Below are 55,819 nucleotides of genomic sequence, written 5' to 3'. Positions count from 1 at the left end.
GACGTTCGGACCCGTCAATGTTCGGTATGGCGTCCTTAGATATGGACAAAGCGCGCCACAAAAAAGTACGGGCCGGTGGAGAACCGGCCCGTGCTGGACTGCCTGTTGCAACAACGTACTGCCTACTGCGTTCTGCTACTGCACGGCTGCACCTCTCACTGCGCCAGCCAACTTCAACTACCTTCTGCTCTCTGCGTACTTCCTGACTGCAACAACTCACCTACTGCGTACTGCAACTGCACACTGCGAACTGCACCTTCTACTGCAACCACTCACTGCGTCTTGCAACTGCAACTTCTAGTGCACTCACTGCTTCTGCTGCAACAACTGACTGCGTACAGCGACAACTCACTACAGGGGGTAGCTTGCCGGAACCGCCTGAAGCGGTTCCGTTCGGTCAGGGCTTAGTGGCCGAAGTAAATGCGCTGGTTCGGGGCGACTTGCGCCGGTTGCACCGCGGCACCCGACTGCGACGTGCCGACCGCCGGAGCGCCGTAGCCGCTGGTGTCGCCGGCGGCGAGCTTTTCCTGGGTCACGCGCGCTTGCGCGGCCTGCAGGTTTTCCGGGTAGTTCACATGGTCAGCCGACGGGTTGTAGCCAGCGTGCTCGAGTTGAACGAGTTCCGCACGCACCTGGGCGCGGGTCAGGCCTTGTTCGCTCGACTGGGCGAACGAGATTGCCGGCATGGCAAGCGCGGCGGCAACGACGACTGCGGGGACAAGCTTGTTCATGATCGGACCTCCATCTGTTTTATTTCCGCTTCAGAACACCGTGTTCGTCAGCGATTGATTACAGTGTAGGCGTCCGATCACGCTAGGGAAAACCCTAATTCGTCAAAACACCATTGCGATTTCGGTAATAAAAAAAGGTGAGCCCTGCGGACTCACCTTACGATTCCAACAAAGACCGCAACGACAATGCGGCCTTCTGTCTTGCGACCTTACGACCAGTCCGCGTGGAAGCTGCCCGGCTTGTCGATGCGCTCGAACGTGTGTGCGCCGAAGAAGTCGCGCTGTGCCTGCACGAGGTTGGCGGGCACGCGCTCCGAGCGGTAGCCGTCGAAGTACGCAATGGCCGACGAGAACGCCGGCACCGGCACGCCCGCGTTTACCGCCTGGATCACCACGTCGCGCAGCGCCGACTGATAGTTGGCCGCGATGTCACGGAAATAGGGATCGAGCAGAAGGTTATCGAGCTGAGGGTCCTTCGCGTAGGCGTCCGTGATCTTCTGCAGGAAGCGCGCGCGGATGATGCAGCCCGCGCGGAAGATCTTGGCGATCGTGCCGTATTGCAGGTCCCACTTGTACTCGTCGGAAGCCATGCGCAGTTGCGAGAAGCCTTGCGCGTACGAAATCACCTTCGAGAAATACAGCGCGCGGCGCACCGACTCGATGAACGCCTTGCGCTCGCCCGAGAACGGCTTCGCGTCCGGGCCCGAAAGCACCTTGCTCGCGGCCACGCGCTGCGTCTTGAGCGACGAGAGCACGCGCGCGAACACGGCTTCGGTGATGAGCGGCAGCGGCGCGCCGATATCCAGCGCATTTTGGCTCGTCCACTTGCCGGTGCCCTTTTGTGCGGCGCGGTCGAGAATCACGTCGACGAGATCCTTGCCGGTTTCCTCGTCCTTCTTGCCGAAGATCTTCGAGGTGATCTCGATCAGATAGCTGTCGAGCTCGCCTTCATTCCATTCGGTGTAGACCTTGCCCAGTTCTTCGTTCGAGAGGCCGAGCACCTGCTTGAGCACCGCGTAGCTTTCGGCGATCAGCTGCATGTCGCCGTATTCGATGCCGTTGTGCACCATCTTCACGAAATGGCCCGCGCCGTCCGGGCCCATGTAGGCCACGCACGGCTCGCCGTCCGTCGGCGCCTTCGCGGCGATTTCAGTGAGGATCGGGGCAACCAGATCGTAAGCATCGCGCTGGCCGCCCGGCATGATCGACGGACCCTTGAGCGCGCCTTCCTCGCCGCCCGACACGCCCGTGCCGATGAAGTGCAGGCCCGACTTCGCGAGTTCCTGGTTGCGGCGGATAGTGTCGGTGAAGTGCGTATTGCCGCCGTCGATCAGGATGTCGCCCTTCTCCAGCAGCGGCTTGAGCGCGGCGATGGTGTCGTCGGTGGGCGCGCCGGCCTTCACCATCATCAGAATGCGGCGCGGCTTTTCCAGCGAATCCACGAACTCTTCGAGCGTGTACGCCGGCACGAGCTTGCGATCCGGATACTCGGCGATCAGCTCGTCGGTTCGGGCGCGGCTGCGATTGAACACCGAGACCGCGTGGCCGCGGCTTTCGATGTTGAGCGCCAGATTGCTACCCATCACGGCCAGACCTACAACGCCGATTGGCTGTTTGCTCATGTTGTTTCTCCACTTCATTCATTGACGGCGCCGCAACGGGGCGCCAACCGTGCAAGCATAAGGGAAACGTAGCGGCGCTGCGCGAACGCGCGCATGCGCGCCGGACGTTTGCCGACCTCGCTTACTGTTTTCGGAACACCAGGCTGAAATTGTTCGCGGGCATCGGCACGCGCGCTTCGCACGCGAAGCCTCGCGCCTGCGCCAACGCCTCCACTTCCTCCATGTCGCGCACGCCCCAGGACGGGTCGCGCGCGCGCAAGTCGGCGTCGAAGGCCTCGTTGCTCGGCGCCGTGTGCGCGCCTTCGCGCCGGTACGGCCCGTAGAGCACGAGCGCTCCGCCCGTAGCAACGCGCGCGCCCGCGCCTTTCATGAGCGCCTGCGCCGCTTCCCACGGCGCGATGTGAATCATGTTGATGCAGACGATGGCTTCCACACCGTCGATCGGCCAGGGCTCGCGGCACACGTCGAGATCGAGCGGCGCACGCAGGTTGGCGAGACCCGAGTGCTCGCGCCAGGCCTCGATCGAGGCGCGGGCGCGCGCGTCGGCGTCGCTCGGCTGCCACGCGAGGTCAGGAAACGCGGTCGCGAAGTGGACGGCATGCTGGCCGGTGCCGCTCGCGATTTCGAGCACGGTGCCCCGCGCGGGCAGCGCGCCGCGCAGCACCTCCAGGATCGGCGCGGCGTTGCGCTCGGCGGCGGGCGCGGACAGGCGTTGGACGGCTTGCGGTTCGTTCATCGTCTTGCGGTCTTTCGGCGTTTGGTTGACGTTCAGTCGGCCTTCAATCAGTACAGCGAGTTCTTGATGCGCTCGGCGAGACCGGCTTCGTAAGTCTCGGCGTCGAACGTCTCGCCATATTGCTCCTCATTCACGCGGCGTAGCATCTCGCCCGCGCTCGGCAGGTGCGAGCGTTCGACGTGGTGCGACGGGTCCCACAGCTTCGAGCGCACGATGGCCTTGGAGCAATGGAAGTACACGCTTTCCACGTCGATCACGAGCACCGAGCGCGGCGGCTTGCCATCCACGGCGAAGCTCGCGAGGAGCGCGGGGTCGGTACTCACGCGGCCACGCCCGTTCACGCGCAGCATCTCGCCCACGCCCGGCACCATGAATAGCAGCCCCACCTGCGACGAAGCGACCACGTTGCGCAGGCTGTCCACGCGATTGTTGCCCGGCCGGTCGGGCAACGCGAGCGTGTGCTCGTCGAGAATACGCACGAAGCCGGGTGCATCGCCGCGCGGCGAGCAGTCGAGGCCATCCGGGCCGCCCGTGGCGAGCACGACGAACGGCGAGCTTTCGATGAAGCGCCGGTAATCCGCGTTGACGTGATCGATTTCCTTGCGCAACGCGCGTTCGTGCGGCGTGCCGTAGTGCGCTTCGAGTTCGGCTAGCGTGGTCAGCATGTCGTCGGTTCCGTGAGGTCGTGGAGTGTCAGGGGACGAGGCGCGCGCCCAGCGCGTCGAGCACGGCGGCGCAGGGGGCTTCGAGTTTGAGGGCGAGGAGCGGGTCGGCGCGCGTCTTGCCCATGTTGATCGCGGCCACGGGTTTGCCGCGCTGCTGCGCCCAGGCGCAGAAGCGGTAGCCCGAATACACCATCAGCGAGGAGCCGACTACGAGCACGGCGTCGGCCTCGTCGAGCGCGTTCGAGGCGCTCGCCACGCGCTCGCGCGGCACGTTCTCGCCGAAGAACACCACCGAAGGCTTGAGCATGCCGCCGCACGCGGCGCACGCGGGCACGTGGAAGGCGTTCGCGCCGTCGAAGTCGAGATGGGCGTCGCCGTCGGCGGCGGGTTCCGCGCTCGCGCCCACGATGGCCGGATTGCGTGCTTCGAGTTCCGGCTGGATCGAGGCGCGCGTATATTGCGCGCCGCAGTCGAGGCAATGCACGTGCGCGATGCTGCCGTGCAGCTCGATCACGTCGCGGCTGCCCGCGCGCTGATGCAGGCCGTCCACGTTCTGCGTGACGAGCGTGCGCGCGTAGCCCGCCGCACCGAGGCGCGCGAGCGCGTGGTGCGCGCCATTGGGCTGCGCGAGACCCACCGTGGGCCAGCCGATCAGGCTGCGCGCCCAGTAGCGGCGCCGCATGCTCTCGGAGCCGAGGAATTCCTGCAGCGTGATGGGCGGCGAGCGCTTCCAGGCGCCGTTCTCGTCGCGGTAGCCTGGAATGCCCGAATCTGTGCTGATGCCCGCGCCCGTCAGCACGAACAGGCGCGGATGGCGCTCGACGAACGCCTGCAGCGCGTCGAGGGCGGCGGCGTCGAGGACGGGAGCGTTGGGAACGAGGATGGATTCGGTCATGGCGGCAGGCAGCAATGCAGTTCAGCGCGAGGGCTTGCCGCCCGACGGCACGGCCGTTGGCGAAGCCGGCTTTGCGGGATGCTTGCGCGGGGCTTTCGCCTGCGCCTGCCGTTCCGCTTCGCGCGCTTCCCACGCGGCCAGCGCGGCGCGGTAGCGGCCGAACTCCTCGTCGTACAGATCGAAGATGCAGGGGTCGCAGCCGCTATGGCAGCAGTCGTCGTTATCGGGGCATACGGGCGGCTGGGGGCGCGGATCGTCGTCCGGACGCGGGGGCAAAGACATGGGCGCTCGGGCGTCGTGGTGGTTCAGCAGCCAGTATACGGGACGCGGCGGCCGAGCGTGCGACAGCGCCCGCCCGGCCTGCGCGCTCAGCCGCGCCCTACGAACGGCATCTTCGTCGCCATGATCGTCATGAATTGCACGTTCGCTTCGAGCGGCAGTTGCGCCATGTGCAGCAGCGCATCGGCCACGAGTTCCACGTCCATCAGCGGCTCGACGGCGATTTCGCCGTTCGCCTGCGGCACACCGCGCGCCATGCGCTCGGCCATCTCGGTCGCCGCGTTGCCGATGTCGATCTGCCCGCACGCGATGTCGTAGCGCCGGCCATCGAGCGAAACGGTTTTCGTGAGGCCCGTGATGGCGTGCTTGGTCGCCGTGTAGGCGGCACTGAACGGCCGCGGCGCGTGCGCCGAAATCGAACCGTTGTTGATGATGCGCCCGCCGCGCGGCGTCTGCCGCTTCATGAGCCCGAACGCCGCGCGCGTGCACAGGAACACACCGGTGAGGTTCGTATCGACCACGGCGCGCCAGTCGTCCACGGAAAGCTCGTCGATGTCCACGGACGGCGCGTTGCGGCCCGCGTTGTTGAAGAGCAGATCGAGCCGGCCGTAGCGCGTGTGGATCGTCTCGAAGAGCGCCTCGACGGCCGCCGCGTCGGTCACGTCGCAAGGCGCCGCCAGCGCTTCTTGCCCGCGCGCGCGGGCCTCGCCCTCGAGCGCTTCGAGCGGCGCGGCCCGCCGGCCCGCTAGCACGACGGCGAAACCGCTGGCCAGCAGCTTTTGCGCGCACGCGCGGCCAATGCCGCTGCCCGCGCCCGTCACCAGTGCGATCTTGCGTTGTTGCGTATCACTCATCGTTGCCTCTTTCTTTCGGTTGAGCCTTCAATCGAGCGGCTGGTCGTTAGGATCCGCGAAAAGCGCCTTCATCGGCTCCGAGATCGGATAGTCGAGGTTCACGCCCGCGGGCGGAATGGGCGACTCGAACCAGCGTCGGTAAAGTGCGAGCGCCTCGCCCGAGCGCTCCATCTTCGCGATGGTGTCGTCGGCAATGCGCTTGAAGGCCGTGTCGCCGCGCCGGAACATGCAGCCGTACACCTCCGACCTGGCCGGCCTGCCGACGATCGCAAAAGCGTGCGCGTCGTTCCGGGTACGCGCGCTTTGCGCGACCGGCGCGCCCGGCGTTTCGCTCGCCATGTAGCCGGTCGCGAGCGCGGCGTGCAGCAGCGGCTCGTCCATCACGAAGGCAACGGCGCGTCCCGAGCGCACGGCTTCGACGCAGTCGCCGTGAGTCTTCGCGACGACGATGCGCATATTCATCGCGCGGTCCATGTTCCAGCGGCGCAGCAGGCGCTCTTCCGACGTGCCCGCCGTCGTGACCACCGTACGGCCCGCGAGATCGCCGAAGTCCTTGACCGGCGAGCCGCGCTTCACGAGCATGCGCACGCCGTACTCGAAGATGCTGTTGGAGAACGCGACGTCGTTCTCGCGCTCGCGCGTATGCGTCGTGGTGCTGCACTCGAGGTCGATCGTGCCGTTCTGCACGAGCGTGATGCGGTTCTGCGGCGTGACGACGAGTTCGCGCACGCGGAGTTCGGGGAGCTTGAGCGTCTCGCGCACGTTCTCCACTATGCGCTGAGTGATCTCGTACGAGTAGCCCGTTGCGTGCTCGCCGCCGGCCATATAGGAAAACGGCACGGTGGCCTCGCGCACGCCGATGACGATCGTCCCGGTGTCGCGAATCTTGCGCAGCGTGGGGCTTTCCAGTTCGTCGGCATGCACCGCGCCTGCAAACACGCAGGCGCTCGCGAGCGCGACGTAGCGCATGTGGCCGCACAGCCTTCTGACGATACCCAACGGCTTCGACTCGCGCTTCAACCGTGTCTCCCCTGGATCTCTCGTTCGTTCGCATGAAGCGCACGCACAGCAACGCTCCCCTCTGCGCGCGATTGTACCGGCGCCCCGTGCCGGCTCGCGTCTTGCGGCCTTGGCTCCCGTGTCCGGGCGCTCACGCGGCGCACGTAGCGGCGAGACAGCCGCGCAGCACCTCCACGAACGCATTGCCTGCCTGCGAGTCCATGCCGCCTTCGCGCCACATCGCGAACACGCCGACCGTGAGTGCCGGTTCGACGCGCCGGATCGACACCGGATCGCCCGCCCCGCGCGCGCTGAGTTCGTCGAGCAGCACGCGGCCGATGCCGCGCGCCGCGAGTGCGCGCGCGACATGCCACGTCTGCGCCTCGACGGCCGCGAGCCGGTCGTCCACGCCTTCGGCTTCGAGCAGGTTGCCGATCGCCTCGCCAAGCGGATCGACGTTGCCGATGCTGATCCACTCGCCATCGACCAGATCGCGCAACGCGAGCGGCGTGTGTTCCGGCGTCGGGTCGTCGGGCGGCGCGACGCAGACCACGGCCGTGCGCGCCAGTTCGACCGCGGCAATGCCCGGCCGCGTGGGTGGATTGAGCGCGACGCCCAGATCGAGTTCGCGTGTGAGCAGCGCGTTGAGCAGTTCCGCGGTGTGGCGCGTCTGGATCCTGAGCGACACCTCGGGATAGCCCGCGCGAAACGTCTGCACGGCAGCAGGGATCAGGCTCATGCCGAGGCTCGGCAGACAGCCGATGCGCAACAGCCCTTGCGGACGCAACACAAGATTGCGCGCGAGATCGCGAATGCTGTCGAGGTTCGATTGCAGCTTCTGCGTTTCGGCGAACAGCAACTCGGCCTCGCGCGTGGGCTGCAGGCGGCCGTGCGCGCGGCTGAAGAGCTTGAGGCCCGCACTGCGCTCCGCATGCGCGAGCACCTTGCTGACCGCGGGCTGCGAAACGCAAAGCAGCTCGGCCGCCTTGGACAGCGAGCCGGTGCGCATGATCGCGTGAAAGACTTCGATATGACGTAGACGCATGGGGCGCGTGCCGTGCATGCGTACGAGGCTCATGCGCGGCGCGATGAAAGAAAAGCGCAAGGATAGCGCGTTCCGCAGCACGCTTGGGCCTTGGCCTGCAGGTTCGACTCAGCCTTTGCTCATACGCGGAAATCGGCGGCCATGTCGTCGTCGCTGCGCGCGACGATCGCGCCGCTGCGCGCGGCCTTGAGGAACACGTCGTAATCGCGCTCCACCTGGTCGGCATAGCTGAATGCGTAGCCCGTGAGCGCCTCCGCGAACTGGTCGCTGCGGCCGATGTACGAAGAGATTTCGATGGCGGCGCTGCCCGACTTCGCGTGCGCACGCGCGAGCGCCCAGCCGCACAGACGCGCATAGCCGCAGAGCAGGGGACTGTCGAGCAGCTGCAGATCGACCGAGAGCTTCATGTCGCGCAACTGGCGCACGTAGAAATGACGGCCGTTGGGCCCCGTGGTCCAGCCGAGGAAGATATCGCTCGCGGCCTGCAGCAGCCGCTGGCCGTGCACGACGCGCGCGCCTTCGTGCTTGATCGACGGCGACTTGAAGTACTGCGAAACGACCGAGCGGCGCGCCTCTTTCACCTGCAGGAAGAGCGGCTTCTCGTGATGATCGACGAGCAGCATCACGAGGCAGCGCGTGCCCACGCTGCCCACGCCCACCACCTTGAACACCAGGTCCTGAATCGCGAAGTGATCGAGCAGTTCGCGCCGGTCGGGTGCGAGCGTCTTCGCGTAAGCCTCGTACATGGGCTCGATCAGCGTGCGCCAGTCGCCAAGCGCGAACCAGTCGTCTTCGGGTTCGAATAGCGTGTTGACGCCGTGCACGTGAAAGAGCGCGGGCGGTGCGTCGTGAATCGTCCAGTGGTCGCCGTCGCGCTCCGCGAGCTTTTCGAGCAGATTCTCGTGCGTGCGGTTCGCGGCCTTCTCCATGCCGCGCCGGATCAGGCGACGGCCTTCGGGCGTAAGCGCGGTTTCGACCATGCGGTCGAAGGTGATTTTGTCGTACCAGAGATCGAGCGCGCCGTACTCCGCGTACTGGCGCAGCCGGTCGCGATAGCTGGTCACCGCCGTCATCACCAGCTCCTCGGCCACGCCGCGCGAGTAGCGCATGTGCCGCGCCGCCACGACGAAGCTCGCCACGAGCCGCTTCACGTCCCACTCCCAGGGGCCGGGCGCGACCTCGTCGAAGTCGTTGAGATCGAAGACGAGCTGGCGCTCGGGCGTAGCGAAGGCGCCGAAGTTCAGCAGATGCGCGTCGCCGCAAATCTCCATCGTCATGCCGGTGTTGGGCACACCCGCGAGGTCGTGCGCCTGGAGGATCGCGCTGCCGCGGAAGAACGTGAAGGGCGAGACGATCATGCGCCCGTAGCGCAGTTGCACGAGGTTCGGCACGCGGCCTTCGCTGCTCGAGCGCAGCAGTGCGAGCGGATCGCGCTTGATGGTGCCGGTTTCCTTGTGGCTCGAACGCTTCGAGCGCTCGCGCGCGGCACGCCCGGCCGCCTCGCGTTCAGCAACGGTACTCCCATTCATGACCTTCTCCGGTTCTTGTACGGTCTCGCGCCATCGTGGCGAACGGGGAAATGCGGGGGTATTCGTCCTGCATGGGCGGCGGCTTTGCGCCTGAGAATGCCTGCCAATTTAAGCGTGGGGCCCCGTTTCGTGCAAGCAACGCGGCCGGAACCGGCGCCTGGCTGCGCACCATGCGCGCAATGCGTAGGCGCCTGGTGTACCGTGCGCGAAAGATGCGCCGCCAGCCTGGCCCTCTCATCGCCCCGCCGGACACCCGCCATGAACGTCAAAGTCTACGGAACGCTCGTCGTCGCATCGCTCGTGCTGCTGATCGGCCAGTGGCTCGTCGCCGCCGTGCCGATTCTGCGCAAATGGACGATACCGGAACCCGTGGCGGGCGGCATCGTCGCCGCGCTGATCGTGTTCGGACTCCACAGCTTCGCACACACGGACGTGGTCTTCGACACCTCGCTGCAGGCGCCGCTCATGCAAGCGTTCTTCGCCACGATCGGCCTCAATGCGAATCTCGCCAACCTGAAACAGGGCGGCCCGGTACTCGTGCGCTTTCTTGCCGTCGTGGTCGCCCTGCTCGTGCTGCAAAACGTGTTGGGCATCGCACTCGCCATGGCGTTCGGCGTCGATCCGCTGTTCGGGCTGCTGGGCGGCTCGGTCTCGCTCGCGGGCGGGCATGGCACGGGCGCCGCATGGGGCGCAGTGTTCACCGAGCATCACGGGCTGCAGTCCGCGACCAAAGCGGCCATTGCGTGCGCCACCTTCGGGCTGGTCATGGGCGGCATTCTTGGCGGACCCGTTGCGCAGCACCTCATGAAACGCATCGGCGCACAGGCGGGCGCCGATACGCCTGGCGCCGGCGGCGCGGCAACGCCCGATCCCTACGCATTCGAGGAGCCGAAAGCCGAGCAGCCCACCACGCCGGGCGCGTTCATCAACACGCTCACGCTCATCGCCATCAGCCTCGCCGTGGGCGAAGCGCTTTCCGTGCTGATCGCGGGCACCGCTTTCGAATTGCCGACCTTCGTGTGCGTGCTGTTCGTCGGCGTGCTGCTCGCCAACGGGCTCGCGCTCATCGGGCGGCCCGTGGCCGAGCATGCCGTCGCGCTGATCGGAAACGTGAGCCTCGCGCTCTTTCTCGCCATGGCGCTCATGACGCTGCGCCTGTGGGACCTCGCCGCGCTCGCGCTGCCGGTGTTCACGATCCTCGCCGCGCAAACACTGCTCATGGTGGTCTACGCGATCTTCGTGACGTTCCGCGCGATGGGCGCGAACTACGACGCTGTCGTGCTTACGGCGGGGCACTGCGGCTTCGGCCTCGGTGCAACGCCCACGGCGATTGCGAACATGCAGGCGGTCACGGCGCGCTTCGGCCATTCCCATCTGGCGTTTCTCGTGGTGCCGATGGTGGCCGCGTTCTTCATCGACATTGCCAACGCCATCACCATCAAGCTCTTTCTCATGCTGCCGATTTTCCATTGAGCGGCCTGGTGGCCCGCGCGAGGCGCGCTAGAATGTGCCGATTCACGCGCGCCGCGCACGGCGCTAACGTTCTTCGAGCGTCATCATGTCCCTCACCGCCTGGCTCTTCTTCCTGCCCGCCTGCTTCGCCCTGAATATGGCGCCGGGTCCGAACAATCTCCTCTCGATCAATGTGGCCGCGCGGCACGGTTTTCTGCGCGCCTTTCTCGGCGGCACGGGCCGGCTCGTTTCGTTCGCCGCCATGATCGCGCTCGCGGCCACGGGTCTGGCCGTGGTGCTGCGCGCTTCCGAGGCGGTCTTCTTCGTCATCAAGCTTGCGGGCGCCGCTTACCTCGTGTGGCTCGCCATACAGCTCTGGCGCAGCGACGCCAACCCCATCGGCGAAAGCATGGATGGCGACGCCTCGCTCGCGCGTCTCGCATGGCGCGAATGCCTCGTGGCGGCGGGCAACCCCAAAGCGATTCTCGTTTTCACGGCTTTCCTGCCGCAATTCGTCGATGTCGCCAGGCCCATCGCCCCGCAGTTCGGCGTGCTCGGCGCGAGCTTTCTCGTGCTCGAATGCGTGGCCATCGCGCTCTACTCGCTCGCCGGCATGTACCTCGGCCGCTGGCTCACCCGCACCACCGTGCGCCGCTGGTTCAATCGCACCTGCGGTGCATTTCTCGGTCTGATCGGCGTGAGTTTTCTGCTCGTGCGGCGCGCCTGAACAGCCTCCTCAGGCGCCCCTTATCCATAAGCTTCTCTTGATGATTTTCCCGACAAACTTTAACTGTCGTTAATCGACAGCGCCCCCTATGCTCAAACCATCGTCCGGGGGCGCGGCGAGCGGGCAGCTTCCCCATCGCTCGCGAAACGCCCTGCGGACAAGCGGTTTTCAACGTCATTGGGGTTTCAATATGAAGATCTGCATCTTTGGAGCGGGCGCTATCGGAGGCATGATGGGCGTGCAACTCGCCCGTGCAGGCGCCGACGTGAGCTTCGTCGCCCGCGGCCCGCATCTGGCCGCCATGCGCGAGAACGGCGCACGCCTGCTGATGGACGGTGAGGAGTACGTGGCGAAGGTGCGCTGCACGTCCGATCCGCGCGAACTGGGCGTGCAGGACGTCGTCATCATTACGCTCAAGGCGCATTCGGTGGCGGGCGTGATCGACGCGATGCAGCCGCTCCTCGGCAAGCACACGGCCATCGTCACGGGCACCAACGGCATTCCCTACTGGTACTTCTACCAGCATGGCGGCAAGTTCGCGGGTACCCGCCTCGAAAGCATCGACCCGGACGGCGCGCAATGGAACCGTCTCACGCCCGAGCGCGCGATTGGCTGCGTGCTCTATCCGGCGGCCGAAATCGACGCGCCTGGCGTGATTCGCCACGTGTACGGCAAGAAGTTTCCGATCGGCGAGCCTTCGGGCGAGCGCACGCCGCGCATCGTCCAGCTTCATGAAGCCATGGAGGCCGCCGGGTTCGATGCGCCGATCCGCGAGAACATCCGCGACGAAATCTGGCTCAAGCTGTGGGGCAATCTCTGCTTCAACCCGATCAGCGCACTCACGCACGCCACGCTCGACGTCATCACCAGCGACCCGGCCACGCGCGCCGTAGCGCGCACGATGATGCTCGAAGGCAAGCGCATTGCCGAGCGCTTCGGCGTGAACTTCCGTGTGGACGTTGAGCGTCGCATCGACGGTGCCGGCGCAGTGGGCGCGCACAAGACCTCGATGCTCGTCGACCTCGAAACCGGCCGGCCGATGGAGATCGATCCGCTGATTACCGTCGTGCAGGAAATGGGTAGCCTGGTTGGCGAGCCGACGCCGGCCATCGACACCGTGCTCGCATTGGTCAAGCAGCGTGAGCGGATGGCGATGCAGCCGGCGTAACGTAAGTCGCGGCGAAGGGCGGCGCGAGCGCCGCTTTTTTACGCCCCGGTTCTGGTGCTGGAAAAACAAAAATGGATCGCTTCGAGCGATCCGTTTTGCTTTGCAGAAGAAGAAACGCGCGCTATTCGATGCGGGCGTGGGTGCGGGTTACCTGGAGCGGCGGCGGCGTATCGGCGCCGCGCAACGCGACGCGCATCGGCGTGCCGTTCGAGCCACGCATCGGCGAGCCGTCGATGGACGTTTGCGGTAACGCTTCGCTATCCGGCGATGAGGTCTCCGGGTCCGAACCGTCCGCGACTGGCCCGTCCGGCATGAACTGCGACCACGCCGCCTGAGCACAAGGCCGTAGCGAACGATGGCGACGCCGCACGAGCATCGTCGTCACGTTGACGACCGGATGCAGCAAACGCGTGACGAGCGGCCCCGCGGGCACGGGCCAGTGGCACGTTGCGTGCGCAACGTCGCCCGCACGCTGCGCGTGCCCCCCGCGCGCGCCATCCGTGCACACCGGCAACACGCCGATGCCCATGCCGAGCTGCGCCATGCGCGCCACGCCCGCCACGTGCGCGAACTCCTGCAGCGGCCTCCCCTCAGGCCGCAGACCGTCCAGCGCACGCATCACCGCGCCGCGGCAGCCAGCGTCACGATTGAGCGTGACGAGCGGTTCGCGCGCGAGATCGTCCCATCGCAGCGCCCCCTGTAGCGCAAGCGGATGGTGGGCAGGCAAGAGCGCGCAAAGCGGCGTGGCCGAGAGCGGTTGCACATCGAGGTTGCCGCTCGCGAACGGCACGCTTTCCGCGATCACGCCGAAATCGGCCTCGCCCTGCTCGACCGCCTGCAGCACGGCCGCCTGCGGCAAGTCCTGCAACTGCAGCGTGAGCGAAGGAAAAGCCGCTGCACAGCGCGCGAGCGCAGCGGGCACCCAGGTCGACGAGAGCACCGGGTTGCTCGCCACGAGCACGACGCCGCTATGCGCCTGGTGCGCGTCGCGGCCCTCGTTGAGCGCCATCTCGATCTCGTCGAGCAGGCGGCCGATGCGTCGCTCGAAGCCGCTGCCCGCGAGCGTGAGCTCGACCTGGCGCGTGGTGCGGTCGAAGAGCTTGAGTTCGATCGCTTCCTCGAGTTCGCGCACGCAGCGGCTCACCGCCGACTGCGTGAGCCCGAACTCGCGCGCGGCGCGCGTGAAGCTGCGCGCCCGCGCCACCGCGACGAACACCTTGAGTTGCTGGAGCGATACGTTCATCGACATGGCGGGCCAGCGCGCCTCATTCGCCGCTTTGGTTGGACCAGTGCGGCAACCCCGCGCCCGTATTCGTGGCCAGCGTGACGTTGGGCTCGTTGCTCGCGTCACCGCTGGCTTCGCTGCTCTGTTCGATCAGACGCTTGCGCATCGGCGCGAGGAAGAACTTGGCGCTCACGCCCGCCGCGATCGTGATGACCGCAGCCGCGATGAACACCGCGCTCCAGCCGCCCGTAGCAGACAGCACCGAGGCCACCGGCACGAGCAGCGCTGCCGTGCCCTTGGCGGTGTACAGCGTGCCGGCATTCGATGCGGCGAACTTGCTGCCGAACGTGTCCGCGCAGATGGCCGGGAAGATCGAGAAGATCTCGCCCCAGAACAGGAAGATGAGCGCGGCGAAGGTCATGAACGCATACGGGTTCGTGCCGAACTGCATCATGCCGAGCAGCGCGAGCCCTTCACCCACGAAGATCAGGAACATCGCGTTCTCACGGCCGATCTTGTCGGAGATGAAGCCGCACAGCGGACGCGTAAAGCCGTTGCAGATGTTGTCGATCGACAGCGTGAGCGTGAGGAGCGGCAGCGTCATGCCGAACACCGTCATCGGAATGCGGGCGAGGCCCCAGTCCTTGGCGATCGGCCCGATCTGCGCCGTGGCCATCAGGCCGCCGGCGGCCACCGCGACGAAGCAGATATAGATCACCCAGAATACCGGCTGCTTGACCATCTGGCCCGGCGTGTAGTCGACGCGCGAGACGAGACGGCGGCCCGCCGCGGCGACGGGGCGCGTCACGGGCTTCACGAGCACGAGCGAGAGCACGAGAATCGACACGCCCTGCAGCACGCCGAAGAAGAAGAACGTGTGCTCGTAGCCGGAGCGCGTGATCATGTTCGCAATCGGAATCACCGTCACGGCGGCGCCGGCGCCGAAGCCCGCGGCCGTGAGGCCCGCGGCGAGACCGCGGCGGTCCGGGAACCACTTGAGCGCGTTGCCCACGCAGGTGCCATACACGCCGCCCGCGCCGATACCCGCGATCACGGCCGACACGTAGAGCATCGGCAGCGTCGTGACGTAGGAGTTGATCACCCAGGCGAGGCCTGCGCAAACCGCGCCGCCCGCCACGACCGGACGCGGGCCGAACTTGTCGACGAGCCAGCCTTCCACCGGCACGAGCCAGGTCTCGGTCAGAATGAAAATCGAGAACGCCAGTTGAATCTCCGCCTGGCCCCAGTGGTGGCGCGAATTCATCGGCGCGACGAACAGCGTCCATGCGTATTGCAGATTGGCAACGAGCGCCATGCATAGCATGCCCACCACCAGTTGAAACCAGCGGTTCGTCCAGAACGGACCACTCTCGCTCCTCTGACCGATTGCATTCATATCGCTTGTCTCCGCTATCTATTCATTGCAGCCTGCATGATTACGGGTCTGCATAAATCCAGGCTTATGGTTTTAGCTTTTCACTTCGCTGTGCTGTGTTTTTTATTCGCCAGCTGAATCAAGAATCCGATTGGATATTCGTCAATCCTCATTCACCCTGGCATTACGTCAGACCCTGAAAACATCGTGAAACAAGGGCTTTTCTCAGTGTTGTCCCTTATGAAATCGTATTTCCGAGCGTTAACCCGAACCTGGCTTCGAGCGCTTTGCACGGCATTCGGACTCCTTTCAACTTATGCTAGGGTGATTGCTGAATTACTCACAATTAAAGTTTGTTATTATGTGGATTCAGTATCCTTTATGGTTCGGCCATGACGATGCGAAACGCCACGCTGCGCCAGCTCAAGGTCTTCGAGACCGTGGCGCGCCACCTCAGTTTTTCGCGTGCTGCGGAAGAGCTGCATCTCACCCAGCCGGCCGTTTCCACGCAGGTTCGGCAGCTCGAAGATCACGCGGGCCTGCCGCTCTTCGAGCAGCTCGGCAAGAAGATCTATCTCACGCCCGCGGGCACGGAGATGCTCCACTACAGCCGCGCGATCATGCAGCAGTTCCACGAAGTGGACGAGGCGATGAGCCAGCTAAAGGGCGTCTCGGGCGGCAAGCTCAACGTCGCCGTCATTAGCGCCGGCGATTACTTCTTTCCGCGCCTGCTGGCCGAGTTCACGCGCCGCTACAAGGGCGTCGCGCTCAATCTCTCCGTGCACAACCGCGAGCAGCTGCTCCAGCAGCTCGCCACCAATCAGACCGATCTCGCCGTGATGGTGCGTCCGCCCCACGCGACTGACGCCATCAACGAGCCGTTTGCGCCTCACCCGTACGTGATCGTTGCGGCGCCCACGCATCCGCTCGCCAACAAGCGCGCCATCAAGCTCAGCACGCTCGCCAACGAGGCGTTCATCGTGCGCGAGCGCGGCTCGGATACGTGGAACTCGATGGAAGAAGGCTTCGCGGGGAAGATCACGAACCTCAAGATCGCCATGGAGATCCAGAGCACCGAGACGATCAAGCAGGCCGTGATCGCGGGCATGGGCATCGCCTTTCTTTCGGCGCACACCATCAGCCTCGAACTGCAGGTCGGTCACCTCACCGTGCTCGACGTCGAAGGCTTCCCGGTCATGCTCAACTGGTACGTCGTGCACCGGAAAAACAAGCGCCTGCCGCCCGTCGCGCTTGCGTTCAAGCGCTTCCTCATGGAGGAAGGCGCGGCGCTCATCGAGAACATTACGAAAGTGTCAGAAGCGAGCTTGCATAAGTAAGGTTTAATGGATAGCCAAGAAACCATCATGCATGACTAATCATTCGCGTCATATTGCGCGTTCTGTTGTTTTCCCCTGCTCCCGCAGATAGACGTCAGTGCGGTCCTTGCCGCTGACGCAGCGCACCGCCCCGGCTGCGTCGCCGCCGTGGCAAATCCTGGGACGCGTGATGACCCGCGCGCCCTCCGCTTCCGTGCGGCGTGTCGCTCGCGGCCAGCCAGGCGGGTTCGAACGCGCCGCTGCCGCAGGCCGCGACCAGCAGTTCATCCGGCACACCGGCAAAACTTGCATGGAATGTTGCGCTGAAGGGCTCGCGTGGCGGTGACGCCTCGACGGCGCCCGTGCGGGCGAGCCGCGGCCGCCGGGCGCCGCTCATGAGCCGCACGCCCAGCGCTGCGCACAGCACGCTCGCCGCGACCAGCACGGAGATCTCGAAATCGGGCGAAGCTCGCGCGCTCAGGAATTCGTAGCCGAGCGCAGCGCCCAGCAGCAGCGCGATGACATGCATGACACGGTCGCCGCGGCCGAACGGCACGTGCCTGCGGACCGAGCCGCTCGCTTGCGCGCCACGGCTGAGCAAACGCAGCGCGCCGCCGGTCAGCAATGCGCCGGTCGCCGCCGCGACGAATAGCGCTACACGTTCGCCAGCACTCCGCTCAGGCTGCAACACGTAACCAACGAACGCGCCGATCAAGACACTCGCGCCCGATACACCCCCCAGCAGCGCCGCCGTCCGCGCGCGGGGCGTGAGGTCGCGCCGGCCCGCGAGGCACAAACCGCCCAGCACGCCGGCTTCGACCGCGACGGTCGCGTCGGGCCCATGCATCCAGCCCGCAGCGATCACGCCGGGCGGCACGGTCAGTAGCAATGCGAACGAAATGGCGAAGGCGAGCCGATGCCTGCGCGGCGCACCAGCGCGCCTGGCGCAGGACGGCGTGGAGCGGGAACGCGACAACGGCCACGCACGCACCGGCGCGAGCGCCGCCAATTGTGCAAATGCACAGCCAAGCCATGCGAACAGCGCGCCAGCGCCCAGCCACGCCAGGTCGCCAGCCAGTTGCTCCGGCATTTCTCCTCCTCGCGCGGCATCGCTGCCGCGCGCGTCTTTGGTTTCAGGCCGTCAAGCCGCGCCCTCTACGGCGGCAAGCGACTCGATTTGCGCTGACGCGGCGCCCAGCGCATTGCTCAACGTACCGATCCCTTCGATGGTGACCTCGACCGTTGCGCCATCAACGATCGAGCCTACGCCGAGTGAGGTGCCGCACGCAATCACGTCGCCGGGTTCGAGCGTCAGATCCTGAGAAATAAGACTCACCTGCTGCGCCGGCGAAAACACCATGTCGTCGAGCGGATAATTCTGCCGCTCCACGCCATCGAGTTTCGTGACGACGCGTGCGCGCTGCCAGTCGAACCCGGAAACGATCGCCGGACCCAGACAACAGAACGTATCGAAACCTTTGGCGCGGCACCATTGCGGGAAGTGCGGATTCTCGGTGATGAGGCCCGCTGCCGTGACGTCGTTGACGATCGTGTAGCCGAAGATCGCCGACTCGGCTTCCTTCACGCTCGCATCGCGGCAGCGCTTGCCGATCACGATGCCGAGTTCGCCTTCGAAGACGATTTTTCCCGCATAGTGAGCAGGACGCCGAATCAATTCAGAAGAGCCGATCACCGAAGCCGGCGGCTTGATGAGAAAGAGCGGGTGCGATGGCACCGGCTTTTCGAGTTTCGCGGCGAGCGCGTGAAAATTGTTCCACAGCGCAACGATCTTGCCGGGTGCACAGGGCGCGAGCGGCGTAAGCGCGCGCAGCGACAGCACTGCGCCAGTGGGCACCGGCTGATCGAGCCCTTGGTATTCGTGCAGGTAACCGTTCTCGACGCGGCCGAACACGATGCTGCCGTCGCTCGCCATCAAACGCATCCACGTTTCCATGTTTCGCTCCTCGGTTTCAAACGGCGCCAGACGCGCGCAGCGAGTGGATCTCGTCCTTCGTGTAGCCGAATTCGGCGAGCACTTCGTCGGTGTGTTCGCCCAGCATCGGCGAACGCGTGACTTCGGTCGGGCTATCCGAGAGCTTGATCGGGTTGCCCACCGTGAGGTACTTGCCGCGCACCGGGTGATCCACCTCGACGATCGTGCCGCTCGCGCGCAGCGATTCGTCGCTGGCGATCTCCTTCATCGAGAGAATCGGGCCGCACGGAATGTCGTAGCGGTTGAGCACGGCCATTGCGTCGAACTTCGTGCGATGCATGGTCCAGTGCTCGATCTCGTCGAAGATCGCCTTCAGGCGCGGCAGGCGCGCATTCGGCGTGGCGTAGTCCGGATCGTCGATCCACTCCTCGCGCCCGATCAGCTTGCAGATGCGGTCCCACACGGGTGCCTGCGCGATGAAATAGATATAGGCGTTCGGATCGGTCTCCCACCCCTTGCACTTGAGAATCCAGCCCGGCTGCCCGCCGCCCGACGCATTGCCGGCGCGCGGCACGGCCTCGCCGAAGCCGTCGTTGGGATACTGCGGGTACTCTTTCATGACGCCGGTGCGCTCGAGCCGCTGCTGGTCGCGCAGCTTCACGCGGCACAGGTTGAGCACGCCGTCCTGCATGGCCGCAAGCACCTTCTGGCCGCGCCCCGTGTGCGTGCGCTGATAGAGCGCGGTCACGATGCCGAGCGCGAGATGCAGGCCCGTGCCGCTGTCGCCGATCTGCGCGCCGGAGACGACCGGCGGGCCGTCGTCGAAGCCTGTCGTCGACGCCGCACCGCCCACGCACTGCGCGACGTTCTCGTAGACCTTGCAGTCCTCGTACGGGCCGGGGCCGAAGCCCTTCACCGAGGCGACGATCATGCGCGGGTTCAGCGTCTGTATACGTTCCCAGCTGAAACCCATGCGCTCGAGCGCGCCCGGCGCGAAGTTTTCGACCAGCACGTCGCAATCGCGAATGAGCCGCTCCAGCACGCGCTTGCCTTGCGGGTTCTTCGTGTCGAGCGTGAGCGAACGCTTGTTGCCGTTGAGCATCGTGAAGTAAAGGCTGTCCGCGTCCGGCAGGTCGCGCAGCTGCTCCCGCGTGATGTCGCCTGCGCCTACGCGCTCTACCTTGATCACGTCCGCGCCGAACCAGGCGAGCAGTTGTGTGCAGGTGGGTCCCGACTGCACGTGCGTGAAATCGAGGATGCGCACGCCGTTCAATGCCTTGCCCATGTCATGTCTCCTTATCTAATCGTGGCCGGGCGAGTTTTCGAAAATCGGTGGGGTTGCGTGGGCAGAGGCGTTTCGCGCGATGGCGCGTCATCTGCGTCCTTGAGCAATACGGTATGTGATATATCACAACGAAGCAAGAGGAGAATTGCCCATCGGGAATGCCATTAGAATCGCGTCGAAGCCTTATCCAGCATGGCTTTGGTGCAAGTTCGGTGGCATTGACGCGGCGCACACGAGGGAAAACCCCGAACATTTGCCGCATCTGATATGCCAGATTCCGTGTAAAGGATGGCTGCCTCGCACCGGGATTTGGTCAGGGATGCCAGGGGTTGATGCGCATAAAGTCGGCTGTCGGAGGCCGTTCTGCCGACGCGTGATGAATGAGCGTGATGGGACGCGAAAGAACGTAAACGCAAAACGGGAGACCCGAAGGTCTCCCGTTTTGCCTAGAGGCGGCGTCAGCCGCCTGCGTCAATCCAGAAAATCGCAGTTCTTCTCGACATAAGCCGCGAGATCGAGCGAATGCTGGCGCACGAGCTTTTCCGCCAGCTCGGTGTCACGCTTCTCCAGCGCCTCGATGATGCGCAGATGATCGACGATCGAGCGCGAAGCCCGGTCGCTCTGCGAAATCGTCATGCGGCGGATGGCACGCACGTGCACGAAGATGTTCTTGATGGTGTCGAGGATGATCTGCGAGCGGGAAAGCTCGACGATCGCCTGGTGGAACGCGATGTTGGCGTCCGAGTACTCGGCGATGTGTTCGGCGGGCGTGCTGTCGCGGAAGTCGTCGAACATGTGGCGCAGCCGCGCGATTTCCTCGTCGGTGGCGTGGATCGTGGCGAGACGCGCGGCCATGCTTTCGAGCGCGGCCCACATCTGGATCATCTCGACGATCTCGCGCTTGCTCTTGCGCACGATATAGATGCCGCGGCGCGGCACCATGCGCAGGAAGCCCTCCTGCTCGAGCAGCGTCATGGCCTCGCGAACCGGCGTGCGGCTCACGCCGAGCGATTCGCTCAGCACGCGCTCGTCGAGCCGGATTTCCTCGCGCGACTGGTAGATATCGGCGTCGGCAATGGCCTGGCGCAGCATGGCATAAGCCTGATCGCGCAGGCTCAGTGTGGCGTTGATGGGCTGCAGCGCCAGCTTGAGCGGCGCCGCTTCCCGGCTTGCTACAACTTCAGTTTGTTCTGACGACATTGATTACCTCTTTTCCGACCTGCGGACGGATTCGCGGACCGAATTGTGCACGACGAACGGCCCTGGCGCGCGGTGCTTCGCCCAAACCAGCGTACCGGCCATGCTGCGCAGCCTGCTCAATGGCGGACTGCGGCAGCCACCTGGCGATCATGACCGTAGCAGCTGCACCCAGACCCACGACCGCTGCACCGAACAGTGCGAGAGAAACGAAATCCATTTGAAGCTCCGCATGATTGAGTAATCGAATAACTCAATCATATGTTGCGTCGCCACAAAAAGCAATATTCTGTATGTGATATATCAGATGCAGTCGTTTCCACACAACACGTCGATGCCGCGAGGCGTATCAGGGAGTACGCCCCCCACATTGTGGGACGGTTCGACGGATATCCATAAAAAACAACCAATCCTAGTGAGAAAACGGTGCTGCCCGCAAGAGGATATGCCATCGAAGGGCACGATCGCGTCATGCAAAGGTGCGAACGAGACTCGCACGCAACACAAACTGCGGCTGCCAAAGCCCATTTAAGCATTTCCGGTTGACAGCGCTGCAAGGCACCCCGCACACTCAAGCCATGCACACGTCCTCCACCCGCCTCGTCATCGCAAACACGATGAATCATCCGTGGAAAACCCATACGGGTAACCCACGGGGATGGTGTGCGTACTAGCAGTCTGTCGTCACGCAAATCACAAGCCCCGCCGGCATCGACGGGGCTTTTTGTCTTTCTGGGTGATAGCGCTCCGTCCGTCGGCTCCAAAAACTGGAGAAAACGATGGATGACGCTTTTCAGGCAGCTTCACTGACCGCTTCGCAACCCGCTTTACAGCCCGCCCCACAATCCGCGCCGCACGCCGTTGCGGACGCAACCGACCGTCTCGACGATCCGTTGCCCGTCCAGTCGGTCCACTTCGCCGTGCCGCCCATGCGCACTGTCACCTGGCGCGTGAGCGCATCAGCCACGCTGCGTGTTCAGGTAGCCCAGGTATGGGTCACGCGCGCCCGCTCGCCCTACGACCACTGGGTGCAACCGGGCGAGACGCTTCGGCTCGAGCGTGGCGAACGTATCTGGCTCAGCACTGAGGCCGCCTTGCCGGCACGCGTGAGCATCACGAGCGCATGGCAGCCGCCGTTCGCGGGCGTGCGGCGCGGTATGGAGCGCCTCGCCGCCTGGCTTGCGCTGCTCACGCTCCGGCGTTCGCGCGAGGCGTGACGCGCGATGCCCTGACGCTTGACGCGCCTTGAGCCGAACCCAGGGCCGCACACGCCAAAACGCCGGATGCGCCGCCCAGTTGGCGCATCCGGCGTTGTCGATCGAGGCCGTCGCTCAGAACTTGTGCCGCAGCCCGAAGTTCACGATGGTCTGGTTCGAGGTGCCCGAGTAACCGTACGAGCCGACCGAAGCCTCGGCCGGCATCGAGCCGCCCGTACCGTTCCCGGTATCGCCGCTCGCATGCTGCCAGGCCGCCGTCATGTAAAGGTCCGTGCGCTTCGAGAGGCTGTAATCCGCGCCGAGCGACACCTGGTTGTAATTCGCCGACGTATCGCCGTTGGCATGCGTGTAGCTGTAGCCAATGCCGAGCAGCAGCGCCGGGTTCAGCTGATAGTTCATGAAGCCTTGGCCGGTGTTGTACTTTTGCGTCTCGCGGAACACCGAACTCGCATCGGGCGAGTAGCGCGCGTTGCTGTAGCCGAGGCCGAAGGTGAACTGGCCGAGCTGGTACTGCGCCGCCGCGCGCGCAATGGTGAGCGAGTGTGCCGTAGCGTAGCCGGAGTTGATCGGGCCGTCGAAGGTGCCGTCCGAGGTGCTCGTCCAGCCGCCGGTGCGAATGCCGTTGACGGCCTGGCTGTTCGCCGCGTAGAAGTAGCCGCCTGCCAGCGCGAGCGGACCGTTGGTGTAGTTGACCGCCGCCGAGTACGACTGCTCGGCGCCTGTCGAACCCGCGATGCCACCAAACGAGTACATCGCCGCAGCCTGGAGGCCGCTCCATACGGGCGTGGTGTACTTGACGGCGTTGTTCACGCGGAAGCTGTTGTCGTAGTTATCGACGTCGCCGGGCGTTGCGAACACGGAGCCGAAATAGTTGTCGGCCGTGATGCCCTGCACGAGGTCGATGAGCGGGTCATACTGCCGCCCGAGCGTGAGCGACCCGTACTGCTCGGCCGTCAAGCCCACGTATGCCTGTCGGCCGAACAGCCTGCCGCCCTGCGCAAGCGCGCCTGTGGACGGGTTGAAGCCGCTTTCCAACTGGAAGATCGCCTTGAGGCCGCCACCGAGATCTTCAGCGCCCTTCAAACCCCATCGCGAGCCGGAGAGATTGCCGAAGCTGCTGTTGCCGAGCGTCCAGAGGTTCTTGCTGCCGTCGGCGTGATTGACGTAGGTAATCGAGGTGTCGATGGTGCCGTACAGCGTCACGCTAGTCTGTGCCTGAGCCGTGCCAGCAACCCCGAGCGCGGCCAGTGAAAGGGAAGTCAAGGCTAGTCTTTTCACGTCATTCTCCCGGCACGGTAAAACAACTCTTGACCAAAGCAGACTAACTCGCCCGTCGAGCATTGTAAAAGGATTAAACGAGCTGTCTCGAATTAGTGACAGCGATTTCAGAAAGTGCCCGGTTAACACCCAAAACATCATCTCCGGCTGCCAACCAGGAGTGCCTGCAACGCCCGCCACGCAAGGCTTTCGGCGAACCAGCCCACTCGGCGCGCGTTTCAGCATGCGATCTGCGCCCGCCCATTACTCACAAGTTAACGATTACCTTGCCGTTCTGGCCGCCTGTTAATCTGGCCCTGCAAACATCAATCGCAAAAAGATTATTCCCTAATTAAATCCACTAGTTACGACGCGTCATCGCGTCGAATTGATCTGCACCCAATAGCGGTTTCTTGCACCGGGGCGTCAACCGGCGGGTAGTCCCATGCGTTTGCTGAGCTTAACTAGTCCTTTCCGAACGATTACGATTCGGCTCGAATTTCCGGTTCGCGCGCGTGATGCGCGAGACCCGGCCTCGAAAGAACGTAAGCGCAAAACGCGAATAAACACGATGTCACCGCCGGGGAAGCTGTAACAGTCGATACGGCGACATCGCAGAGAGCCACCAGACCGATCCATGTCCCAATCGCATTCTTCGCGCGCGGCGCGCGCCCTCGGGGCGCTGCGCCGCCGTGCCGGTGCCCTGCACCTGCAGCGCTTTGTCGCGCCGGTGTTCGCGCTCGGTATCTGCGCGCTGCTGCTGGTCGTGTTCCAGCACCTCTCTCGCACGGTCGACTACCACTCGGTGATCCGCCAGCTCTGGACGCTCACGCCCGCGCAATGGGTCGGCGCCCTCGCCGCCACGGCCGTGAGCTTCGTCGCGCTGGTCGGTCGCGACGCCGTGGGCCTGCGCTACCTCGGCGCGCGCGTCTCGCGCGGCGCGTTGTGGGCCGGCGCGATCGCCGGCTCGGCGCTCGGCAACGTGACCGGCTTCGGCGCGCTCACGGGCGGCGCCGTGCGTTGCCGCGTGTATGGCGGCGCGGGCGTCACCGCCGCGCAGATCGGCCGCATGACGGTGTTCACGAGCGTCACGCTCGCCCTCGCGCTCGTGTTCATGACCGCGCTCGGCATGGTGGGCGCCGCAAGCACGCTCTCCGGTCTGCTGCACCTCTCGCCCGACGAACTGCGCCTGATCGGCGGCGTGGTGCTCGGCTGCGGCGCGGTGATGGTCATCGTTTGCCCCGCAAGCGCGCGCGAGATCGAGCCGTTCGGCCGCGCATGGCTGCGCTTTTCGGTGCCGGCGCGGCGCGACCTCGTCGCGCAGCTGCTGCTGGCCGCGCTCGACGTGGTCGGCGCCGGGCTCGCGCTCTGGTCGGTCATGCCGCATGCGCTTCTCGGCTTCACCGACTTCCTCACCGTGTATTGCGCCGCCATGCTGCTCGGCCTGATCGGCCACACGCCCGGCGGCATCGGCGTGTTCGAAGCCGCGATGGTCTACGCGCTCGGGCCGAGCGTGCCGACCTCGAAGGTGCTTGCCGCGCTGCTCGCCTATCGCGCGATCTACTTCGGCGCGCCGCTCGCGCTCGCCGCCGCGGTGCTCGCCGTATTCGAGGGCCGCGCGCTCAAGACACCGCTCGGCGCCCGCTTTGCGAAGCGCGGCGCCGATGGCGTCTCGCAACTCGCGCCGCTCTTCCTCGCCATCGTGACGTTCGTGACCGGCAGCATGCTCGTGATCTCGGGCGCCACACCCGCGTTCTCCAAGCGCATCGCGCTGCTCCAAACCATCGTGCCGCTCTGGGTGCTCGAAAGCTCGCAGCTGATGGGCAGCCTCTTCGGCGTGTTGCTCCTGTTCGTCGCGCGCGGTCTGCTGCGGCGTCTGGACGCCGCCTGGTGGCTCGCGCTCGTGATCGCCGTGGCCAACCTCGCGCTCTCGCTCGCCAAGGGCCTCGCCTTCGTCGAAGCGGGCGTGCTGTGCGTGCTGATCGTGCTGCTGCTTGGTACGCGCAAGCGCTTCAATCGCCACTCGTCGATGTTCAGCGAGCGATTCACGCCGGCCTGGCTCGCCTCGGTCGGCTGCGTGATCGCGCTCGCCGTGTGGGTGCTGCTGTTCGCGTTCCGCGATGTGCAGTACTCGCAAAGCCTCTGGTGGCAATTCGCCTTCCACAGCCGCGCGCCGCGCGCGCTGCGCGCCACGCTCGGCGCCGGCGTGTTCGCCGCCGCGCTCGCACTGTGGCAATTGCTGCGCCCCGCCGCCGGCCGCTTCGTGATGCCCCCGAGCGAAGACCTCGAAGAGGCCGCGCGTATCGTGCGCGCGCAGGAACGCAGCGACGCGGGCCTCGCGCTGATGGGCGACAAGAGCTTCCTCTTCTCCACCTCGCGCAAGGCTTTCCTGATGTACGCGAAGCGCGGTCGCACGTGGGCGGCGCTGCACGATCCGGTTGGCCCGCGCGAAGAGTGGCCCGCGCTGATCCGCGAGTTCGTCACGCTCGCGCACGCACACAACGGCCGCGCGGCGTTCTACCAGGTGCGCGCCGACGCGCTGCCGCTCTATCTCGACGCCGGCCTCACGCTGATGAAGCTCGGCGAGGAAGCGCGCGTGATGCTGCAGGAATTCGACCTCAAGGGTCCGCAGCGCGCGCATCTGCGCTACGCGCTCAAGCGCGGCGAACGCGACGGCTTTTCGATCGAACATATCGAGCCCACGCAGATGGGCGCGAGCCTGCCGGTGCTGCGCGCGATCTCCGACGCGTGGCTGCAGGACCGCGAAGCGCGCGAGAAAAGCTTCTCGGTGGCCGCGTTCGACGACGACTATCTCGCCGCGCAGTCCGTCTTGCTCATCCGTCAGAACGGCGAGCCGCTCGCCTTCGTCACCTTCATGACGACCGATCTGAACACCGACGCGACGGTGGGCGTCATGCGCCATATGCCGGGCGCCTCGCCCTACGCGATGGAATATCTGTTCACGCAGCTCGCGCTGCATCTGAAGGCCGCAGGCTACCAGTCGCTCTCGCTCGGCATGGCGCCGCTCTCGGGCATGGGCCCTTCGCCGCTCGCGTCGTCCTGGCACCGGCTCGCGGGTTTCATCTGGCGCTTCGGCGGCCGCTTCTATAACTTCCGGGGGCTGCGCGGCTTCAAGAACAAGTTCGCGCCGCGCTGGGAACCACGCTATCTGGCCGCCTCTGGCTCGATCAGCGTGTTCATCACTCTCGCTGATCTATCGCTGCTGGCAGGAGGCTGGCGCTCATGACATTCCGTATTCCCAGGCTGCCGCGCATTGCAGGCACGGCAGCGGGCGCCGCTGCGCTGGCGTTTTGCGCGGTTCACGCCAACGCGGCTTCGACGCCCGTCTCGACGCCCGCCTCCGCCGCGACCATGCACGTTTCGGGCGGCCGTTACGGCGAAGTCGCGGTGACGAAACCGAGTGTCGCCATGCGCGGCTTCACCGTGCTGTTCTCGGCGGACAAGCACTGGAGCGCCGCCGACCAGACGCGCGCCGACGCGCTCGCGCAGCATGGCGCGCTCGTCGTGGGCGTGGATACGGAGCGCTATGCGCAGAACCTCGCCGCCGTGAAGAACGAGACCTGCCACAAGCTCTACAGCGACGCCGAAGCGCTGAGCCACCAACTCGAACGCCAGCTAGGCTCCAGCGAGTACTACGCGCCGATCGCGATCGGCAGCGGCGAAGGTGCGCTCATCGCACAGCGCATGCTCTCGCAGGCGCCCGCGAACACGATGGCGGGCGCCGTGTCGCTCGATCCGGCCGCAAAGCTCGACGCGCGCTTCGCGCCCTGCCCGGCCGACCCCACGCTCTCGCGCGGCAATGGCCTGCCCGGCTTCTTCGAGCAGGGTGTGACGACGAAAGATGTGCACGCAGCCACTTCCGGCGCTCCGCGCGCCTTCGCCCCCAACGTTGCCGACGCCGACAAGATCGTTGCGCTCACATCGAATCACCTGCGCGTCGTGACGGAGAGCGAAGAGGACGTGTCGGACCTGCCGCTCGTCGAACTGCCCGCGGCGCACCCCACCGACATGCTCGCGGTGGTGATCTCGGGCGACGGCGGCTGGCGCGATCTCGACAAGACGATTGCAGAAGCGCTGCAAAAGCAGGGCATTTCGGTGATCGGCTGGGACGCGCTGCGCTACTTCTGGAGCGAAAGGACGCCCGAGCAAACGAGCCACGATCTCGCCCGCGTGCTGAAGACTTACGGCTCGCGCTGGCATGCGCAGCACATCGCGCTCGTGGGCTACTCGTTCGGCGCGGACGTGATGCCGTTCGCCTACAACCGTCTGCCCGACACGTTGCGCGCGAAGGTGTCGTACATGTCGCTGCTCGGCTTCGCGCCGGACGCCGACTTCCAGATTCGCGTGACGGGCTGGCTCGGCATGCCCGCCAGCGACAAGGCACTGCAGGTGCGCCCGGAACTCGCGAAGGTGCCGCCTTCTATCGTGCAATGTGTGTATGGCGCGGGCGAGAAAGACACGCTGTGTCCGGCGCTCGCGAATACCGGCATCGACGTCGTGAAGACGAACGGCGATCACCACTTCGACGGCGACTACAATGCGCTCGCCGGGAAGATCATCGCGGGGTGGAAGAAGGAAATCGCGGCGCGGGGGTGAGGGAGCGAGTCGCCTTCGCGCCAGCGCTCCCACATTAGTCTTCGCTGGCTATCGGAGCAATGGATCCTCGGTCGCTGTTTCATTTGCAACACCTCGGCTGCTCACGCAGGGTGTAGTGTGCTGCATCGACCCGTTGAATCCGTACGGAGCTTCGGCCCCTCGCGGCATAGGCGCCCCCCTCACTTCCTCCCCACCAGGTACTGCACGCCCTGCGGCCCATAGCGCTCGGCGTGCGGCAAGTTGGCGGCGAGATGAAACACGTCGCCGACCTTGTAGTGTCGCTCTTCGTCGCCTACGCGGATGTGCAGTTCGCCCTCGATGACCAGCGCCTTCGCTTCGAACGGATGCGAATGAACCTCCATGACGCCGGCTTCGCGCGTCACGACAACGGGCTCGGGAAAGCCTTCTTCGGCCAGGCTGCGGATGAATGTTTCGCGCTGCATGTTTCGTCTCCTCGATCGACGGTGTCGACCAGCAGCCAGTTTGGCACGCGCACCGAGACGCTGTTCATTTAATTTCACATATTCTGTAAAAGGCAGCCCGCTCGTCCAGGACTGAGCCGTCTTCTTGCGCGAAACCATAAAAAAACGCCGGCGTGAGCCGGCGTAAAGAGAGACTGCTACAACCCTTTGCTTAGGCGACCACGGGCGCCGCCTTAGCATCCTCTTCCTGCTCCACGGAGGAGCGGATCAGGTAGTCGAATGCGCCCAGCGATGCCTTCGCGCCTTCGCCCACGGCGATCACGATCTGCTTGAACGGCACGGTCGTCACGTCGCCCGCGGCGAACACGCCCGGCACCGACGTCTGGCCCTTGGCGTCCACTTCGATCTCGCCGTGCTTCGACAGCGCCACCGTGCCCTTGAGGAACTCGGTGTTCGGCACGAGGCCGATCTGCACGAACACGCCTTCGAGTTCGAGATGACGCTTCTCGCCCGACGTGCGTTCGAGAAAAGCGAGACCCGTGACCTTCTGGCCGTCGCCGGAAATCTCCGTGGTTTGCGCGTTCACGTGCACCGTGACGTTCGGCAGGCTGCGCAGCTTGCGTTGCAGCACTTCGTCCGCACGCAGTTGCGCGCCGAATTCGAGCAACGTGACATGGCTCACGATACCGGCCAGGTCGATTGCCGCTTCCACGCCCGAGTTACCGCCGCCGATCACCGCCACGCGCTTGCCCTTGAAGAGCGGGCCGTCGCAGTGCGGGCAGTAAGCCACGCCCTTGTTCTTGTACTGCTGCTCGCCCGGCACGTCGACATTGCGCCAGCGCGCACCGGTGGCGAGCACCACGCTCTTCGCACGCAGCGTCGCGCCGCTTTGCGTGCGCACTTCGAAGCCGTTGCCCGAGGGCACGAGCGCTTCGGCGCGCTGCAGATTCATGATGTCGACGTCATAGGCGCGCACGTGCTGCTCCAGCGCCGTGGCGAACTTCGGCCCTTCCGTTTCCGTGACCGAGACGAAGTTCTCGATGGCCATCGTGTCGAGCACCTGGCCGCCGAAGCGCTCGGCGAGCACGCCGGTCTTGATGCCCTTGCGCGCCGCGTAGATCGCAGCCGCAGCGCCAGCGGGTCCGCCGCCGACGATGAGCATGTCGAAAACATCCTTCTGGTTCAGCTTCTCGGCAGCACGCGACGATGCGCCGGTATCGAGCTTCGCGAGAATCTCTTCCACGCCCATGCGGCCCTGGCCGAACACTTCGCCGTTCAGGTAGATGGTCGGCACGGCCATGATCTGGCGCTTCTCGACTTCGTCCTGATACAGCGCGCCGTCGATCGTGACGATCTGCACGTTCGGGTTGAGCGAAGCCATCGCGTTGATCGACTGCACGACTTCCGGGCAGTTCTGGCACGACAGCGACATATAGACTTCGAACGAGAATGCGCCATCGAGCGCCTTCACCTGTTCGATGGTGTCGTTCTCGAGCTTGACCGGGTGGCCGCCCACCTGCAGCAGCGCCAGCACGAGCGACGTGAATTCGTGGCCCATCGGAATGCCCGCGAACGTGACTTTCACGTCGGAGTTCGCGCGCTTGATATCGAACGAAGGGGTACGCGCGTCGCCGGCTGCGGCGCCACGGCGTGCTTCGTAGGAGATGCGATTCGAGAGCGATGCGATGTCCTGCAGCAATTGCTGCAGTTCTTGCGACTTCTCGCCATCGTCCAGGTACGCAACGATCTCGATCGACTGCGTGACTTTTTCGAGGTAGCTTTTGAGTTGATCTTTGAGGTTGGCGTCGAGCATGGCTTTTTTTCCGGCTAGAGAAGAAGCGGGGGAATTCTAAGTATTGCCTGGCAATTTCGCCGTTCCGCTTATGGCGTCAAGAGGCGAACAGGCACCCGGACCGCGGCCGACTGGGCGCGGCCCGGGGATACAGCTAGTGAGACTTCGGCGTCATGCGATCAGGGCGATCGCATTTGAACAGCAACGCTTAGATCTTGCCGACGAGGTCGAGCGACGGCTTGAGCGTTTCAGCGCCCGGCGTCCACTTGGCGGGGCAAACTTCACCCGGGTGTGCTGCCACGTACTGAGCAGCTTGCACCTTGCGCAGCAGTTCCTTGGCGTCACGGCCGATGCCGTTGTCATGGATTTCGCACAGCTTGATCTCGCCTTCCGGGTTGATCACGAACGTGCCGCGCAGTGCCAGACCTTCTTCTTCGATCATGACGTCGAAGTTGCGCGTGATTGCGCCCGTCGGGTCGCCGACCAGCGGGTACTGGATCTTGGCGATCGTGTCCGACGTGTCGTGCCATGCCTTGTGCGTGAAGTGCGTGTCGGTCGACACACCGTAGACTTCGACGCCCAGCTTCTGGAATTCCGCGTACTGGTCAGCCAGGTCGCCGAGTTCGGTCGGGCACACGAAAGTGAAGTCGGCCGGATAGAACACGACGACCGACCACTTGCCCTTGAGGTTTTCCTCAGAGACCGGAACGAACTTACCGTTGTGGTATGCGGTTGCCTTGAACGGCTTGACTTGCGTGTTGATGAGAGACATGCGTTGTTTCCTCGCTCTGGGTTGGGAAAAGGTATGGACGAAGATTACGGGAACCGCGTCCGTTTGAAAAATTGGTTGCTTTGATCGCGGGTATTAACCCTGCCTATCGGACCCCATAGCGTCCGTCAAAGCCCGCCGTTATGGGATTCCGCGCCCGCATCGCGCGGCCCGAGCAACCCTCGGGGCGGTGAGCATACAACGAAACTGCGACAAGGCGCCTCACGCGGCCGCGCTGTCATGTTGCGTTCACGAAGCTTTGTGCGTTAGATGCAGGCGCAACGGCCCTTCTGCAAGGGCCGCACGCTTGCTGCGTCAAAGCGCCCCGCCACGCGCGGTTGCCGCACGCGCCGCGAGCCGCTCGCGCAGGTATTGCGTGAATGCGCGGATCGTCACGGAAGCTTCACGATGCTGCGGGTACAGCGCATGGAGCGCGTTGGGCGGCGGCATGAACGGCTCCAGCACCTCCACCAGCAGCCCCGCATCAACCGATCCCGCCACGATGAAGTCCGGGAGGTAGCAGATGCCGAGCCCGGCAATGGCCGCGTCGCGGATCACTTCGCCGTTATTCGCGCGCAGCGGCCCATGCACGTCAAAAGGCGTGCGCACGCCATCAACGATGAATTCCCACGGCGCGCGGCCCTGCTGCCCGTACGGCAGGCAGGCGTGCTGCGCGAGATCGGCAGGCGTTTGGGGCGCGCGCCGGCGGCGCCGGTAGCCGGGACTGCAGCAGGCGATCATGCGCACGTCGATGAGCTTTTGCGCGACCAGCGTGGAATCCGCCAGCCGGCCGATCCGCAGCGCCATGTCGAAACCCTCGCCGATCACGTCGACGGTGCGGTCGCTCAGATCCATGTCGAAGCGCACGTCCGGATGCTCACGCAGAAATTCGGCGACGAGCGGCGAAAGGTGCGCCATGCCGAACGACATCGGCGCGCTCACTTTCAGCAAGCCGCGCGGCTCGCTGCGCCGGTCCGACATGGCCTGCTCGGCCTCCGAGACGTCCGAAAGGATGCGCTTCGCGCGCTCGTAGAAGTCCTGGCCGAGGTCCGTGACCGCCAGTTTGCGCGTGTTGCGCACCAGCAGGCGCGCGCCCAGATCGCCCTCCAGCGCCGCCACGCGCCGGCTCACGAACTGCTTGGAAAGCCGCAGCCGATGGGCCGCCGCCGTGAAATTGCCCGCATCCACGGTGGTCACGAAGATCCGCATGTCGTCGAGTTGCATTCCGATTGTCCACTTCATCGTGACAGTGAGTCGTATTTTACGGTGATTCCAGTCGATTTGATTGACCTAAAATTCTTCCATCGCAACCAATCAAGCGAATCCCATCAACCCAATGGGGCCAGGGTAAGGCGCTAAAGCGCCAACTCGGCCCGCCAGGAGAGACGAAAATGATCGAACTTCGCAAGGCAGACCAACGCGGCCGCGGTGAACATGGCTGGCTCAGCTCGCGTCACACGTTTTCGTTTGCCAACTACTACGATCCGAAGCAAGTGGGCTTCTCGGACCTGCTCGTGATCAACGACGACCGCGTGGCCCCGGCGCGCGGCTTCGGCAAGCACCCGCACCGCGACATGGAAATCTTCTCGTACGTGCTGGAAGGCGCGCTGGAGCACAAGGACTCGATGGGCACGGGCTCGGTGATCGTCCCCGGCGACGTGCAGCTGATGAGCGCCGGCACCGGTGTCGCGCACAGCGAGTTCAACCACTCGGCCGACGAAGGGGTGCACTTCCTGCAGATCTGGATTGCGCCGAACGTGAAGGGTGCGCAGCCGCGCTACCAGCAGAAGAACATCGCCGATGAGGAAAAGCGCGGCAAGTTCCGCCTGATCCTCTCGCCGGACGGCGCCGACGACTCGCTGCTGCTGCGCCAGGACACACGCGTCTATGCAGGCCGCCTCGACGGCGCGGAAACGGCGAAGATCGAAGTGGGCGCCGACCGCTACGCTTACGTTCACGTGGCGCGCGGCAGCGTGAAGCTGAACGGCGTGGAACTGGGCGAGGGCGACGGCGCGCGCATCCGCGCCGAGCGCGAGTTGAGCTTCAGCGACGGACACGATGCAGAGGTCCTCGTGTTCGATCTGCGTAATATCGAAGTGTCGGAGCTCTGGTCCTGACTTCGGCGTTGCGCCTGAGGTTATGCTTGCGCAGACCGGCGCGCGGCGGTCCATTCACTCAAAGTGGGCCGCCGCCCGGCAAAGCGCGAACTGATACGTAGTGAACTGCTTAAAACTTATTCGGAGAAAACCATGCGATACAACCTGTTCGGGCCGGGCAACGACGTCGTGCTGCTGGTCTCACGCATTCTGCTGACTTCCCTGTTCATCCTGTTCGGCTGGTCCAAGATCACCGGCTTTTCGGGCACGGTCGACTACATGGCGCACGTGGGCGCGCCCGTGCCGATGCTGTCGGCCGTCATCGCCGTGATCATGGAGTTCGCTGTCGGCATCCTGCTGCTCGTGGGTTTCTACACGCGGCCGCTCGCCGTGCTGCTCGCGATCTATACCGTTGCAACGGCCTTCATCGGCCATCACTTCTGGACCATGACGGGCGCCGATCAAATGGCGAACATGATCAACTTCTACAAGAACATCAGCATCGCCGGCGGACTGCTCGCACTCGCGGTAACGGGTCCGGGCGCGATCTCGATCGACAGGAAGTAACGCACGGTTTTTCGGCTGTAGAAAGGCGCGATGCCGGTTGGCATCGCGCCTTTTTTTGTCTCGCTCCTGCGCCACGCGGCGACGCCGTTGCGCATGCATCGCCTGCCCGACGATCCGCATATTGCAAACACGGCTTGATATGCTTGGCAACGCGCCCGCCCAGCCTCACGTTCTCCTTACGACCGATCACGCGCAATGCACGACCCACAAGACAACCTCTATGCCTACCTGACTTCGCTCCAGCAATCGGCGCTCGGCACGCTCAAGCGCCTGCCGCTCAAGAGTCGCGCCGCGCAAGGCACGCTCATGGCGATGCGCGCCGTGTGCGCGGCAGGCCTTGCATACAGCATCGGCCGCGCGCTCCACACCGAACAAGCGTTCTGGGCCGCGATCACGGCGATTGCCGTCACCCAGCACGATTACGCCGATACGCTTGCGCAGTCGCGCGACCAGTTCATCGGCGCGATTGCGGGCGGCGCGGTGGGGCTCGCGACGGCGGCGTTCGGCCCGGAAAATCTCGCGGCCTACCTCGTCGCCGTGAGCGTGGTGATCATCGGCTGCTGGTGCCTGAGCGTGAGCACCGCCGCGCGACTGGGCGCGATCACCACCACGATCGTGCTGCTCGTGCCCATTAACGGACCAGTGTGGGACGTCGCGCTCTTTCGCGTGGCGCAGGTCGCCATCGGCATGGCGTGCGCGGTGCCGGTCAGCTGGCTGTTCTCGTATATCGAACGGCGCTGGCTGCAGTTGTGAGCCGCTTCTCTCAACGCCTGCGAAATAAACCATCTCCGCGCGCTCAGGAATCCGGCCCAGATTAGCGGCGATAATCGACGCCGCTGTGCGGCGCAGGTTGCCGCGGCGAATCTGCGGCGCGTGCGCACAGTCGCCCCGCAAATGCCCCCGCCGATGCGAAATCGTGCGAAACTCCCCCGCCGCGCTCTGCCGCCGTCATGCCGATGATGGCGACTTTTCGGGGCGCAATCGAAATCGCAACCCACGCCGCCGCAAATTTACCCTATGAACACCACCACCCGTCCCACGGCTTCGAACGCCAAGTCCAGCAAGTCCATCACGCTCCTGCAAATGCTCGCGCTGATCGGCGCTGGCGGCATCGCGGCCTCGCTGCTGTTCCGCTACTTCCTGTAAGCGCAGCGCGTCCGGGGCATCAAGCCAACCGTTTTCGCTTATGTACAAGAAAGGCGTCGCCCTCGAAATCCAGTTCTCTCCTGAACGCCTGAATGACGGCGCAGGCGACCCGTACTGGATCGACCTCACCGCCGACGAAGCCGCCGCGCTGCTCGCCACGCTACAAAGCAAGCTCGCTGAACGCGAGAGCACCGCAGCGCCGCTCGTCGTCGCGCTCGACACCCCGCCCGAAGGCGCCACGCCCGAGGCCTCCTCAAGCGCCTCGACGGCTGCGGCCAGCGCCGACGACGGGCTCAAGCAATGGGTCTGTGTGATCTGTGGCTGGGTGTATGACGAAGCGGCAGGCGCCCCCGACGACGGCCTCGCTCCCGGCACCCGCTGGGCCGATGTGCCCGACGACTGGCGCTGCCCGCTCTGCGACGTGGGCAAGGAAGACTTCGCGCTCGTCGAGTTCTGACGCGCGCCGTCGAAGGCGCGCGGCGCTCATACGCCCGCGCGCCCGAGCGGCTCGTAGAAAAGCGCAAACAACTCCGACTGCGAACTCACGCCGAGCTTCGCGTAGATATGCTTCTTGTGCGCGCGCACGGTCTCGAACGAAATGGCGAGCCGCTCCGCAATCGCGCGCGTGGAAAAACCGCTCAGGCTCAAACGCACCACTTCGATCTCGCGCGCGGTGAGCGGCACGCGTCCGCTTTGCTGCGTGACCGCCTCGATGCGGCTCGCAAAGCCCGCCTCGCTCAACTGCCCCTGCTGCGCCGCGCTGTCGGCTTCAGATACGTCAGACGCGACTGCCTCGGCAACACCCTCGGCAAACGTCTCATACGCAAGCCGCTGCTTCATGAGCGCGATCACCCACGGCGCGAACATCGCGAACAACGCAATATCGCGCTCCGTGTAATGGTGCTTTGCGCCTAGCGAGAAAATCAGCGTGCGCGCTTCGTCGAGAGGCACGTTGAACTGCACTTCGTCGCCGATGATGTTGCTCTTGAAGTAACGCTGATAGTAGTCCGTCATGCGGAAATTATCGGGCGCGACTTCGGCCAGCGTGACGAGTCCTGCGCGCGGCTTTTCGCTCGCGTTCAGATAGAACGGATCGAGCAGGTACATCCCCTCCAGATACGCGCGGAACAAGAGATCCACGGTGCCGTCGGGCATGGGCGACTCGGCGCATACGAGCGGCGCGCGATCGCGCCGGAAGACGAGCGCAACCCAGTTGTCGAACGCGACGAAGCGCTCGATCACACGCGTCATGCGGGTCCAGAAGTCGGGGCCGTCGAGGGCGTCGATCAGCGTCGCGATATGGTGATGGAACGCACGGTCCTGCCAGTCCAGTTCCATGAGGGGCTCCATGGGTCCTCCGATCAGGGTACCCCTGCAGGGTAATTTCTCGACAAAAATAACGTGGAGATAATAGCGGCTCCAGACGCCCACGCGGTGCTTTACGTAATACATAAGGAAGGAGACAAGCATGCAACTCGAACTCGCGCAGATCCCGATCGTGGACGGCGCAGTCGCTCCCAACCTCGCCCGCGTACTCGACGCTATGGCCAAAAGCCATGAAGGCAGCGATCTCATCGTCTTCCCCGAAGCCACGCTCACGGGCTTTCCCACCCGCGAAAACGTGCGCGACGTAGCCGAATCGCTCGAAGGTCCGTCTTTGAGCAAAGTCCGTGACGCCGCTCGCGCCGCGAAGATCGGCGTGGCGGTCGGCCTTGCCGAGCGCGACGGCGACCGCTTCTACAACACGACCGTCCTGATCGACGAACGCGGCGACATCGCGCTGCGCTACCGCAAGACGCATCTGTGGGCCACGGACGTGGGCGTATTCACGCCCGGCGACCACTTCGAGGTGTGCGAATTCAAGGGCATGACCGTGGGTCTCCTGATTTGCTACGACATCGAGTTTCCCGAAACGGCGCGCGCCGTGGCCTCGCTCGGCGCGGAAATGCTCGTCGTCACGAACGGCAATATGGATCCGTTCGGCCCCGTGCATCGCCGCGCGATCGTTGCGCGCGCAATGGAGAACCAGATGTTCGCCGCGCTCGTGAACCGCACCGGCGACGGCGACGACAACCTCACGTTCCCCGGCGAAACAGCGCTCGTGAGCCCGTTCGGCGACGTGCTCTGCGAGTTGAAGAACGAAGACGCGGTGCTGCACGCGAAGGTGGATCGCGCGCTGCTCGCGCAAAGCCGCGAACACTACAGCTATCTGCACGACGCACGCATTGCGCTCAATCTCGCGGACGAGAACGACGCGCAAGGCCGTCGCTCGCTCAATATCCGCCCGCGCACGCGTTAAAGGCGCGTAGCACTAATACCCGGTAACAAGCCCGGCAACCAGCGATCCGGCAAGCCACCCTGCGCGGCTCGCCAGGCTCGCCCATGCCTGCCTGAACCGCAGCACCCAGGAGACAACTGCATCATGAAGCCTGCCTCGCCGTCGCAAGAACGCGGCACTCAAGAACCTCACCTGAAACGCACGCTCGGCCTGCCGTCCGTGCTCCTGTTCGGCCTCGCCTATATGGCGCCGCTGATAGTCTACGGCACCTACGGCGTGCTCGCAGGCGCGAGCCAGGACACCGCCGCCCTCGCGTATCTCATCGCGCTCGTCGCAATCGTGTTCACGGCGTTCAGCTACGGCAAGCTCGCGCGTCTTTTCCCGGTGGCGGGTTCGGCCTACACGTACACGCGCAAGAGCTTCAATTCGCACCTGGGCTTCATGATCGGCTGGGCCACACTGCTCGATTACTTCTTCCTGCCGATGGTGATCTGGCTGATCGGCGCGGCGTATCTTGGCGCGGCGTTTCCGAGCGTGCCCACGTGGATCTGGATCGTCGCGTTCATCGTGCTCACGAGTGTGCTGAACGTCATCGGCATCGAACTTGCCGCGCGTTTCAACATCGTGCTGATGGTCGTGCAGCTCGGCATCGCAGTAATGTTCGTTGTCCTGTGTTTGCACTACGCCTCCGCGGCCGCAGGCCCGGGCGGGCTCGTCACGGCGCAGCCGTTCTTCCAGCCGCACGTGCCGCTCTCGGCCACGATGGCGGGCGCCGCGATCGCCGCGTATTCGTACCTCGGCTTCGACGCCGTTTCCACGCTCACCGAAGAAACCATCGAGCCCGAAAAGACCATCCCGCGCGCCATCGTGCTGATCGCGCTGGTGGGCGGCGCGATCTTCGTGATCGCCGCGTACACGCTGCAGCTCGCGCATCCGGGCGCCGTGTTCAAGGACCCCGATTCGGCCGCGTTCGAAATCGCTCGCAAAGTGGGCGGCGATATCTTCGTGACGATTTTCCTCGCGGGCCTGATCCTCGCGCAGTTCGCCTCGGGCATCTCGGCGCAGGCCAGCGTGGGGCGTCTGCTCTACGCGATGGGCCGCGATGAAGTGCTGCCGAAGTCGATTTTCGGCTACATCCACCCGCGCTTTCGCACGCCTGCGATCAACATCGCGATTGCCGGTATCGTCGGTTTGATCGCGCTGAAGCTCGACGTGGCCACGTCCACCTCGTTCATCAACTTCGGCGCGTTCCTCGCGTTCACTTCGGTGAATCTGTGCGTGATCCGCCAGTACTTCAGCGGCGCGGCGGGCACGCGTGGCTTTGGGTTGCTCGGCGGTCTGGTGTTCCCGCTGATCGGCGCCGTGACCGACATCTGGCTGCTGTGCAGCCTCGAAAAGACCGCCATCGTGCTCGGCGTGATCTGGTTCGTGCTCGGCCTCGTGTACCTCGGCTGGATCACGCGGTGCTTCCGCCAGGCGCCGCCCGAAATGGCGGTGTAAGCGCAACGCTTCACACGCAAGTCTGCTTCAAGGAAAACGGCGAGCGTCCTTACGGGCGCTCGCCGTTTTTCCATTCTGCCTGAAGTTCAAGCGCTTCGCCGTGATCGACGACCGCACGGCCTACGGTCAAGGCGTGGCCGAAGAATTCGCCAAGGCCGTGAAGGCGGCCGGCGGCACGGTGGTCGCGCAGGAATTCACGAACGACAAGGCCGTGGACTTCCGCTCGATTCTCACGCACGTCAAGTCGGCCGACGCCGACCCGATCTTCTACGGCGGCGCCGACACGCAGGCCGCGCCGATGCTCAAGCAAATGAAGTCGCTCGCGATCAAGGCCACGCTGATCGGCCCCGACATGATGCACTCGGACTAGCTCATCAAGATTGCCGGTCCGTCGGCAGAAGGCGCGCTCGCTTCGTCAGGCGGCAGCCCGCTCGACCAGATGCCGGGTGGCAGAGCTATGTCGAGCGCTACACCAAGCGCTTCAACAAGCCGGTCGAGCTGTATTCGCCGTACGCGTATGACGGCACGCGCGCCGTGTTCGCCGCCATGAAGAAGGCGAATTCGACCGATCCGCACCTCTACCTCGCCTCGCTCAAGACGACGAACATGAAGGGCGTGACCACGAACGAGCTGGCCTACGACCAGTACGGCGACCTCAAATACGGCGGCGTGACGGTCTACAAGGTCGTGAACGGCAAGTGGCAGCCGCTCACGACGGTCGGCACGAAGTAAGGCGACGAAGTGAACCGATGAAGTGAGCCCCCACTCACGCCGCGTTGCGGGCGCGGCGCCAGGTGTGGTTCGGACGATTTGGCGCATCGCGCACAGAACAGCCGGCGGTACCCGGCTGCGGCGCACGCCAGCGGGTTCTCTTCTCCGCTCGCTGTCCCGGGCGCCGGCTCGATACGGGCTTTCGCGTTGGGCGGAAGCCCGTTTTTTTTGTCATGTGGGATGTAAGCTTCGAGACGCCTTCGTCCGGCTTTCGAAATGCCTCGAAAAAACGAGCGTTCGGTCGTGCGCAGCGGAACCGAACTACAATGCATGCCGTCCGATGCAATGCCGCATTGCTGCCCTGTTTGCCCCGAATATGTCCCGTTTTTTAAAAGTTTTCCCTCGTTTGCCCGTCCCGCTTCGCAGCGCAGCTCTCGCCGTCATCACGGTGACGCTGGCTGCTGCGCTCGGCGCGTGCTCCTCGCCCAAGCCCAAGTTCCAGGAAGATCAGCTGCTGAGCACCGCGCCCAGCCAGTTCTCGCGCAGCTTCAACTACGCGAGCACTGACGCCTGCGAATCGTCGCGCCGCGCACTGCTGAGCCAGGGCTACATGACGACGATGACGCGCGACGACACCGTCGACGCCACGAAGAACTTCCAGCCGACGTTGGATCAGCACATCGTCGTGGAGGTGCACGTGGTCTGCACGCCGGGCGACGCGAGCAATACGAGCATGGTGTACGTGAACGCCGTGCAGAACGGCTACGCGCTCAAGAAGAGCGATACCTCGGCGAGCGTGGGGCTCTCGATTCTGGGGTCGGTTTCGCTGCCGATTCGCTCGAACAGCGACGAGATGGTCAAGATTTCGAGCGAGACGATCCAGTCGGGCCCGTTTTACTCGCGCTTCTTCGATCTGGTGGGGCGCTATTTGAGCGCTTCGGCGCGCAGCGAGCCTGTGCCGGGCGGCGGCGCGATCAAGATTTCGCCGTTGCCGCCGCCGATCGAGCCGGTCACGGCAAGCGCCGCACCCGCCGCGACCACGGTGGGGTCGGCCGCACCGGCGGCCGCCGCTGCGGCTGCCGCGACGGGTGCGGCGGTGTTGCACACCAACGCGCTGCCGGCCGCGCCGGTTGTGACAGCGCCACCGGCTGCGCCCGCGCCAACTCCGGCGCCTGCCACGGCGGCGCCCGCGCCTGCCGCTTCTGCGCCGGGTGCATCCGCACCGGTCGACCACGGCGCCGCAACCGCGGCGGCTATCATGGGTGTGCCGGCGCCGGTTGCGGCAAACCCGCAATCTGCGGCGCTCGCGACGAGTGTGACCACTCACAATGCCGCGACGCCCGTGGCGGCGTCAGCTAGCGTAGCAACGGCACAAACGCTCGCCTCGGCCTCGACGACCTCCGGCCCCCAGAGCGTGCCAGCGGAATCGGCAACACGCTCAGCGGCCATGCCGACCGCAGCGCCGGCCGCATCGACCACGTCGCCTTAAGCATCGCCGCGCGCCAAACCCGCGTCACGTCAGCCGGTTCGCGCGCCCGCGCGAGCCATCCGCCGCCTGCGCGCTCAGCGCAAGCCGGCCATCATCGCGCCCATACCCACGAGCAGGCTGCCCATCAGGCGATTCACGGCGCGCATGCGCCTCGGCCGCTGCAGCACGTGGCGCAGCCGGTGCGAAAAGAGCGCCATCGAAGCCACGCCGCCCGCAAACAGCAGCGCGAACGTCGCCGCCAGTAGCAAATACTGACGATTGGCGCTCCAGGGCGCATCGGCGCTCATGAACTGCGGGAAAAACGACGGGAAGAACAGCAAGGTCTTCGGGTTGAGCCCGGAAGTCGCGAATCCGCGCCAGAACAAATCGCGACGGCTCGCGCCATCGGCTTCGGCAGGGGCATCCGTGCCCGTCAAGGAGCGGCTGCGCCACTGCTTGCCGCCCAGCCAGACAAGGTAGGCCGCGCCCAGCCATCGCAATACCGTAAGTGAATGCTCACTAATGAGTAGCAGTGAATTGAGGCACAGCGCCGTCAGCGCGAGCTGGAGGAGCACCGCGAACGTGCCGCCCCAGACGCAGGGCAGCGCGTGACGCCAGCCGGCACGGAGCGCCTGGCTCATGGTGAGCACGTTGACGGGACCGGGCGTGTAGACAAGGACGAGCGCGGCGGCGAGAAAAGAGAGATACAGCTGGATCGACATTGCGGGGCGTGCTGGCGAAGACGGATGACGAACGGCGCTCGGGGTCGCCGGGGTTATTAAAAACGGGTATCGAAAACGGGCAACAAAAAACCGCGCGAAAGCGCGGTTTTCAAATGCCATCTGCCTGACCGGACATTGCTGGCAGCGCGGTGAACGCACGCAACGCCCGGTAGCCGCCGCAGAATGCAACGGAAACGGCCCTGACGGACCGCCGCGGCTCGTGGCTGCGACGGCGCTTCCCACTGCGGGGAGGTGGCCGCGTGGGTCGTGCCAGGCAAGAAGGCATGCGGAAAATATACCGGGGAATAGCGTGTATAGGCTTCCCGTTTTCAGGCAGAATCGGCCAATTGACGGAATCTTCTTCCGTTAAAATTGCCACAACCTGAACAAGATTCTTTTTCGCCATGAGCCCTCGTGAACGCCCGCCCAAAGCGCTCGACAACCAGGACCGCAAGATCCTCAGCGCCCTGCAAAAGAACGCCCGACTTTCGAACGCCGAACTTGCCGAGCAAGTGGGCATGTCCACCACGGCGTGCTGGAACCGCACGCGCCAGCTCGAAGCCGATGGCTATATCGACGGCTATGTCGCGCTCGTGAACCAGCAAAAGCTGGGCTACGCCGACATCGTGATTCTGGAAGTGACGCTCGACCGTCACGAAGACGACGCGCTCGCGCGCTTCGGCGCAGAACTCGCGGCGCTGCCCGAAGTGCTGGAGGCCTATCTCGTCTCCGGCGAGTACGACTACTGGATCAAGGTGGCGGTCGATGGCACCGCCGGCTACGAACGCTTCCTGCGCGAGAAGCTCTATCGCATCTCGAGCATTCGCCACAGCCGGTCGATGTTCGCCTTGCGCTGCATGAAGGACGTGCCGTCCATGCAAGTGTGACGCGCGTTTGCTTTGGCAATCACGCGTAAGGCATGAGCTTCAGCGCTGCACGATCAGCGTCACGCGCCGGTTCAGCGCGCGGCTCGCGGGGTCGTTGCCTGCCACGAGCGGGAAGTTGTCGGCGCGGCCAATCGCGGCGAGCCGGTGAGGTTCGATGCCGCGCTCGACCAGATAGCGCACCACCGCGCCCGCACGCGCCGATGAGAGCTCCCAGTTCGACGCGAATTTCGCGTTCGAGATCGGCGTGCTGTCGGTGTGCCCTTCCACGAGGATGTTGCCCGCCGGCGCCGCGCGCAACACCTCCGCGATACGGCTCAGCACGCCAAGCGATTCGGGCAGCAGCGTGGCATCGCCCGCGTTGAACAGGATCTTCGCGTTGATGCCGATCTCCACGCCGCGCGCCGCCGGCGCGATCGTGATTTCGCCGCGCTGGCGCAGCGTTTCGAGCGCGGCGAGCAATGCCTGATCGACGGCAGGCATTTTCACGGCCGCTGCCGCCGTGCTCGTCGATTGCGCTGCCGATCGTATTTCGGATTCCTTATGCTTCGCCAGCTGCATCGCGTAGAGCGCGAGGAACAGCACCATCAGCGTCGTGATCAGGTCCGCGTAGGAAATGAGCCAGCGGCCGGAACTCGATTCGCCGCCCTCGTCCTCGTCGTGATCGAACTGTGCCGTGAGCGGCAAGTCTTTATCGGAAAGCATGGGCGGTCAGCTCGCGTGCGTGGTGTCCAGCGCCCATACGTTCGCTTCGCCCTGCAACCCGCCGCTCTTGCCGCCCACCTCGCCAGCGAGACGCGTGGCGATCGTGTGCGGCGACTCCTTGCGCGAAATGGCGAGCAGGCCGTCGAGATAGAGCTTGCGCAGGCGCAGTTCGCTTTCGATATGCGCGCGTATCTTGCCATACAGCGGCAGAAAAACGAGGTTCGCGAAAGCAAGTCCGTACAGCGTGGCGATGAAGGCCACGGCAATGCCGGGCCCGAGTTCGGCAGGCTCGATCAGATGCCCCGTGACCTGAATGAGGCCGAGCACCGAGCCGAGAATGCCAAACGTGGGCGCATAGCCGCCCGCCTGCTGCCACACGCGCGCCGCCGCCATGTGCTTGCGCCCGGAGGCTTCGAGTTCGCGCTGGAGCGCATCTTCGAGCACGGCGGTCGAAACGCCGCTCGCAAGCAATTCGAGCCCGCGCCGCGCGAACGGATGAATGCCCTGGCGGTCCATCGACTCGAATGCGAGCAGTCCGTTGAGCTTGGCCTGATCGCCCCACTCCAGCACGGCGGCGAGGCTCGCTTCATCGACGCGCGGCGCTTTCACGAACGCCATGCGCAAATGCTTGATGGCGTCGAAGAAGCGCGCCCACGTGTTCTGGATCATCACGGCGCCGAGCGTGCCGCCCAGCACGATGGCCAGCGCCTCGGGCTGGAGCAGCGTGACGAAATGGCCGCCTTCGAGCGAGAAGCCCGCGACCACAGCGAGCGCGCCAATGGCGATACCGATCAGGGTAAGCAGATCCATGCGTGTCTCCCAACTCAGCGATCTGCCTGGCGTCCGCCAGGCGACTTGAGTGCACGCACCGCTTCAAGCAGGCGCTGCTCGATATCTTCGACTTCCACGGGATCGATCTTGATGTCGCGGCGCATGACCCACGACACTTCGTTCTTGCGTGCGTCCACCATTACCGAGAGCAGGCGCTCGGATACGGCCTGATCTTCGATCGAGGCGAGCAGTTTCGCGAGATCGTAGGTATCGAGTGCGCTCACGGCTTCGAACAGCGTGCGTTGATCGACGAACAACAGATCGTCGAGCGACTTGAGTTCGCCCGAGCCTCGGCCCGTGCGCTTCGAGAAATACGCCACGCCCTTTTGCTCGACGAAGTTCAGCACCTTCGACTTGCGGAACGCGAAGACCTCATCGGCGATTTCGGCGTGCGAGAGCTTGTTGAGAATGACCTTGCGCTCCACGCCGATCAGCGCTTCGAGATCGCCCAGCTCGATCAGTTCGAGTTCGCTGTTGATCGACACATCGAGATCGCTGTCTGCGACCTGCGTCGCGCGCTCCACGATGCGTACGGGGTCGAACGTCACCACCTGGCGGCCCAACGCGCCTTCTGCCGCTGCCGCATTGTTGGCGAGATGCGTGGCCTGCCCGCTTTGCATCGCGACGAGATTGAGCTTCTCCATGCGCCGGAGCATGGCCATCACATGCGGACGAGAATGGCCGGCCACGGCACGGCATTTCTGCACGACGTCGGCGAGCGGCACGCTCACTTCGGCACCACTCGCGCCCTGTCGCGACCAGGTATCGCCGCCTTCGGCGCGATCGCTCGCCCCTGCGATCAACGCGAGCACATGCGCGTACGACAGTACGCCCGGCATGAAGTCCGCATGGGTGTAGGTGGCGAGCAGATCGTCCTTCGCCTTGACGCGCCGCGTGAGCGTGCGCACCACATGGCGCAGCATCGGGGTGACGCGTTCGAGTTCCTCTTCGATGAGAGTCGCCGGCACGACGGTCAGCTGGCAAAAGCTAAGCGCCTTCGCCGTGTTCGGCCGCGGTTCCGCGCTGAGCAGCGCAGTCTCGCCGAAAAATTCGCCGCGTCCGAGCGTGGCCATGACGACTTTCTTGTCGTCGCAGCGGGTGGAGATTTCGACCTTGCCGTCGGCGATCACGAAGATCAACCGTTCGCCTGCAAAGCCTTCCGAATAAATGACCTCGCCCGGCGCCGCCGTACGCGACCATGTTTGACTGCTGCGATTCAAGTTGTATCCCCGGAAAACGATTCCATCGCCCGCATTTGTCTGACTATCTTATGCGTTTGCGAAGTGAGTGCTATGTGTCGCGTTTACGGCGTATCCCAAGGCGTTCTTGAATCAGCTTGCATAGATGGCACGCGTGGAAAGCATGCCGAAAGTCGGTGACGCGAGCCAGTGCGCCGAGGTGTCATGCGCGCTTTGCAAACGCAAACGATTGCTTGCGCGAGAAGTGCCGCAAATGGGCGATGAATTAGGTGGGGCAAATGAATGCGGCCAGTTCGCACTGGCCGCATGTGTCAACGCTATCGGTCTCTTTCAGGCTTTCACGCCGCAAGTTTTCCCGTGTCGCCGTTGCTCGCCGGCGCGCTCACGCCTGCGCGCGCGAAGCGAAGCGCTTGCATCAGCGTTTCGTGCTCGCCGATGTGGTTCGCGAGCAGCAGGATCAGCTGCGCATTGACAGATTGACTCTGCGCCTCGTCGAGATCGCGATGCATGTCGATCAGCGCTTCATAAAAGTCGTCCGGTCTTGCCAGATTCGGTTGGGTGTTCAGCATGGTTGCCTCCTCGTTCCTCTATGCCGTGCCTTGCACGCACAGCGCCCGCTTGAGCGCGCTCTGCACGCGCGCCGCATCGGCGCGCCGCCAGCGCGCGCTCACGTGCTGGTCCGGACGAATCAGATAGAACGCGCCGTCCTGCGCGCCGTAGCGCTGCGCCGCCAGCCCGTGCACGTCGCGCAGCACCGCGGTCGATGCAGGCAGACCCGCGGGCACAGCCGCGTTGCCTTCGAGCATCACCACGAACTTGAGCGGCACCGCGGAACGCGAGAGCGCCTGCAGCGTGTCGAGCGTCGCGGTATCGAAGGCCGAGCCCGCGCGGCTGAACACGAGGCCCGCGAACTGGTCGCCCAGATGCGCGAGCAGCCAGCTTTCGCCGCCCGCTGCGTTTTGCACCGGCGCGTCTACGCACGAAGCGCCTGGCTCCATCTGGCCGTCGAACGTCTCTTCGTCGGGCGTGTTCAAGGTCGATTCGCGCAACACCGCCGGCACGGAAAGCCGGCCGCTGTTCACGAGTTGCCGCGCAAACGCATGCTCGCGGGCGAGCGTGAGCACGGCGTCGCGGAACACGCGGCTCACCGCGCTCTTGGGCGTGATGAAGTCGGTCGAGCGCGTGGAGTTGCGGATGTTTTCGTCGGCTGCATATTCGCGCTCGCTCGCGTAGGTGTCGAGCAGCGCGTCGGGCGCGTGGTTCTCCAGCACCATCGCGAGCTTCCATGCGAGGTTCTCGCCGTCCTGGAAGCCGCTATTCGCACCGCGCGCGCCGAACGGCGAAACCAGATGCGCCGAGTCGCCCGCGAACAGCACGTTGCCCTGGCGGAAGCTGTCCATGCGCAGACACGAGAACGTGTAGATGCTCACCCACTCCAGCTCGAACTTCACGTCGGGCCCGAGCAGCGCGCGCACGCGCGGAATCACGCGCTCGGGCGTTTTTTCGAGCACCGGGTCGGCGTCCCAGCCGAGCTGGAAGTCGATGCGCCAGACGTTGTCGGGCTGGCGATGCAGCAGCACCGACTGGTTCGGATGGAACGGCGGATCGAACCAGAACCAGCGTTCGGTGGGGAAGTCCGCTTCCATCTTCACGTCGGCGATCAGGAAGCGGTCCTTGAAGGTGCGGCCGTGGCTGTCGAGGCCGAGCAGTTTGCGCAACGGGCTGCGCGAGCCGTCGGCGGCCACGACGTAGCGCGCGAGCAGCGTGTATGGGCCGTCGGGCGTTTCGATTTCGAGCGCGACGTGCGCATCCGCGGCACCCGGCGTGCCATGCTGCGCGACGCCCGTCACCTTGTTTTTCCAGCGGATTTCGAGGTTCGGCAACGCCTGCGCACGTTCGAGCAGGTAGCCTTCCACATAGTACTGCTGAAGATTCACGAAAGCCGGCCGATGATGGCCGCTTTCGGGCAGCAGGTTGAACGTGTAGATGAGTTCGTCCTTGCGGAACACCTTGCCGACGTTCCAGCTCACGCCCTTTTCGACCATGCGGTCGCCGCAGCCGAGGCGGTCGAAGATATCGAGCGAGCGCTTGGAAAAGCAGATGGCGCGCGACCCCGTGGAAAGCGTGCAGTCGTCGTCGACGAGCACCACCGGCACACCTTGCCGCGCGAGGTCGATGGCCGTCGCGAGACCCACTGGCCCCGCGCCGACCACCACGACCGGACGCACGCACACGGCGGCGTCCGGAGTTTGTTCGCTGCATCGCGCGTAGTCGAAGGTCAGCGTCTGATAGTCGATCATTCTTGTCTCCTGCCACGTATTCCAGACGTTTGTCGCTTCAGTCCTGCAGCGCGTCCCACATCTCCTTGTCGCGCTGTGCCGTCCAGATGCGCGGATGCGTAATGCCGCTCGCCTCGTCATATGCGCGCGTCACATCGAACGGCAGGCAATGCTCGTAGATGAACACGTGGCCGAACTTCGGGTCCATTGCCTCGCGCGTGAGCGACATCGCACCCTTCAGGTCGAGCTTCTGCGCCACGGCGGCGCGGCCTTGCGCGAGCAGCGTAGTCACGAAGTCCTTCGTGTAATCGAGACCCTTGTTGACTTCCGCAGGATTGAGCAGCGCGGGGCCGCGGCCCGGCACGAGCTTTTCAGCGCCAAGCGAGCGCAGCGCTTCCAGCGTGGCGGGCCACTCGGCGAGTTGAGCGTCGCCGCAATAGCACGCAGCGTCGTATTCGACGAGGTCGCCCGAGAACAGCACCTTCTGCTGCGGCAGCCATACGACCGTGTCGCCCTTCGTGTGACCCGAGCCGAGGTGCGCGATCTTCACTTCGAGCTTGCCGAGGAACAGCGTGATTTCCTTCTCGAACACGAGCGTGGGCCATGTGAGGCCCGGCACCGTTTCGACGCCCGCGAACAGGCGCGGGAAGCGCTCGATTTCCGACTTCATGTCGGCTTCGCCGCGCTCGACGATCATTTCATACGTGCCGCGGCTCGCGATGATCTGCTGCGCGCCTTCCTTGAAGTACGCCGAAGCGCCCAGGACGCGCACCGCGTGATAGTGCGAGAGCACGACGTATTTGATGGGCTTGTCGGTGACGGTGCGAATCTTCGCGATGAGGTCCTGCGCCATGGCGGGCGTGGCCGTGGTGTCGACGATCAGCACGCCGTCGTCGCCGATGATGACGCCCGAGTTGGGGTCGCCTTCCGTGGTGTACGCGTATGCGTTTTCCGAGAGCTGCGTGAAGGTGACCTTCTTTTCTTCGAGGTCGGCCTGGGATGCGAACGCCTTTGCCATGTTGAGTCTCCGTATCGAGGGGCTCTTGAAGCCGGGGCGGGGCGAAGCGCGCCCGGGCCGGGCGCGTTGGGCGCCAGCCCGGGTTGTCTCGCCCCGTTTGAAATTGAATTGGACCGCTGTTGTGCCGGGGTGAGGCCATCATGGTCTTCCCGTTTTTATTTGTCAATAGCGAATTACATCGCTATATGCTAATTTCCGACCAAAGCACGCTGCAGTCCGTACGCCTGCCGCCGTTCAGTTAACATGGACCCTTTTTCAGCCAGAGAAAAGCGCAATGAGACGTCGCAATGAAAGCGCTGCGTCCGCGCCGGAAAGCAGCGCGACGGCCGCCCGCACGCAGCGCGGCATCCAGAGCGTGGAAGTAGGCGGACGCCTGCTGCGCGCCCTCGCCGACGCGCGCGCGCCGCTTGGCGCCACCGAACTCGCGGCGAGCGGCGACATTCCGTCGAGCCAGGCGCATGCCTATCTCGTGAGCCTGACGCGCCTCGGGCTCATCAAGCGCGACGCGCTTTCGGGGCGCTATGAACCCGGCCCGCTCGCGCTGCGCCTCGGCCTGCTGCATCTGGCGCAGCAACCGGCGCTGCGCGAGGCCGTGCCGCGCGCCGCCGCGCTCGCGCAGGCGCTCAACTGCAGCGTTGCGCTATGCATTGCCGGGCCGCAGGGGCCGACTATCGTGCGCTACGAGCACGCGAGCCTGCCGCTGCACGTGAACCTGCACGTCGGCACGGTGATGTCGCTGCGGGCCACGGCCACGGGCCGCATGTTCTGTGCGTTCCTCGCGCCCGAGGCGCTCGAAGCCGCATGGGCCACGCAAACCGCGCAGCCGGTGTGGCGCGGCATCAGCCACGTGGCCAGTGCCGCCGGCGCGCCCTCGGAAAGCACGCCGGATGCCGCCTTCCTCGCCTCGCTCGACGCCATCCGTGCACGCGGCTACGAACTCGCCATCGACGCGCCCAGCCCCGGCGTCAGCAGCGTGTGCGTGCCCGTGCTCGGCCCTGGACAAGAACTGAGCCTCACCCTCACCGCTATCGGCGCGACCGGCGTGATCGACGTGCGCGCGAACGGCGCGGTCGTGCGCGCGCTGCGCGACGCCGCTGCCGAAATCACCGCCGCCGCTTTTTCATCGACACCGACATGCCCCGAGTAAGCTCCAGGCCTGCGCGCGACGACGCAACGCAAGCCGCCGGCGAAGACGCCGCAACCGGCATGGCAGCCGAGGCCGCCGACAAACCGCAACGCGGCATCCAGTCACTCGATGTCACGGGCGAGCTGCTCGCCGCGCTCGTCGCGGCGGGCACGCCCTTGCCGCTGCGCGACCTCGCCGCCGCCGCGGGGATGGCGCCCGCCAAGGCTTTCCCGCACCTCGTGAGCCTGCAGAAGATCGGCCTGCTCGCGCGCGACGCGGCGGGCCGCTACGAAGCGGGACCGCTCAGTCTCGAACTTGGCCTGATCGGCCTTGCGCGTCTTTCGCCGGTTCGCGAAGCCGATGCCGAGCTGGTGGGCCTCGCCGCCGCCACCGCGATGAGCGTCGCGCTCGCGGTGCCGGGGCCGCTCGGCCCGACCGTCGTGCGCCTCGAAGAATCGGCGCTGCCGCTGCACGTGAGCCTGCGCCCCGGCACGGTGATGTCGCTCGTGAACACGTCGATCGGTCGCGTGTTCGCCGCATGGGTCGACGACGATGTGCGCGCAGCCTTCCTCGCCCAGGACGAACTGCGGCTCGCTGGCGCGAAGCCGCGCGAAGGCGCCACGCCCGCCTACCTCGCGCGGCTCGCCGCGATTCGCGCCGAGGGCGTGGACACGGCGCTCGACAAACCCATTCCCGGCATCAGCACCGTGACCGCGCCCGTGTTCGACCACACCGGCGGCGTGTGCCTCGTGCTCGCGGTGATGGGCCCTTCGGGCAGCCTCGACGTCGCACGCGAAGGCACGGCAACGCAACTGCTGATCGCCGCCGCGGAACGCCTCTCGCGGCGCTTCGGTTACATGGAAGGCGCGGCGGCCGCGCCGCTATGAGCGCCTTTCGCACGCGATATAAAAACGACCACATGATGAGAACCACCCCATGAGCACGGCATCCACCGGACAAGCATTGCGCCAGATCGCCGACCTGCCCTGCCCGCGCGGCCTGCCGCTCGTCGGCAATCTGCTGCAACTTTCGCCACCGCGTCTACATTTGATCCTCGAGCAATGGGCCGCCGAACTCGGCGCGCCCTACCGCTTCCAGGTGGGCGGCATCCCCATCACGATCTGGACCGATACCGAACTGATCCAGCAGATCATGCGCGAGCGTCCGCATCGCTTCCGCCGCTATCAGCCCATCGAAGCGGTGTTCGAGGAGATGGGCTTCAACGGCCTTTTCTCGGCAGAAGGCGTTGCGTGGGAACCGCAGCGCAAGCTCGTGATGCAGGCGCTCTCGATACCCAACATCAAGGCGTTCTACCCCACGCTGGCCGATATCACGCAACGTCTTCACACCCGCTGGCAACGCGCGGCCGAGCGCGGCGAAACCGTCGAGATGACCGACGACCTCAAGCGCTACACCGTGGACGTAACGAGCGCGCTCGCGTTCGGCGAAGATCCGCGCACGCTCGAGCGCGATCACGGCGTGATTCAGGAGCACCTGGAGCGCATCCTGCCGGGCGTGATGAGGCGCACCAACGCGCTCTTTCCGTACTGGCGATATGTCAAACTGCCGGCGGACCGCAAGCTCGAGCGCTCGCTCGAGGAAGTGCACCGCTACGTCAACGCGATGATGGCGCGCGCCCGCGAGCGCATGCGCGACGAGCCGTCGGATGCGCCGCGAAATCTGCTCGAAGCGATGCTCTCGCAACAGCAGGCGCCGGGCGGTGAGACGACCATCAGCGACGCGCAGATCCACGCAAACGTGCTCACGCTCCTGATCGCGGGCGAAGACACGACCGCCGACTCTATCGCGTGGACGCTGCCCTACCTCGCCACGGATCCGGCCTTGCAGCGGCATCTCGGCGACGAAGCCTCACGCGTGCTCGGCAATTCGACGGTCTGTCCCGACTACGCCACGTTGAAAGACCTCGATATTTTCGAGGCGATCTGTATCGAAGCCACGCGTCTGCGTCCGGTGGCGTCGGTGCATTCGTTCGAGCCGCTCGAAGATGTCGTGGTGGACAACGTGGCGTTGCCCAAGGGCACGCGCATGTTCTTCGTCGCGCGTCCCGCCATGCTCGACGCGAAGCATTTCGCCGATCCACAGCGTTACGATCCGTGGCGCTGGATGAAGCGCGGCGAACGCGAAGCCGATGATGGAAAAGCCCATGACGTGCGCGCGTATCTGCAGTTCGGCGCCGGGCCGCGCGTGTGCCCTGGCCGCCATCTCGCGACGGTGGAAATGCGCCTCGCGCTCTCGATGCTGATGAAGTCGTTCACGATCGAACTGGCGATCGATCCCGCAAGGATTCAGGAAGTGCAGGCGTTTACGATGGTGCCGGATACGATGCCGGTGAAGCTCAAGCGGCGCGAAGGCGCTGCGGCTGCGTAAGCTTCAACGCGTCAACGCCCGTCTTCGGGTGTGCCGACCGTGGAGGCATCGTCGGGCGCGCCATCGCTGCGCGCCTGGGCGTCGCGCATCTTGGCAAGCGCCTTGGGCCCGAGCCCGAGCGACACGCCCAGCGCGAGCGCATCGAGCACCGCGAGATGCGCGATGCGCACCACGGCGGGCGCGTGTGCATCGCTCGCGGCGGGCACGCGCAGCAAGAGTGGAATATCGACCACCCACGCGAGACGCGAACCCGCACTCGTAAGCGCGATGGTCGTCGCGCCGCGCTCCTTGGCGATCTGAATGCTCTCGTTGACTTCCACGCTGCGCCCCGACTGGGAGATCGCGAACGCCACGTCACCAGGTTCGAGCAACGCCGCGTAAAGGCGCTGCAGATGCGCATCCGTGAACGCGCTCGCGGCAATGTCGAGCCGTAGCAAGCGTAGCGCCGCGTCTTGCGCAACGAGCCCAGAACCCGCGCCCACGCCGAAAAAGTACACGCGACGCGCGCTGGAGAGCGCCGCGACGGCAGCCTCGAACACCGCCGTATCGAGTGAAGCGCGCGCGTGGGTCACGCCCTGCACGACCGACTCCGTCACCTTGTCGAGCAAGGTGCCGACCTCGCCGGCCCACCCGGCGCCGCTCGCCTCGCCACCCGTCATCTCGGTGGCGAGCGCGAAGGGCACGTTGCCCGCCGCGCTCTGCGCGAGCCGCATCTTGAAGTCGCGCAGGCCGTGCGCGCCCACCGCGCGGCAAAAGCGCGTGACGGAGGGCTCGGACACGTCCGCGCGCAACGCGAGTTCGGTGATGCTCCCGCGCATGGCGAAGTCGATGTCGGCGAGCACCATCTCCGCGACCTTGCGCTCGGCGGGACGCAGCGACTCCGCGACATTGCGGATGTGATGGATCAGGTTGGAGACCGGCAAGCTGTTTTTCCCGTGGAAGATACCAGGTTCTGCTCACATGAGGGCCCGCTATCCAGTTTCGATGCGTGCTTCCGCTTCAATCGAGCCGCTTGCCGCTTTCAGTATCGAACAGATGCAGGTGCGCCAAAGGCAAACCTAGCGTCATGCGCTGGCCCGGAGAAACGTCCGGGCGCGCGCGCGTGGTGACGCACCATGTGGTCGCGCCTATTTTCCCGTACAAGTGGGTCTCCGCGCCAGTCGGCTCGATCACATCGACGGTGAATGGCACGTCGCCGCCCGCCTCGATGTGCTCGGGCCGCACGCCGAGCGTCACGCGCGCCCCCGCCTGGGCCTTGCCTTCCGGCAGCACAATACGCACGCCGTCTTCGAGCACGAGCGCCGTGCCGCGCGCGTCGCTCATCACCGTGCCCTCGGCGAAGTTCATCGAAGGCGAGCCGAGGAAGCTCGCCACGAACAGGTTGCCCGGTTTGTCGTAGAGGTCGAGCGGGCGGCCGATCTGTTCGATGCGCCCCGCGTTCATCACGACGATGCGGTCGGCCATCGTCATCGCCTCGATCTGGTCGTGCGTGACGTACACCACCGTGTTGCGCAGACGCTGGTGCAGCGCCTTGATCTCGGTGCGCATCTGCACGCGCAGCTTGGCGTCGAGGTTCGAAAGCGGCTCGTCGAACAGGAACAGCGCGGGCTCACGCACCACGGCGCGCCCCATGGCGACGCGCTGGCGCTGGCCGCCCGAGAGCGCGCGCGGCAAGCGCTCCAGGTAGCTCGACAGGTTGAGCATTTTCGCGGCGGCTTCGATGCGCGGCTTGAAACCATTCTCGCGCTCCTTGCGAATGCGCGGACCGAACGCGATGTTGTCGTACACCGACAGATGTGGGTACAGCGCGTAGCTCTGGAACACCATCGAGATATTGCGCTGCTGCGGCGGCAATGCGTTCGCGCGCGTGCCGCCGATGGTGAGGTCGCCGCCGGAGATGTCTTCGAGGCCGGCGATCATGCGCATCACCGTGGTCTTGCCGCAACCCGAGGGACCGACGAGCACGACGAATTCGCCGTCTTCGATGTCGAGGTCGACGCCGTGCACGACCTGGGTGTCGCCATAACGCTTGTAGATGCCGTTCAGTTGTACCGCTGCCATGCTGTCCTCGTTTGCGTGAAGTCTTGTCAGGTCGCTCAGATCAATTCGCCGCGTGCGCGCCTCAGAACGGATCGAGCGTCAGGTCGTTCGCCATCATCCGGTTGCCCGCCATGAGGCCCGCATCCACGGGCAGCGCCACGCCCGTGATCACGCGTGCTTGCGGCGAGGCGAGAAACTGCACGGCGTCGGCGATATCCTCGGGCGTGGCCACGTCGCCTAGCGGATACCACTTGCTCAGTTCTTCGAATATCTTTGGATGCTGCTCGATGCGCGCGCGCCACGCGGGCGTCTTCACCGTGCCGGGGCAAACGATGTTCGCGCGTATGCCGTGCGGGCCCAGCTCCATGGCGAGCGCCTTCGTGTAGCTCACGAGGCCCGCCTTCGCCGCGCTATACGCGGGGTGGCCGAGCGCCGACAGGCCGTTCACCGAGCCGATCAGCACGAGCGCGCCGCGCCGGCGCTCGATCATCGAGGCGCGCACGGCTTCGACCGTGTAGTAGGTCCCGTTCAGATTCAGGTCGATGTCGCGCCGCCAGCTCGCGGCGTCGGTATGCGCGAGCGTCGTGCCGAGCGCGCCGCCCGCGTTCGCCACGGCCACGTCGACCGGGCCACGCGCCGCCACGCCGCGCGCCACGGCTGCGGTCACGGCGGCTTGATCGCTCACGTCGGCGGCGAGCGGTTCGAGGCGCGCCGCGCCCGCTTCGCCGAATTCGGCCGCGAGCTGTTGCACGCCCGCCGCGTCGCGGTCGAGCGCGAGCACCGTGTCGCCCGCTTCCAGAAACCGTTTGCATAGCGCGCGGCCTATGCCGCCGCTCGCGCCCGTCACCAGCACCACCCGGCTCATGTCGACTCTCCGTGCGGCTCGCCAGCCTTGCCGGAGAGCCTGAAAATTTCCTACATACGAATATGGACAATGGTCCGTATGCGGGTTTATACCGAGCGCACGCCGCTGCTGCAGCGCATGAATTTCCCCTGTTTTACAGCATGTTATGCAAATTCCCGCGCTCGAAACAATATCGAGTTTACCAGGTGACAACGCTTTTTTCATCCTGTAGGATTTTTTCAAACAACGCAACCCAGCAGCCGGGTCACGGCGGCGACATAAGCAGGAACAACCACTTAGGAGAAAGAGAATGTCGTTTCAGGCACGTGCAACCACCATGCTCGGCAAGCTCGCCGTCGCGCTAGCGTTCGCCGGCATCACCGCCGCGGCGCACGCCGATACGGTCCGCGTGACCGTCGCCCACTACAGCGACGCCACCGCGCCGTACTTCGAGAAAATGGCCAAGCAGTTCGAGGCCGCCAATCCAGGCATCACGATCAAGATCGAAGACGTGAACTGGGACTCGCTGCAACAGAAGCTGCAAACGGACATCTCCGGCGGCGCGAACGCCGACCTCGCGATCATCGGCACGCGGTGGCTCCTCGACTTCGTGAAGGACGACATTGCCGAGCCGCTCGACCCGTACATGGACGCGAACTTCAAGGGCCGCTTCATCGGTCCGTTCCTGGCCCCGGGTCAGATCAACGGCAAGACCTACGGCCTGCCGATCGCCGCTTCGGCGCGCGCGCTGTACTACAACAAGGACATGCTCGCTTCGGTTGGCTATCCGCAAGGCCCGAAGACGTGGAACGACGTGATCGACGCGTCGAAGAAGCTCAAGGCGAAGGGCATTGCGGGCTTCGGTCTGCAGGGCAAGGAAATTGAAACCGACGTGTATTTCTACTACGCG

53 protein-coding genes and 1 pseudogene (1 of these 54 only partly in view) are annotated in these 55,819 nt (G+C 65.1%); 21 read left to right on the top strand and 33 right to left on the bottom strand.

What is annotated here, in order from left to right; genetic code table 11:
- Positions 1-404: 404 nt before the first annotated feature.
- The 10 genes from AB4Y36_RS05485 to AB4Y36_RS05440 form a co-directional block, all read right to left on the bottom strand.
- Positions 405-731, bottom strand: a complete 327-nt coding sequence (locus AB4Y36_RS05485; protein ID WP_368682497.1) for a DUF4148 domain-containing protein — start codon at positions 729-731, stop codon at positions 405-407.
- Between the two features lie 209 nt (positions 732-940).
- Complete coding sequence (gene gndA, locus AB4Y36_RS05480; RefSeq protein WP_368682496.1) at positions 941-2,353, bottom strand: NADP-dependent phosphogluconate dehydrogenase; 1,413 nt, start codon at positions 2,351-2,353, stop codon at positions 941-943.
- Between the two features lie 121 nt (positions 2,354-2,474).
- Complete coding sequence (locus tag AB4Y36_RS05475) at positions 2,475-3,089, bottom strand: DUF938 domain-containing protein (protein ID WP_368682495.1); 615 nt, start codon at positions 3,087-3,089, stop codon at positions 2,475-2,477.
- A 47-nt stretch (positions 3,090-3,136) separates the two neighbouring features.
- Positions 3,137-3,754 carry a pyridoxamine 5'-phosphate oxidase family protein gene (locus AB4Y36_RS05470; RefSeq protein ID WP_368682494.1) on the bottom strand — a complete coding sequence of 206 codons (618 nt, stop codon included), beginning with the start codon at positions 3,752-3,754 and terminating at the stop codon, positions 3,137-3,139.
- Positions 3,755-3,782: 28 nt separating this feature from the next.
- Positions 3,783-4,649, bottom strand: coding sequence for an NAD-dependent protein deacetylase (locus AB4Y36_RS05465; protein ID WP_368682493.1), 867 nt, complete (start codon positions 4,647-4,649; stop codon positions 3,783-3,785).
- A gap of 21 nt (positions 4,650-4,670) precedes the next feature.
- Positions 4,671-4,931: an oxidoreductase-like domain-containing protein gene (locus tag AB4Y36_RS05460; protein ID WP_368682492.1), complete on the bottom strand. Its 261-nt coding sequence runs from the start codon at positions 4,929-4,931 to the stop codon at positions 4,671-4,673.
- Positions 4,932-5,017: 86 nt separating this feature from the next.
- Positions 5,018-5,782 (bottom strand): SDR family oxidoreductase, encoded by a 765-nt coding sequence (locus tag AB4Y36_RS05455; RefSeq protein WP_368682491.1) that lies wholly within the window; start codon positions 5,780-5,782, stop codon positions 5,018-5,020.
- 27 nt (positions 5,783-5,809) lie between these two features.
- Positions 5,810-6,751: a transporter substrate-binding domain-containing protein gene (locus AB4Y36_RS05450; protein ID WP_368682595.1), complete on the bottom strand. Its 942-nt coding sequence runs from the start codon at positions 6,749-6,751 to the stop codon at positions 5,810-5,812.
- A gap of 181 nt (positions 6,752-6,932) precedes the next feature.
- The gene (locus tag AB4Y36_RS05445; RefSeq protein ID WP_368616728.1) at positions 6,933-7,826 is read right to left on the bottom strand and encodes a LysR family transcriptional regulator; all 894 of its coding nucleotides are present in this window, start codon (positions 7,824-7,826) and stop codon (positions 6,933-6,935) included.
- 119 nt (positions 7,827-7,945) lie between these two features.
- The gene (locus AB4Y36_RS05440) at positions 7,946-9,355 is read right to left on the bottom strand and encodes a DUF2252 domain-containing protein (protein WP_368605436.1); all 1,410 of its coding nucleotides are present in this window, start codon (positions 9,353-9,355) and stop codon (positions 7,946-7,948) included.
- 258 nt (positions 9,356-9,613) lie between these two features.
- Between AB4Y36_RS05440 and gltS the strand changes: the two genes are divergently transcribed.
- From gltS to AB4Y36_RS05425, 3 genes are all read left to right on the top strand, one after another.
- Positions 9,614-10,828: a sodium/glutamate symporter gene (gene gltS / locus AB4Y36_RS05435; RefSeq protein ID WP_368682490.1), complete on the top strand. Its 1,215-nt coding sequence runs from the start codon at positions 9,614-9,616 to the stop codon at positions 10,826-10,828.
- A gap of 85 nt (positions 10,829-10,913) precedes the next feature.
- Positions 10,914-11,534, top strand: coding sequence for a LysE family translocator (locus tag AB4Y36_RS05430; RefSeq protein WP_342946789.1), 621 nt, complete (start codon positions 10,914-10,916; stop codon positions 11,532-11,534).
- Positions 11,535-11,724: 190 nt separating this feature from the next.
- Positions 11,725-12,702, top strand: a complete 978-nt coding sequence (locus AB4Y36_RS05425; protein WP_069261634.1) for a 2-dehydropantoate 2-reductase — start codon at positions 11,725-11,727, stop codon at positions 12,700-12,702.
- 121 nt (positions 12,703-12,823) lie between these two features.
- Here the strand turns inward: AB4Y36_RS05425 and AB4Y36_RS05420 are convergent, their stop codons facing one another.
- Together AB4Y36_RS05420 and oxlT are read right to left on the bottom strand one after the other, a co-directional pair.
- Positions 12,824-13,945 carry a LysR family transcriptional regulator gene (locus AB4Y36_RS05420; RefSeq protein ID WP_368682594.1) on the bottom strand — a complete coding sequence of 374 codons (1,122 nt, stop codon included), beginning with the start codon at positions 13,943-13,945 and terminating at the stop codon, positions 12,824-12,826.
- 22 nt (positions 13,946-13,967) lie between these two features.
- Entirely contained in the window at positions 13,968-15,323 is a 1,356-nt protein-coding gene (gene oxlT, locus AB4Y36_RS05415) for an oxalate/formate MFS antiporter (protein ID WP_368605433.1), read from the bottom strand.
- Positions 15,324-15,694: 371 nt separating this feature from the next.
- On the opposite strand from oxlT, the gene AB4Y36_RS05410 reads away from it, so the two are divergent.
- The gene (locus AB4Y36_RS05410; protein WP_110383445.1) at positions 15,695-16,639 is read left to right on the top strand and encodes a LysR family transcriptional regulator; all 945 of its coding nucleotides are present in this window, start codon (positions 15,695-15,697) and stop codon (positions 16,637-16,639) included.
- 94 nt (positions 16,640-16,733) lie between these two features.
- Here the strand turns inward: AB4Y36_RS05410 and AB4Y36_RS05405 are convergent, their stop codons facing one another.
- The 5 genes from AB4Y36_RS05405 to AB4Y36_RS05385 all read right to left on the bottom strand — a co-directional run bounded on the left by AB4Y36_RS05405 (position 16,734) and on the right by AB4Y36_RS05385 (position 21,253).
- Positions 16,734-17,708: a hypothetical protein gene (locus AB4Y36_RS05405; protein ID WP_368682489.1), complete on the bottom strand. Its 975-nt coding sequence runs from the start codon at positions 17,706-17,708 to the stop codon at positions 16,734-16,736.
- A gap of 51 nt (positions 17,709-17,759) precedes the next feature.
- A complete protein-coding gene (locus AB4Y36_RS05400; protein WP_368682488.1) occupies positions 17,760-18,572 on the bottom strand; it encodes a fumarylacetoacetate hydrolase family protein in 813 nt (270 codons plus the stop codon).
- 16 nt (positions 18,573-18,588) lie between these two features.
- On the bottom strand, positions 18,589-19,836 hold the full coding sequence (frc, locus tag AB4Y36_RS05395; RefSeq protein WP_069261628.1) for a formyl-CoA transferase: 1,248 nt from the start codon (positions 19,834-19,836) through the stop codon (positions 18,589-18,591).
- 471 nt (positions 19,837-20,307) lie between these two features.
- Positions 20,308-21,036: a GntR family transcriptional regulator gene (locus AB4Y36_RS05390; RefSeq protein ID WP_069261627.1), complete on the bottom strand. Its 729-nt coding sequence runs from the start codon at positions 21,034-21,036 to the stop codon at positions 20,308-20,310.
- Positions 21,017-21,253 (bottom strand): hypothetical protein, encoded by a 237-nt coding sequence (locus tag AB4Y36_RS05385; RefSeq protein WP_081771534.1) that lies wholly within the window; start codon positions 21,251-21,253, stop codon positions 21,017-21,019. The genes AB4Y36_RS05390 and AB4Y36_RS05385 overlap by 20 nt, the downstream gene beginning before the upstream one ends.
- 559 nt (positions 21,254-21,812) lie before the next feature.
- Here AB4Y36_RS05385 and AB4Y36_RS05380 point away from each other — a divergent pair.
- Positions 21,813-22,250, top strand: a complete 438-nt coding sequence (locus AB4Y36_RS05380) for a DUF2917 domain-containing protein (RefSeq protein ID WP_342946794.1) — start codon at positions 21,813-21,815, stop codon at positions 22,248-22,250.
- Positions 22,251-22,364: 114 nt separating this feature from the next.
- On the opposite strand, the gene AB4Y36_RS05375 is transcribed toward AB4Y36_RS05380, so the two are convergent.
- Positions 22,365-23,528, bottom strand: a complete 1,164-nt coding sequence (locus AB4Y36_RS05375) for a porin (RefSeq protein WP_342946795.1) — start codon at positions 23,526-23,528, stop codon at positions 22,365-22,367.
- 616 nt (positions 23,529-24,144) lie between these two features.
- On the opposite strand from AB4Y36_RS05375, the gene mprF reads away from it, so the two are divergent.
- Both mprF and AB4Y36_RS05365 read left to right on the top strand, forming a co-directional pair.
- Entirely contained in the window at positions 24,145-26,754 is a 2,610-nt protein-coding gene (mprF, locus tag AB4Y36_RS05370) for a bifunctional lysylphosphatidylglycerol flippase/synthetase MprF (RefSeq protein WP_342946796.1), read from the top strand.
- The gene (locus AB4Y36_RS05365; RefSeq protein WP_368682487.1) at positions 26,751-28,124 is read left to right on the top strand and encodes a virulence factor family protein; all 1,374 of its coding nucleotides are present in this window, start codon (positions 26,751-26,753) and stop codon (positions 28,122-28,124) included. The genes mprF and AB4Y36_RS05365 overlap by 4 nt, the downstream gene beginning before the upstream one ends.
- A 179-nt stretch (positions 28,125-28,303) precedes the next feature.
- On the opposite strand, the gene AB4Y36_RS05360 is transcribed toward AB4Y36_RS05365, so the two are convergent.
- The 4 genes from AB4Y36_RS05360 to AB4Y36_RS05345 all read right to left on the bottom strand — a co-directional run bounded on the left by AB4Y36_RS05360 (position 28,304) and on the right by AB4Y36_RS05345 (position 32,331).
- Positions 28,304-28,567 carry a cupin domain-containing protein gene (locus AB4Y36_RS05360; protein WP_069261623.1) on the bottom strand — a complete coding sequence of 88 codons (264 nt, stop codon included), beginning with the start codon at positions 28,565-28,567 and terminating at the stop codon, positions 28,304-28,306.
- Between the two features lie 190 nt (positions 28,568-28,757).
- Positions 28,758-30,359 carry an alkyl hydroperoxide reductase subunit F gene (ahpF, locus tag AB4Y36_RS05355; protein WP_368682486.1) on the bottom strand — a complete coding sequence of 534 codons (1,602 nt, stop codon included), beginning with the start codon at positions 30,357-30,359 and terminating at the stop codon, positions 28,758-28,760.
- 187 nt (positions 30,360-30,546) lie between these two features.
- Positions 30,547-31,110 carry an alkyl hydroperoxide reductase subunit C gene (ahpC, locus tag AB4Y36_RS05350; protein ID WP_069261621.1) on the bottom strand — a complete coding sequence of 188 codons (564 nt, stop codon included), beginning with the start codon at positions 31,108-31,110 and terminating at the stop codon, positions 30,547-30,549.
- Positions 31,111-31,422: 312 nt separating this feature from the next.
- On the bottom strand, positions 31,423-32,331 hold the full coding sequence (locus AB4Y36_RS05345; protein ID WP_069261875.1) for a LysR family transcriptional regulator: 909 nt from the start codon (positions 32,329-32,331) through the stop codon (positions 31,423-31,425).
- A 167-nt stretch (positions 32,332-32,498) separates the two neighbouring features.
- On the opposite strand from AB4Y36_RS05345, the gene AB4Y36_RS05340 reads away from it, so the two are divergent.
- The 5 genes from AB4Y36_RS05340 to AB4Y36_RS05320 all read left to right on the top strand — a co-directional run bounded on the left by AB4Y36_RS05340 (position 32,499) and on the right by AB4Y36_RS05320 (position 35,373).
- Positions 32,499-33,224 (top strand): pirin family protein, encoded by a 726-nt coding sequence (locus tag AB4Y36_RS05340; RefSeq protein ID WP_342946799.1) that lies wholly within the window; start codon positions 32,499-32,501, stop codon positions 33,222-33,224.
- Between the two features lie 132 nt (positions 33,225-33,356).
- Positions 33,357-33,770: a DoxX family protein gene (locus tag AB4Y36_RS05335; RefSeq protein ID WP_042268447.1), complete on the top strand. Its 414-nt coding sequence runs from the start codon at positions 33,357-33,359 to the stop codon at positions 33,768-33,770.
- A gap of 195 nt (positions 33,771-33,965) precedes the next feature.
- Positions 33,966-34,523 carry an aromatic acid exporter family protein gene (locus tag AB4Y36_RS05330; protein ID WP_368682485.1) on the top strand — a complete coding sequence of 186 codons (558 nt, stop codon included), beginning with the start codon at positions 33,966-33,968 and terminating at the stop codon, positions 34,521-34,523.
- Between the two features lie 264 nt (positions 34,524-34,787).
- The gene (locus AB4Y36_RS05325; RefSeq protein WP_256094453.1) at positions 34,788-34,916 is read left to right on the top strand and encodes a hypothetical protein; all 129 of its coding nucleotides are present in this window, start codon (positions 34,788-34,790) and stop codon (positions 34,914-34,916) included.
- Positions 34,917-34,956: 40 nt separating this feature from the next.
- The gene (locus AB4Y36_RS05320) at positions 34,957-35,373 is read left to right on the top strand and encodes a rubredoxin (protein ID WP_342946801.1); all 417 of its coding nucleotides are present in this window, start codon (positions 34,957-34,959) and stop codon (positions 35,371-35,373) included.
- A 26-nt stretch (positions 35,374-35,399) separates the two neighbouring features.
- On the opposite strand, the gene AB4Y36_RS05315 is transcribed toward AB4Y36_RS05320, so the two are convergent.
- Entirely contained in the window at positions 35,400-36,254 is an 855-nt protein-coding gene (locus AB4Y36_RS05315; protein ID WP_069261618.1) for a helix-turn-helix transcriptional regulator, read from the bottom strand.
- Between the two features lie 130 nt (positions 36,255-36,384).
- On the opposite strand from AB4Y36_RS05315, the gene AB4Y36_RS05310 reads away from it, so the two are divergent.
- The 4 genes and pseudogenes from AB4Y36_RS05310 to AB4Y36_RS05295 all read left to right on the top strand — a co-directional run bounded on the left by AB4Y36_RS05310 (position 36,385) and on the right by AB4Y36_RS05295 (position 40,894).
- A complete protein-coding gene (locus AB4Y36_RS05310; RefSeq protein WP_368682484.1) occupies positions 36,385-37,215 on the top strand; it encodes a carbon-nitrogen hydrolase family protein in 831 nt (276 codons plus the stop codon).
- A 123-nt stretch (positions 37,216-37,338) separates the two neighbouring features.
- Entirely contained in the window at positions 37,339-38,694 is a 1,356-nt protein-coding gene (locus AB4Y36_RS05305) for an APC family permease (protein ID WP_368682483.1), read from the top strand.
- A 100-nt stretch (positions 38,695-38,794) separates the two neighbouring features.
- Positions 38,795-39,426: pseudogene (locus AB4Y36_RS05300) on the top strand (branched-chain amino acid ABC transporter substrate-binding protein); the annotation flags it as partial.
- 385 nt (positions 39,427-39,811) lie between these two features.
- Positions 39,812-40,894: a DUF2242 domain-containing protein gene (locus AB4Y36_RS05295; RefSeq protein WP_368606057.1), complete on the top strand. Its 1,083-nt coding sequence runs from the start codon at positions 39,812-39,814 to the stop codon at positions 40,892-40,894.
- Between the two features lie 74 nt (positions 40,895-40,968).
- On the opposite strand, the gene AB4Y36_RS05290 is transcribed toward AB4Y36_RS05295, so the two are convergent.
- Entirely contained in the window at positions 40,969-41,595 is a 627-nt protein-coding gene (locus AB4Y36_RS05290; RefSeq protein WP_368682482.1) for a LysE family translocator, read from the bottom strand.
- Between the two features lie 404 nt (positions 41,596-41,999).
- On the opposite strand from AB4Y36_RS05290, the gene AB4Y36_RS05285 reads away from it, so the two are divergent.
- Positions 42,000-42,482, top strand: coding sequence for an Lrp/AsnC family transcriptional regulator (locus AB4Y36_RS05285; RefSeq protein ID WP_028202732.1), 483 nt, complete (start codon positions 42,000-42,002; stop codon positions 42,480-42,482).
- Between the two features lie 39 nt (positions 42,483-42,521).
- Here the strand turns inward: AB4Y36_RS05285 and AB4Y36_RS05280 are convergent, their stop codons facing one another.
- The 6 genes from AB4Y36_RS05280 to AB4Y36_RS05255 all read right to left on the bottom strand — a co-directional run bounded on the left by AB4Y36_RS05280 (position 42,522) and on the right by AB4Y36_RS05255 (position 48,511).
- The gene (locus AB4Y36_RS05280) at positions 42,522-43,184 is read right to left on the bottom strand and encodes a flagellar motor protein MotB (RefSeq protein WP_368682481.1); all 663 of its coding nucleotides are present in this window, start codon (positions 43,182-43,184) and stop codon (positions 42,522-42,524) included.
- Positions 43,185-43,190: 6 nt separating this feature from the next.
- Positions 43,191-43,994, bottom strand: a complete 804-nt coding sequence (locus AB4Y36_RS05275; RefSeq protein WP_368682480.1) for a flagellar motor protein — start codon at positions 43,992-43,994, stop codon at positions 43,191-43,193.
- A 14-nt stretch (positions 43,995-44,008) separates the two neighbouring features.
- On the bottom strand, positions 44,009-45,235 hold the full coding sequence (locus AB4Y36_RS05270) for a Crp/Fnr family transcriptional regulator (protein ID WP_368682479.1): 1,227 nt from the start codon (positions 45,233-45,235) through the stop codon (positions 44,009-44,011).
- 317 nt (positions 45,236-45,552) lie between these two features.
- Positions 45,553-45,783: a DUF2783 domain-containing protein gene (locus tag AB4Y36_RS05265; RefSeq protein ID WP_069261610.1), complete on the bottom strand. Its 231-nt coding sequence runs from the start codon at positions 45,781-45,783 to the stop codon at positions 45,553-45,555.
- An 18-nt stretch (positions 45,784-45,801) separates the two neighbouring features.
- Positions 45,802-47,514, bottom strand: a complete 1,713-nt coding sequence (locus AB4Y36_RS05260; protein ID WP_368682478.1) for an FAD-dependent oxidoreductase — start codon at positions 47,512-47,514, stop codon at positions 45,802-45,804.
- A 37-nt stretch (positions 47,515-47,551) separates the two neighbouring features.
- Positions 47,552-48,511: an MBL fold metallo-hydrolase gene (locus AB4Y36_RS05255; protein ID WP_069261608.1), complete on the bottom strand. Its 960-nt coding sequence runs from the start codon at positions 48,509-48,511 to the stop codon at positions 47,552-47,554.
- A 274-nt stretch (positions 48,512-48,785) separates the two neighbouring features.
- On the opposite strand from AB4Y36_RS05255, the gene AB4Y36_RS05250 reads away from it, so the two are divergent.
- From AB4Y36_RS05250 to AB4Y36_RS05240, 3 genes are read left to right on the top strand one after another with little or no spacing between them, the layout of a single operon-like run.
- Complete coding sequence (locus AB4Y36_RS05250) at positions 48,786-49,658, top strand: IclR family transcriptional regulator (RefSeq protein ID WP_368682477.1); 873 nt, start codon at positions 48,786-48,788, stop codon at positions 49,656-49,658.
- 59 nt (positions 49,659-49,717) lie between these two features.
- Positions 49,718-50,524: an IclR family transcriptional regulator gene (locus AB4Y36_RS05245; RefSeq protein ID WP_368682593.1), complete on the top strand. Its 807-nt coding sequence runs from the start codon at positions 49,718-49,720 to the stop codon at positions 50,522-50,524.
- A 49-nt stretch (positions 50,525-50,573) separates the two neighbouring features.
- Positions 50,574-52,025: a cytochrome P450 gene (locus AB4Y36_RS05240; RefSeq protein WP_368682476.1), complete on the top strand. Its 1,452-nt coding sequence runs from the start codon at positions 50,574-50,576 to the stop codon at positions 52,023-52,025.
- Positions 52,026-52,036: 11 nt separating this feature from the next.
- Here AB4Y36_RS05240 and AB4Y36_RS05235 read toward each other — a convergent pair whose 3' ends face one another.
- From AB4Y36_RS05235 to AB4Y36_RS05225, 3 genes are all read right to left on the bottom strand, one after another.
- A complete protein-coding gene (locus AB4Y36_RS05235; protein ID WP_069261604.1) occupies positions 52,037-52,948 on the bottom strand; it encodes a MurR/RpiR family transcriptional regulator in 912 nt (303 codons plus the stop codon).
- A gap of 76 nt (positions 52,949-53,024) precedes the next feature.
- Positions 53,025-54,086, bottom strand: a complete 1,062-nt coding sequence (locus tag AB4Y36_RS05230; RefSeq protein WP_368682475.1) for an ABC transporter ATP-binding protein — start codon at positions 54,084-54,086, stop codon at positions 53,025-53,027.
- Between the two features lie 61 nt (positions 54,087-54,147).
- Complete coding sequence (locus tag AB4Y36_RS05225; protein ID WP_368682474.1) at positions 54,148-54,930, bottom strand: SDR family oxidoreductase; 783 nt, start codon at positions 54,928-54,930, stop codon at positions 54,148-54,150.
- Between the two features lie 289 nt (positions 54,931-55,219).
- Between AB4Y36_RS05225 and AB4Y36_RS05220 the strand changes: the two genes are divergently transcribed.
- Positions 55,220-55,819, top strand: partial view of an ABC transporter substrate-binding protein gene (locus AB4Y36_RS05220; RefSeq protein WP_069261601.1) — the start only. 633 nt of this gene lie beyond the right edge of the window; 600 of the gene's 1,233 nt are visible here — the first part of the coding sequence; its start codon is at positions 55,220-55,222; the stop codon falls past the right edge of the window.

It is taken from the genome of Paraburkholderia sp. BR10936 (genome assembly GCF_040965735.1).
In the GTDB taxonomy this organism is placed as follows: domain Bacteria; phylum Pseudomonadota; class Gammaproteobacteria; order Burkholderiales; family Burkholderiaceae; genus Paraburkholderia; species Paraburkholderia nodosa_A.
This window is presented reverse-complemented; position numbering and strand designations above follow the sequence as displayed.

Bases quoted from the DNA above. Each gene is read 5' to 3' on its own strand.
- AB4Y36_RS05485 (WP_368682497.1), bottom strand. From the start codon at position 731: ATGAACAAGCTTGTCCCCGCAGTCGTCGTTGCCGCCGCGCTTGCCATG.
- gndA (WP_368682496.1), bottom strand. From the start codon at position 2,353: ATGAGCAAACAGCCAATCGGCGTTGTAGGTCTGGCCGTGATGGGTAGC.
- AB4Y36_RS05475 (WP_368682495.1), bottom strand. From the start codon at position 3,089: ATGAACGAACCGCAAGCCGTCCAACGCCTGTCCGCGCCCGCCGCCGAG.
- AB4Y36_RS05470 (WP_368682494.1), bottom strand. From the start codon at position 3,754: ATGCTGACCACGCTAGCCGAACTCGAAGCGCACTACGGCACGCCGCAC.
- AB4Y36_RS05465 (WP_368682493.1), bottom strand. From the start codon at position 4,649: ATGACCGAATCCATCCTCGTTCCCAACGCTCCCGTCCTCGACGCCGCC.
- AB4Y36_RS05460 (WP_368682492.1), bottom strand. From the start codon at position 4,931: ATGTCTTTGCCCCCGCGTCCGGACGACGATCCGCGCCCCCAGCCGCCC.
- AB4Y36_RS05455 (WP_368682491.1), bottom strand. From the start codon at position 5,782: ATGAGTGATACGCAACAACGCAAGATCGCACTGGTGACGGGCGCGGGC.
- AB4Y36_RS05450 (WP_368682595.1), bottom strand. From the start codon at position 6,751: ATGCGCTACGTCGCGCTCGCGAGCGCCTGCGTGTTTGCAGGCGCGGTG.
- AB4Y36_RS05445 (WP_368616728.1), bottom strand. From the start codon at position 7,826: ATGCGTCTACGTCATATCGAAGTCTTTCACGCGATCATGCGCACCGGC.
- AB4Y36_RS05440 (WP_368605436.1), bottom strand. From the start codon at position 9,355: ATGAATGGGAGTACCGTTGCTGAACGCGAGGCGGCCGGGCGTGCCGCG.
- gltS (WP_368682490.1), top strand. From the start codon at position 9,614: ATGAACGTCAAAGTCTACGGAACGCTCGTCGTCGCATCGCTCGTGCTG.
- AB4Y36_RS05430 (WP_342946789.1), top strand. From the start codon at position 10,914: ATGTCCCTCACCGCCTGGCTCTTCTTCCTGCCCGCCTGCTTCGCCCTG.
- AB4Y36_RS05425 (WP_069261634.1), top strand. From the start codon at position 11,725: ATGAAGATCTGCATCTTTGGAGCGGGCGCTATCGGAGGCATGATGGGC.
- AB4Y36_RS05420 (WP_368682594.1), bottom strand. From the start codon at position 13,945: ATGAACGTATCGCTCCAGCAACTCAAGGTGTTCGTCGCGGTGGCGCGG.
- oxlT (WP_368605433.1), bottom strand. From the start codon at position 15,323: ATGAATGCAATCGGTCAGAGGAGCGAGAGTGGTCCGTTCTGGACGAAC.
- AB4Y36_RS05410 (WP_110383445.1), top strand. From the start codon at position 15,695: ATGACGATGCGAAACGCCACGCTGCGCCAGCTCAAGGTCTTCGAGACC.
- AB4Y36_RS05405 (WP_368682489.1), bottom strand. From the start codon at position 17,708: ATGCCGGAGCAACTGGCTGGCGACCTGGCGTGGCTGGGCGCTGGCGCG.
- AB4Y36_RS05400 (WP_368682488.1), bottom strand. From the start codon at position 18,572: ATGGAAACGTGGATGCGTTTGATGGCGAGCGACGGCAGCATCGTGTTC.
- frc (WP_069261628.1), bottom strand. From the start codon at position 19,836: ATGGGCAAGGCATTGAACGGCGTGCGCATCCTCGATTTCACGCACGTG.
- AB4Y36_RS05390 (WP_069261627.1), bottom strand. From the start codon at position 21,036: ATGTCGTCAGAACAAACTGAAGTTGTAGCAAGCCGGGAAGCGGCGCCG.
- AB4Y36_RS05385 (WP_081771534.1), bottom strand. From the start codon at position 21,253: ATGGATTTCGTTTCTCTCGCACTGTTCGGTGCAGCGGTCGTGGGTCTG.
- AB4Y36_RS05380 (WP_342946794.1), top strand. From the start codon at position 21,813: ATGGATGACGCTTTTCAGGCAGCTTCACTGACCGCTTCGCAACCCGCT.
- mprF (WP_342946796.1), top strand. From the start codon at position 24,145: ATGTCCCAATCGCATTCTTCGCGCGCGGCGCGCGCCCTCGGGGCGCTG.
- AB4Y36_RS05365 (WP_368682487.1), top strand. From the start codon at position 26,751: ATGACATTCCGTATTCCCAGGCTGCCGCGCATTGCAGGCACGGCAGCG.
- AB4Y36_RS05360 (WP_069261623.1), bottom strand. From the start codon at position 28,567: ATGCAGCGCGAAACATTCATCCGCAGCCTGGCCGAAGAAGGCTTTCCC.
- ahpF (WP_368682486.1), bottom strand. From the start codon at position 30,359: ATGCTCGACGCCAACCTCAAAGATCAACTCAAAAGCTACCTCGAAAAA.
- ahpC (WP_069261621.1), bottom strand. From the start codon at position 31,110: ATGTCTCTCATCAACACGCAAGTCAAGCCGTTCAAGGCAACCGCATAC.
- AB4Y36_RS05345 (WP_069261875.1), bottom strand. From the start codon at position 32,331: ATGCAACTCGACGACATGCGGATCTTCGTGACCACCGTGGATGCGGGC.
- AB4Y36_RS05340 (WP_342946799.1), top strand. From the start codon at position 32,499: ATGATCGAACTTCGCAAGGCAGACCAACGCGGCCGCGGTGAACATGGC.
- AB4Y36_RS05335 (WP_042268447.1), top strand. From the start codon at position 33,357: ATGCGATACAACCTGTTCGGGCCGGGCAACGACGTCGTGCTGCTGGTC.
- AB4Y36_RS05330 (WP_368682485.1), top strand. From the start codon at position 33,966: ATGCACGACCCACAAGACAACCTCTATGCCTACCTGACTTCGCTCCAG.
- AB4Y36_RS05325 (WP_256094453.1), top strand. From the start codon at position 34,788: ATGAACACCACCACCCGTCCCACGGCTTCGAACGCCAAGTCCAGCAAG.
- AB4Y36_RS05320 (WP_342946801.1), top strand. From the start codon at position 34,957: ATGTACAAGAAAGGCGTCGCCCTCGAAATCCAGTTCTCTCCTGAACGC.
- AB4Y36_RS05315 (WP_069261618.1), bottom strand. From the start codon at position 36,254: ATGGAACTGGACTGGCAGGACCGTGCGTTCCATCACCATATCGCGACG.
- AB4Y36_RS05310 (WP_368682484.1), top strand. From the start codon at position 36,385: ATGCAACTCGAACTCGCGCAGATCCCGATCGTGGACGGCGCAGTCGCT.
- AB4Y36_RS05305 (WP_368682483.1), top strand. From the start codon at position 37,339: ATGAAGCCTGCCTCGCCGTCGCAAGAACGCGGCACTCAAGAACCTCAC.
- AB4Y36_RS05290 (WP_368682482.1), bottom strand. From the start codon at position 41,595: ATGTCGATCCAGCTGTATCTCTCTTTTCTCGCCGCCGCGCTCGTCCTT.
- AB4Y36_RS05285 (WP_028202732.1), top strand. From the start codon at position 42,000: ATGAGCCCTCGTGAACGCCCGCCCAAAGCGCTCGACAACCAGGACCGC.
- AB4Y36_RS05280 (WP_368682481.1), bottom strand. From the start codon at position 43,184: ATGCTTTCCGATAAAGACTTGCCGCTCACGGCACAGTTCGATCACGAC.
- AB4Y36_RS05275 (WP_368682480.1), bottom strand. From the start codon at position 43,994: ATGGATCTGCTTACCCTGATCGGTATCGCCATTGGCGCGCTCGCTGTG.
- AB4Y36_RS05265 (WP_069261610.1), bottom strand. From the start codon at position 45,783: ATGCTGAACACCCAACCGAATCTGGCAAGACCGGACGACTTTTATGAA.
- AB4Y36_RS05260 (WP_368682478.1), bottom strand. From the start codon at position 47,514: ATGATCGACTATCAGACGCTGACCTTCGACTACGCGCGATGCAGCGAA.
- AB4Y36_RS05255 (WP_069261608.1), bottom strand. From the start codon at position 48,511: ATGGCAAAGGCGTTCGCATCCCAGGCCGACCTCGAAGAAAAGAAGGTC.
- AB4Y36_RS05250 (WP_368682477.1), top strand. From the start codon at position 48,786: ATGAGACGTCGCAATGAAAGCGCTGCGTCCGCGCCGGAAAGCAGCGCG.
- AB4Y36_RS05245 (WP_368682593.1), top strand. From the start codon at position 49,718: ATGGCAGCCGAGGCCGCCGACAAACCGCAACGCGGCATCCAGTCACTC.
- AB4Y36_RS05240 (WP_368682476.1), top strand. From the start codon at position 50,574: ATGAGCACGGCATCCACCGGACAAGCATTGCGCCAGATCGCCGACCTG.
- AB4Y36_RS05230 (WP_368682475.1), bottom strand. From the start codon at position 54,086: ATGGCAGCGGTACAACTGAACGGCATCTACAAGCGTTATGGCGACACC.
- AB4Y36_RS05225 (WP_368682474.1), bottom strand. From the start codon at position 54,930: ATGAGCCGGGTGGTGCTGGTGACGGGCGCGAGCGGCGGCATAGGCCGC.